Annotated in this window: 48 protein-coding genes and 2 tRNA genes (1 of these 50 running past the window's edge); 22 read left to right on the forward strand and 28 right to left on the reverse strand. The window is 66.0% G+C overall.

Features of this window, described 5'->3' with window-relative positions; translation table 11 throughout:
• Positions 1–144 precede the first annotated feature (144 nt).
• Positions 145–218: transfer RNA gene (locus ASD82_RS14470), tRNA-Cys, on the forward strand.
• 96 nt (positions 219–314) lie between these two features.
• On the opposite strand, the gene ASD82_RS14475 is transcribed toward ASD82_RS14470, so the two are convergent.
• Positions 315–2,492: an EAL domain-containing protein gene (locus tag ASD82_RS14475; RefSeq protein ID WP_235580731.1), complete on the reverse strand. Its 2,178-nt coding sequence runs from the start codon at positions 2,490–2,492 to the stop codon at positions 315–317.
• A 179-nt stretch (positions 2,493–2,671) separates the two neighbouring features.
• Between ASD82_RS14475 and ASD82_RS14480 the strand changes: the two genes are divergently transcribed.
• On the forward strand, positions 2,672–3,058 hold the full coding sequence (locus ASD82_RS14480; RefSeq protein WP_007808937.1) for an HU family DNA-binding protein: 387 nt from the start codon (positions 2,672–2,674) through the stop codon (positions 3,056–3,058).
• 108 nt (positions 3,059–3,166) lie between these two features.
• Here the strand turns inward: ASD82_RS14480 and ASD82_RS14485 are convergent.
• From ASD82_RS14485 to ASD82_RS14505, 5 genes are all read right to left on the reverse strand, one after another.
• Positions 3,167–3,253: transfer RNA gene (locus ASD82_RS14485), tRNA-Leu, on the reverse strand.
• A gap of 84 nt (positions 3,254–3,337) precedes the next feature.
• Complete coding sequence (locus ASD82_RS14490) at positions 3,338–4,573, reverse strand: TraB/GumN family protein (RefSeq protein WP_056718521.1); 1,236 nt, start codon at positions 4,571–4,573, stop codon at positions 3,338–3,340.
• 85 nt (positions 4,574–4,658) lie between these two features.
• Positions 4,659–5,549 carry a carbon-nitrogen hydrolase gene (locus ASD82_RS14495; protein WP_056718522.1) on the reverse strand — a complete coding sequence of 297 codons (891 nt, stop codon included), beginning with the start codon at positions 5,547–5,549 and terminating at the stop codon, positions 4,659–4,661.
• Positions 5,550–5,608: 59 nt separating this feature from the next.
• Complete coding sequence (locus ASD82_RS14500; RefSeq protein WP_056718523.1) at positions 5,609–6,658, reverse strand: agmatine deiminase family protein; 1,050 nt, start codon at positions 6,656–6,658, stop codon at positions 5,609–5,611.
• A 130-nt stretch (positions 6,659–6,788) separates the two neighbouring features.
• Positions 6,789–7,148 carry a hypothetical protein gene (locus ASD82_RS14505; RefSeq protein WP_007808930.1) on the reverse strand — a complete coding sequence of 120 codons (360 nt, stop codon included), beginning with the start codon at positions 7,146–7,148 and terminating at the stop codon, positions 6,789–6,791.
• Positions 7,149–7,342: 194 nt separating this feature from the next.
• Here ASD82_RS14505 and ASD82_RS14510 point away from each other — a divergent pair, with 194 nt between their 5' ends.
• The 4 genes from ASD82_RS14510 (at position 7,343) to ASD82_RS14525 (ending at position 12,365) form a co-directional block, all read left to right on the forward strand.
• Positions 7,343–9,277 (forward strand): ATP-binding cassette domain-containing protein, encoded by a 1,935-nt coding sequence (locus ASD82_RS14510; RefSeq protein WP_056718524.1) that lies wholly within the window; start codon positions 7,343–7,345, stop codon positions 9,275–9,277.
• Between the two features lie 3 nt (positions 9,278–9,280).
• Entirely contained in the window at positions 9,281–10,201 is a 921-nt protein-coding gene (locus ASD82_RS14515; RefSeq protein WP_056718525.1) for a hypothetical protein, read from the forward strand.
• A complete protein-coding gene (gene recJ, locus ASD82_RS14520; RefSeq protein WP_056718526.1) occupies positions 10,198–11,910 on the forward strand; it encodes a single-stranded-DNA-specific exonuclease RecJ in 1,713 nt (570 codons plus the stop codon). The genes ASD82_RS14515 and recJ overlap by 4 nt, the downstream gene beginning before the upstream one ends.
• Positions 11,911–11,999: 89 nt before the next feature.
• Positions 12,000–12,365, forward strand: a complete 366-nt coding sequence (locus ASD82_RS14525) for an STAS/SEC14 domain-containing protein (protein WP_056718527.1) — start codon at positions 12,000–12,002, stop codon at positions 12,363–12,365.
• Here the strand turns inward: ASD82_RS14525 and ASD82_RS14530 are convergent.
• The 4 genes from ASD82_RS14530 to ASD82_RS17830 are packed head-to-tail and all read right to left on the reverse strand — an operon-like array spanning position 12,352 to position 17,006.
• The gene (locus ASD82_RS14530; protein ID WP_056718528.1) at positions 12,352–14,856 is read right to left on the reverse strand and encodes a PEP/pyruvate-binding domain-containing protein; all 2,505 of its coding nucleotides are present in this window, start codon (positions 14,854–14,856) and stop codon (positions 12,352–12,354) included. The two genes, ASD82_RS14525 and ASD82_RS14530, sit on opposite strands and share 14 nt — an antisense overlap.
• Positions 14,853–15,716 carry a phosphatase PAP2 family protein gene (locus ASD82_RS14535; RefSeq protein WP_056718529.1) on the reverse strand — a complete coding sequence of 288 codons (864 nt, stop codon included), beginning with the start codon at positions 15,714–15,716 and terminating at the stop codon, positions 14,853–14,855. Before ASD82_RS14535 ends, ASD82_RS14530 begins: the two co-directional genes overlap by 4 nt.
• Positions 15,713–16,798, reverse strand: coding sequence for a 1-acyl-sn-glycerol-3-phosphate acyltransferase (locus tag ASD82_RS17895; protein ID WP_056718530.1), 1,086 nt, complete (start codon positions 16,796–16,798; stop codon positions 15,713–15,715). Before ASD82_RS17895 ends, ASD82_RS14535 begins: the two co-directional genes overlap by 4 nt.
• Positions 16,799–16,808: 10 nt before the next feature.
• On the reverse strand, positions 16,809–17,006 hold the full coding sequence (locus tag ASD82_RS17830) for a hypothetical protein (RefSeq protein WP_157599285.1): 198 nt from the start codon (positions 17,004–17,006) through the stop codon (positions 16,809–16,811).
• A 246-nt stretch (positions 17,007–17,252) separates the two neighbouring features.
• On the opposite strand from ASD82_RS17830, the gene asnB reads away from it, so the two are divergent.
• Positions 17,253–18,923: an asparagine synthase B gene (gene asnB, locus ASD82_RS14545; protein ID WP_056718531.1), complete on the forward strand. Its 1,671-nt coding sequence runs from the start codon at positions 17,253–17,255 to the stop codon at positions 18,921–18,923.
• A 3-nt stretch (positions 18,924–18,926) separates the two neighbouring features.
• On the opposite strand, the gene ASD82_RS14550 is transcribed toward asnB, so the two are convergent.
• Complete coding sequence (locus ASD82_RS14550; protein WP_056718532.1) at positions 18,927–20,219, reverse strand: aspartyl protease family protein; 1,293 nt, start codon at positions 20,217–20,219, stop codon at positions 18,927–18,929.
• A 106-nt stretch (positions 20,220–20,325) separates the two neighbouring features.
• On the opposite strand from ASD82_RS14550, the gene prfB reads away from it, so the two are divergent.
• The 8 genes from prfB to zipA all read left to right on the forward strand — a co-directional run bounded on the left by prfB (position 20,326) and on the right by zipA (position 29,181).
• A protein-coding gene (gene prfB / locus ASD82_RS14555) for a peptide chain release factor 2 (protein WP_157599286.1) occupies positions 20,326–21,451 on the forward strand; the annotation gives its coding sequence in 2 pieces (ribosomal slippage) (positions 20,326–20,400 and positions 20,402–21,451; 1,125 coding nt in all).
• Between the two features lie 36 nt (positions 21,452–21,487).
• Positions 21,488–21,814 carry a hypothetical protein gene (locus ASD82_RS14560; RefSeq protein WP_056718533.1) on the forward strand — a complete coding sequence of 109 codons (327 nt, stop codon included), beginning with the start codon at positions 21,488–21,490 and terminating at the stop codon, positions 21,812–21,814.
• A 106-nt stretch (positions 21,815–21,920) separates the two neighbouring features.
• The gene (gene lysS / locus ASD82_RS14565) at positions 21,921–23,438 is read left to right on the forward strand and encodes a lysine--tRNA ligase (protein WP_056718534.1); all 1,518 of its coding nucleotides are present in this window, start codon (positions 21,921–21,923) and stop codon (positions 23,436–23,438) included.
• Positions 23,439–23,927 carry a PaaI family thioesterase gene (locus ASD82_RS14570; RefSeq protein WP_056718535.1) on the forward strand — a complete coding sequence of 163 codons (489 nt, stop codon included), beginning with the start codon at positions 23,439–23,441 and terminating at the stop codon, positions 23,925–23,927.
• 52 nt (positions 23,928–23,979) lie between these two features.
• Positions 23,980–24,282 carry a YciI family protein gene (locus ASD82_RS14575; protein WP_056718536.1) on the forward strand — a complete coding sequence of 101 codons (303 nt, stop codon included), beginning with the start codon at positions 23,980–23,982 and terminating at the stop codon, positions 24,280–24,282.
• Positions 24,279–24,536 carry a BolA family protein gene (locus ASD82_RS14580; protein ID WP_056718537.1) on the forward strand — a complete coding sequence of 86 codons (258 nt, stop codon included), beginning with the start codon at positions 24,279–24,281 and terminating at the stop codon, positions 24,534–24,536. Before ASD82_RS14575 ends, ASD82_RS14580 begins: the two co-directional genes overlap by 4 nt.
• Before the next feature lie 135 nt (positions 24,537–24,671).
• Positions 24,672–28,181 carry a chromosome segregation protein SMC gene (smc, locus tag ASD82_RS14585; protein ID WP_056718538.1) on the forward strand — a complete coding sequence of 1,170 codons (3,510 nt, stop codon included), beginning with the start codon at positions 24,672–24,674 and terminating at the stop codon, positions 28,179–28,181.
• Positions 28,182–28,191: 10 nt separating this feature from the next.
• A complete protein-coding gene (gene zipA / locus ASD82_RS14590) occupies positions 28,192–29,181 on the forward strand; it encodes a cell division protein ZipA (protein ID WP_056718632.1) in 990 nt (329 codons plus the stop codon).
• Between the two features lie 6 nt (positions 29,182–29,187).
• Here zipA and msrA read toward each other — a convergent pair whose 3' ends face one another.
• The 5 genes from msrA to ASD82_RS14615 form a co-directional block, all read right to left on the reverse strand.
• Positions 29,188–29,697, reverse strand: a complete 510-nt coding sequence (gene msrA / locus ASD82_RS14595) for a peptide-methionine (S)-S-oxide reductase MsrA (RefSeq protein WP_056718539.1) — start codon at positions 29,695–29,697, stop codon at positions 29,188–29,190.
• Entirely contained in the window at positions 29,694–30,143 is a 450-nt protein-coding gene (gene msrB / locus ASD82_RS14600; protein WP_056718540.1) for a peptide-methionine (R)-S-oxide reductase MsrB, read from the reverse strand. The genes msrA and msrB overlap by 4 nt, the downstream gene beginning before the upstream one ends.
• Before the next feature lie 407 nt (positions 30,144–30,550).
• Positions 30,551–32,815: a glycoside hydrolase family 3 C-terminal domain-containing protein gene (locus tag ASD82_RS14605; RefSeq protein WP_056718633.1), complete on the reverse strand. Its 2,265-nt coding sequence runs from the start codon at positions 32,813–32,815 to the stop codon at positions 30,551–30,553.
• A 40-nt stretch (positions 32,816–32,855) separates the two neighbouring features.
• Positions 32,856–34,148: a hypothetical protein gene (locus ASD82_RS14610; RefSeq protein ID WP_235580732.1), complete on the reverse strand. Its 1,293-nt coding sequence runs from the start codon at positions 34,146–34,148 to the stop codon at positions 32,856–32,858.
• A gap of 71 nt (positions 34,149–34,219) precedes the next feature.
• Positions 34,220–37,480, reverse strand: coding sequence for a TonB-dependent receptor (locus ASD82_RS14615; RefSeq protein ID WP_056718541.1), 3,261 nt, complete (start codon positions 37,478–37,480; stop codon positions 34,220–34,222).
• A 412-nt stretch (positions 37,481–37,892) separates the two neighbouring features.
• Between ASD82_RS14615 and ASD82_RS14620 the strand changes: the two genes are divergently transcribed.
• Positions 37,893–38,906, forward strand: coding sequence for a LacI family DNA-binding transcriptional regulator (locus ASD82_RS14620; RefSeq protein WP_056718542.1), 1,014 nt, complete (start codon positions 37,893–37,895; stop codon positions 38,904–38,906).
• Positions 38,907–38,964: 58 nt separating this feature from the next.
• On the forward strand, positions 38,965–40,263 hold the full coding sequence (locus ASD82_RS14625) for an MFS transporter (RefSeq protein ID WP_082585373.1): 1,299 nt from the start codon (positions 38,965–38,967) through the stop codon (positions 40,261–40,263).
• A gap of 271 nt (positions 40,264–40,534) precedes the next feature.
• On the opposite strand, the gene ASD82_RS14630 is transcribed toward ASD82_RS14625, so the two are convergent.
• Positions 40,535–40,717 (reverse strand): hypothetical protein, encoded by a 183-nt coding sequence (locus ASD82_RS14630; protein WP_056718543.1) that lies wholly within the window; start codon positions 40,715–40,717, stop codon positions 40,535–40,537.
• A gap of 246 nt (positions 40,718–40,963) precedes the next feature.
• On the opposite strand from ASD82_RS14630, the gene ASD82_RS14635 reads away from it, so the two are divergent.
• Positions 40,964–41,494 carry a VOC family protein gene (locus ASD82_RS14635; RefSeq protein WP_082585374.1) on the forward strand — a complete coding sequence of 177 codons (531 nt, stop codon included), beginning with the start codon at positions 40,964–40,966 and terminating at the stop codon, positions 41,492–41,494.
• 2 nt (positions 41,495–41,496) lie between these two features.
• Here ASD82_RS14635 and tadA read toward each other — a convergent pair whose 3' ends face one another.
• The 4 genes from tadA to folD form a co-directional block, all read right to left on the reverse strand.
• Entirely contained in the window at positions 41,497–41,985 is a 489-nt protein-coding gene (gene tadA / locus ASD82_RS14640; RefSeq protein WP_056718544.1) for a tRNA adenosine(34) deaminase TadA, read from the reverse strand.
• Positions 41,986–42,063: 78 nt separating this feature from the next.
• Positions 42,064–43,644, reverse strand: coding sequence for a glutamine-hydrolyzing GMP synthase (gene guaA, locus ASD82_RS14645; RefSeq protein ID WP_056718545.1), 1,581 nt, complete (start codon positions 43,642–43,644; stop codon positions 42,064–42,066).
• A 116-nt stretch (positions 43,645–43,760) separates the two neighbouring features.
• Positions 43,761–45,218 (reverse strand): IMP dehydrogenase, encoded by a 1,458-nt coding sequence (gene guaB, locus ASD82_RS14650; protein WP_056718546.1) that lies wholly within the window; start codon positions 45,216–45,218, stop codon positions 43,761–43,763.
• 89 nt (positions 45,219–45,307) lie between these two features.
• A complete protein-coding gene (folD, locus tag ASD82_RS14655) occupies positions 45,308–46,177 on the reverse strand; it encodes a bifunctional methylenetetrahydrofolate dehydrogenase/methenyltetrahydrofolate cyclohydrolase FolD (RefSeq protein ID WP_056718547.1) in 870 nt (289 codons plus the stop codon).
• Between the two features lie 69 nt (positions 46,178–46,246).
• Here folD and ASD82_RS14660 point away from each other — a divergent pair, with 69 nt between their 5' ends.
• Entirely contained in the window at positions 46,247–46,795 is a 549-nt protein-coding gene (locus ASD82_RS14660; RefSeq protein WP_056718548.1) for a GNAT family protein, read from the forward strand.
• Positions 46,796–46,802: 7 nt separating this feature from the next.
• Here the strand turns inward: ASD82_RS14660 and der are convergent, their stop codons facing one another.
• From der to ndk, 7 genes are all read right to left on the reverse strand, one after another.
• The gene (gene der / locus ASD82_RS14665) at positions 46,803–48,206 is read right to left on the reverse strand and encodes a ribosome biogenesis GTPase Der (RefSeq protein ID WP_056718549.1); all 1,404 of its coding nucleotides are present in this window, start codon (positions 48,204–48,206) and stop codon (positions 46,803–46,805) included.
• A 22-nt stretch (positions 48,207–48,228) separates the two neighbouring features.
• Entirely contained in the window at positions 48,229–49,425 is a 1,197-nt protein-coding gene (gene bamB, locus ASD82_RS14670; RefSeq protein WP_056718550.1) for an outer membrane protein assembly factor BamB, read from the reverse strand.
• Positions 49,422–50,072 carry a tetratricopeptide repeat protein gene (locus tag ASD82_RS14675; RefSeq protein WP_056718551.1) on the reverse strand — a complete coding sequence of 217 codons (651 nt, stop codon included), beginning with the start codon at positions 50,070–50,072 and terminating at the stop codon, positions 49,422–49,424. Before ASD82_RS14675 ends, bamB begins: the two co-directional genes overlap by 4 nt.
• A gap of 155 nt (positions 50,073–50,227) precedes the next feature.
• Positions 50,228–51,217 (reverse strand): helix-turn-helix domain-containing protein, encoded by a 990-nt coding sequence (locus ASD82_RS14680; RefSeq protein WP_056718552.1) that lies wholly within the window; start codon positions 51,215–51,217, stop codon positions 50,228–50,230.
• Positions 51,214–52,002, reverse strand: a complete 789-nt coding sequence (gene pilW / locus ASD82_RS14685; protein ID WP_056718553.1) for a type IV pilus biogenesis/stability protein PilW — start codon at positions 52,000–52,002, stop codon at positions 51,214–51,216. Before pilW ends, ASD82_RS14680 begins: the two co-directional genes overlap by 4 nt.
• On the reverse strand, positions 51,992–53,122 hold the full coding sequence (rlmN, locus tag ASD82_RS14690; RefSeq protein ID WP_056718554.1) for a 23S rRNA (adenine(2503)-C(2))-methyltransferase RlmN: 1,131 nt from the start codon (positions 53,120–53,122) through the stop codon (positions 51,992–51,994). Before rlmN ends, pilW begins: the two co-directional genes overlap by 11 nt.
• Positions 53,123–53,196: 74 nt before the next feature.
• Complete coding sequence (gene ndk / locus ASD82_RS14695) at positions 53,197–53,619, reverse strand: nucleoside-diphosphate kinase (protein WP_056718555.1); 423 nt, start codon at positions 53,617–53,619, stop codon at positions 53,197–53,199.
• Positions 53,620–53,852: 233 nt separating this feature from the next.
• On the opposite strand from ndk, the gene ASD82_RS14700 reads away from it, so the two are divergent.
• The 3 genes from ASD82_RS14700 to ASD82_RS14710 form a co-directional block, all read left to right on the forward strand.
• Positions 53,853–54,467, forward strand: a complete 615-nt coding sequence (locus ASD82_RS14700) for a TetR/AcrR family transcriptional regulator (RefSeq protein WP_056718556.1) — start codon at positions 53,853–53,855, stop codon at positions 54,465–54,467.
• 38 nt (positions 54,468–54,505) lie between these two features.
• Complete coding sequence (locus ASD82_RS14705; protein WP_056718557.1) at positions 54,506–56,893, forward strand: 3-hydroxyacyl-CoA dehydrogenase/enoyl-CoA hydratase family protein; 2,388 nt, start codon at positions 54,506–54,508, stop codon at positions 56,891–56,893.
• Positions 56,894–57,064: 171 nt separating this feature from the next.
• A protein-coding gene (locus ASD82_RS14710; protein ID WP_056718558.1) for an acetyl-CoA C-acyltransferase crosses the window boundary here: on the forward strand, positions 57,065–57,671 show its 5' portion. The gene runs 599 nt beyond the window's last position; 607 of the gene's 1,206 nt are visible here — the first part of the coding sequence; it begins with the start codon at positions 57,065–57,067; its stop codon lies beyond the right edge, outside the window.

Raw genomic sequence — 57,671 nt, forward strand, 5'->3', positions numbered from 1 at the left:
TGGTAGAGCACGACCTTGCCAAGGTCGGGGTCGCGAGTTCGAGTCTCGTTTCCCGCTCCAGTTTCAACGCAGAACCTCGGCTTTCCGGGGTTTTGTTTTTTCGGGACAAGCTGCGATCATTCCGGTCGCGTTTATCGAAGCAATGGCCTGGTGGCAGAGTGGTCATGCAGCGGACTGCAAATCCGCGTACGCCGGTTCGATTCCGACCTAGGCCTCCATTGCCCGATTGGCTGCCATGCAGCCCTGAAACCCGCCGCTGGCGGGTTTTTTGTTGGCCACGTCACTGGCCATGCGTGCTCGCGTCGCAGCCGGAGTCAGGCGCCGGCGGGGACGGCATCGACGGCAGGTGCGGTGGCTCGTTGCCCGACCCATTGCCGGAAGTCGTCCGCCGCCAGCGGTCTGCAGATGAAGTAGCCCTGCATCAGGTCACAGCCCAGTTCACGCAACACGGCTTCCTGTTCGGCCGTTTCCACGCCTTCGGCAATCGTGGTCATGCCGAGGCGACGGCCCACGTCGATGACGAAGCTGGCCAGCGGATCGGCAATGGTTGCCTGCAGCGCGCCGATGAAGGAGCGGTCGATCTTCAACTCGTCCAGGGGCAGTTGCTGCAGATAGGCGAGCGAGGAATAGCCGGTGCCGAAATCGTCGAGCGCCAGGCGGAAGCCGATCGCGGAAAGCTGCTGCAAGGTGCGCAGGGCCGCGTCGAAGTCACCGAGCAGGGCGCTCTCGGTCAGCTCCAGGGTAAGCGTGGAAGGCTCGATGCCCGCCGTGGCCACCTGCTCGGCGAGGTTCGACACGAACTGCGGGTGGGCAATTTGCCATGGGCTGATGTTGATGGAGATGCGCCCACCGAAATCGATGTCCTGCTCGCGCCACTGGCGGATGTGCCGGCAGGCGCATTCGATCGCCCACGTACCGATGGCGTGGATCAGGCCGGTTTCCTCGGCGATCGGAATGAAGATGGCTGGCGAAACCTGCCCCAGTCGGGCGTGGTTCCAGCGCAGCAGCGCCTCGGCGCCCACCAGCGCACCGTGCATGTCCACCTGGGGCTGGAAGTGCAGCGAGAAGTCCTGCTGTTCCAGTGCCGTGCGCAGGCCGCGTTCCAGCTCCAGTCGTTCATCGGCATCGCGTTGCATGTGCGGCAGGAACAGACGCGCCGCATTGCGCCCGGTGGACTTGGCGCGATACAGGGCGATGTCCGCGCAGCGAACCACGTCAGCTGCGCCCTGGCCATGCTCGGGGAACAACGCCACGCCGATGCTGGCGCCCACGCCGAGCACGCGATTGTCGATCGCCAGCGGCGCGGCGAGTCGCTGCAGCATCCCTGCGGCGACATCCATCGCCCGGGCCGCGGCATCGTCGGCGCTGGTGCTGGCGGGTCCCAGCAGCACCACGAATTCGTCGCCACCGAGGCGGGCCACGGTGGACGCGGCAGGCGCCACGGAGAGCAGGCTGTCGGCAATGCTTTCCAGCACGCGATCGCCCACGTGATGCCCCAGCGAGTCGTTGATGGTCTTGAAGTTGTCGAGGTCGATCATCAGCACGGCGCCGTGCTGTTGCGACTGCGTGGCATCGGCGATTAGGTCGGCCAGGGTGTACAGCGCGCGCAACCGGTTGGGCAGCCCGGTCAACGCATCGTGGTACGCAGCGTGGCGCAGGTCGAGTTCGGTCTCGCGGCGGATGTCCGCCTCGGCACGCAACTCCCTGGCCGTGCGTTCGAGCTGCAGGGTGTGCGCGTGCATCTGGCCAGCCAGGGAAACGCCCATCAGCAGCACGAAGGAAAGAAAGGCGAACGCGTCCAGCGAAGGGTAGGGCTTGCCCAGCGTGCTGACCACGATGGCGCCCCACAACAGCGCGACAAACTGGATCAGCAGGCACAAGCCCAGCAAGGCGCCGCGCAGGCGCTGACCTTCCCGGTACTGTCGCCATGCACGGTACAGCGCCCACAGGAAGATCGCGTAGCTGGCCCAGCGAAAGGCATCGCCGCCGAACGAACGCGTGCCGTCCAGGGTGAACAGCGACTCTCCCCATGGCAGCACCAGCGGCGTGCCTTCGCGCAGCGTCGTGTCGAACGCCGTGTACGGCTGGATCAGGTTGAACGCGAACATGCCCAGCGCGGCGAAACAGACGGCACCCAGGACGGGGCGTTTCGCCGGCCTGCCGGTGTAGCAGCCGACGAAGACCATCAGCGCCGGCATCGCGAGGATCGCCGCGCCAGTGACCATGCGCAGGCCGCGAATGGCGGGCGCCAGCGAGTCGGCCGCATTCATCAGTGCATTGCCCAGCGCCAGCGTGGCGAGGCAGGTCGCCAGCACGGCAAACGCGAGGTGGGTGCGGTCGTGCCGCTGGCGCGCACCGATCACCAGGAACTGCACGGCAGCGCCATAAGCCAGGGCGGCCATCGCCAGCAGTGCGGCAGTGAAATAGCCAAAGCCGGGGTGATCCACCACCGCCATCCGATTCCCCCGATCCGCCTCGGTCGGCGGATTCATGGCGCGTAGCGTACGCCATGGCGGCCGGAAAATGACCTTCGCGGGCGACGGCATGCATTTTTCCTGCAGGAATCGATGATTTTCCTGCGAGACCCGTTGGCGGAACCCTTAAATTCCCCTACATTCAGCGTGCCGTGAGGCAATGCATCCATCCATCACACCTAGACGAGGGGAAATCCATGGCAAAGGCACAGAAAGCAGCAGCCAAGAGCAAGCCGGCACCGAAGGCGAAAGCCGCACCGGCCGCTCCGAAGCCGATCAAGGAAGCGCTGAACAAGTCCAGCCTGGTGGCGCATATCGTGGAAGCCAGCGGCGTGGTCGCCAAGGACGTCCGTGCCGTGCTCGCAGCGCTGGAAGGCGCGGTTGCCGGTTCCGTGCACAAGAAGGGCGCCGGCTCGTTCCAGCTGCCGGGCCTGCTGAAGATCACCGCGGTGAGCGTGCCGGCCAAGCCGAAGCGCAAGGGCATCAACCCGTTCACCAAGGAAGAGCAGTGGTTCGCGGCCAAGCCGGCATCGGTCAAGGTCAAGATCCGTCCGCTCAAGAAGCTGAAGGATGCCGCGGCCTGATAGCCACGGGTTACCCAGCGTCTGTCATGAAAGGTGCGGCGGCTTTGTCCGCCGCACTTTTTTTTCGCGCAGATCAGGCGTGGAAAAGATCAGGCGCGGAAAGCCGCGTGGTGCCCGGACCCGGGATCGAACCGGGATACCCGTGAGGGTGAGGGATTTTAAGTCCCTTGCGTCTACCAGTTTCGCCATCCGGGCCGGATGTCGGAGCGAGCTGCAGCACGGCTGCAGGCGGCGCGCATCGTAGCATGCGCCCAGCGCAGGCCTGTCACGCGCGGCGCGTCAGAACAAGCTCTTGAAGATGTGGATGCCGGCGCTGTACTCGCCGATGATCGTGCCCACGCTGACCAGGAAGAAGTTCAGCAGGGTGCGTGCCACGCGGTTCTTCCACCAGCCGCTCCAGTGCACGATGTCGTCGCGCAAGGTGTCGAAGTCGACCACCCGGGGGCGACGCACCCAGGCTTCGGCCATCGCGCTGATGCCGCCGGCGGGGATGCCGGGACGGAACGGCTTGATCGGTGCGGCGATGAAGGCGGCCAGGATGCTGACCGGATGGCCGCCGGCTGCCAGCGCACCCAGCGCGGCGAAGCCGCCGGTGAACAGCACCCAGTCACGCAGCGCCTGCGCGCCCAGTGCCGCGTTCTGATGGAAGGCCCAGGCGATGGCGGCGAACACCAGCAGCACCAGGCCCACCGCAAGCCATTTTGGCCAGCGCGCCTTGGGCGGCAACGCGGCCAGCTCGGCAACCCTGGCCGCGGGATCGTCCTGCTGTTCGCGCAGCAGGGTGCACATGCCCTTCAGGTGACCTGCGCCGATCACCACCAGCACGCGGCGGTTCGCCGGGCCGGCCGAGCTTGCCGCTTCCTGGCGCAGGCGTGCAGCCATGAAGGCATCGCGTTCGCCGATCAGGCTGTCGTAGAGCGGCTTGGAACCGGTGGCGAATTCGCTGAACGCGCTTTCGAGCAGGTCTTCCTGCTTCAGTTTCTCGATGTCGCCCTGGGCGATCTCCTCGCGATCGAACACGCTGGCCAGCAGGCCGCCGAGCAGGCCGAAGCGCTGCCAGAAACCCACGCTGCGCCAGGCCCGCTTCAGCGTGGTGCCGACCTCGCGGTCGATCGTCCACAGCGGCAGGTTGCGTCGTTCGGCGCCATCCATCGCCGCCTTCATTTCGGCGCCGGGCTGGATGCCGGACTGGTCGGCGAGGCGTTTCTGGAACGTCGACAGCACCAGGCTGGCGGCGACCATGCCGGCCTTGCCCTGGCGGATCACCTTGAACAGGTCCATCTGCTTGAACGCTTCGGGGTCGCGCATGCTTTGCGCGCGGCTGTCGCAGAGTTCCACCGCCACCGCATCGAAGTGCTCGTGATCGAGCAGGGCCTCGACCGCCTCCATGCTGCTGCGCGATACGTGCGCGGTGCCCAGCACCACGTACTCCACGCCGTCGCGTTGCACCCGTTCGATCGGCTGGCCGTCGAGCGCGGCGGGCGACGTGGTGACTTCGGTTTCGGGGACACTCATGCGATCAGCAGGCCGGTCTGAAGGGAAAGTCCAAGCATGGGGACGAAGGCCATGCGGAACAAGCAGGCAGCGTGCCCGTCCGGTTTCAGTCGCGGTAGCGCCTGAGCAGGTCGGCGTAGGCATCGATGCGCCGATCGCGCAGGAACGGCCAGATCCGCCGCACGTGTTCGCTGCGCGCCAGGTCCACCTCGGCCAGCAGCAGTTCGCGGCCTTGCGTGCCGGCCTGGGCCAGGTATTCGCCCTGCGGACCGGCGACAAAGCTCGACCCCCAGAACTGGATGCCCGCGCCTGACGCCGTCGGGTCTGCTTCGTAGCCGGTGCGGTTGCACGACAGCAGGGGCAGGCCGTTGGCCACCGCGTGACCGCGCTGCACGGTGATCCAGGCGTCGCGCTGGCGATCCTTCTCGGCCTGTTCGTCGTTCGGGTCCCAGCCGATCGCGGTCGGGTAGAGCAGCAGTTCGGCGCCGGACAGCGCCATCAGGCGTGCTGCCTCCGGATACCACTGGTCCCAGCACACCAGCACGCCGAGCCGGCCGACCGAGGTGTCGATCGGCTCGAAGCCGAGGTCGCCCGGGGTGAAGTAGAACTTCTCGTAAAAGGCCGGGTCGTCGGGGATGTGCATCTTGCGATACTTGCCCGCGATCGCCGCCGACCGATCGAAGACGACGGCGGTGTTGTGGTACAGCCCGGTCGCCCGCTTCTCGAAGAGCGAGGCGACCACCACCAGCTGCAGTTCTTCGGCCAGCTTGCCGATGCGCTCGGTGCCGGGGCCGGGAATCGTCTCGGCCTGGTCGAACACCTCGACCGACTCGTGCTGGCAGAAGTACGGCCCGTTGTGCAGTTCCTGCAGCAGCACCAGTTCGGCGCCGGCGGCCGCGGCTTCGCGCAAGCCGGCTTCGATCGCATCGAGATTGGCGTCGCGGCTGCCGCGGTCGGTTTCCTGCAGCAGGGCGACCTTCAGGGTCTTGCGGGTCATCGGGGCTATCCTCGGCATGGCGCCAGGCGAAACAGACCCTGCAGTTTAGCCGATGCGGCTCAGGCCAGCCCGGCCGGCAGCTGCATGGTGATGCAGTGCAGGCTGCCGTTCTGCCAGATCAGCGGCCGGCACGGCACCTGCACGATCTCGCGGCCCGGATGCGCCTCGCCGATGATGCGGGCGGCCTCGGCGTCGGCCGGGTCGTCGTAGGCCGGTACCAGCACGGCGCCGTTGACGATCAGGTAATTCGCGTAGGACGCGGCGAGGCGGCGTCCCTCGTCGATGCCGCTTTTATCAAGGATGGGCCGCGGCCACGGCAGCGGATGCAGTCGATATGGACGGCCATCGACGGTGCGCAGCGCGGCCAGCTCGCCGGCCATGCGCTGCAGCTCCTCGTGGTGCGGATCGCTGGCGTCGTCGCAGGCCTGGAACACGATCCGGTCGTCCGGCGCGAAGCGGGCGAGGGTGTCGATGTGGGCGTCGGTGTCGTCGCCTTCGAGGTAGCCGTAGTCCAGCCACAGCACGCGATCGGCGTGCAGGCCGTCGCGGAGGATGGCGCTCATTTCCTCGCGCGACTGCTCCGGATGGCGCTGCACCAGGCAGCGCCAGGTGGTGAGGATGCTGCCGCTGCCGTCGCTCTCGATGCCGCCACCTTCCAGCGCCCAGTCGATGCGCTTGTGCGCGGCGTGGCCGAACACGCCCGCAGCGACCAGGCCGGCGACCAGGGCATCGTCCTGTTCGGCGCCGAACTTGCCGCCCCAGCCGGTGAAGCGGAAATCGGTGAGCTGGAAGCCCCGGGCACCGCCCTTCAGCGTGATCGGGCCGGAGTCGCGCAGCCAGGTGTCGTCGTAGGGCAGGGTGATGCAGCGCAGCTTCGACAAATCCACGCCGGCGTCGGCGAGCAGGCCTTCCACGTGGATGCGCAAGTCCTCATCGGCGACCACGATGACCAGCGACTGGAAGCGCGTCACCGCGGCGGCCAGCGCCACGTAGGTGGTTTCCACCGAGGCCAGTCGTTCGGCCCAGTCGGTGTCCGCGTGCGGCCAGGCGATCAGGACGGCGGATTGCGGTTCCCATTCCGCGGGCAGGCGCAGGTTGTGGTCGGTCATGCGGGGCGATCTCGTGTGCACGCTGGGCACGCCGGGTTTGGCGCGCGACCGCAAAGTGTACGACGCGGCGGACCCGCGCACACAAAAACGCGGCCCGCATCGCTGCGGGCCGCGCCTTCATGAAGCCGGATCAGTTGACCGCGGACGGATTGGTGTTGTTGCCTGCCGGCGTGTTCAGCACCGAATGGATCACGTGGCTGTGTTCGAAGTACACGATGAAGTTCGCGTATTCCCAGCGATTGATCTGCGGGTGCTTGGCGGTGTCGCCACCGCGCGGGGACAGCTTGCGCTGCGGTGCGCCCCAGGTCTTCTCGACCTGGCTCATGCTGAGGCCGCGGCGGGGCAGGTTCATGCCCTTTTCCTGCTGCACGCGATGCACCAGCAGGCTGTCGCCATGCTTGTGCTGCGCGGCGGCCGCAGTCTGCGGTGCGGCGAAGGCAGCGCCTGCCGCCAAGACGACGATCGGCAAAATACTGGTGAACTTGATCATTGGCTCCCCCTCTCCCTGCAAGGCTGTATGCGGCGTCGTTGTAGCAGAAGCGCCCATGCTACGCCATGCCGGACACGGGCGATTGCGATGGGTTCGGCATTCGGCCAGGCCCGGTGACTGGTCGAGAATAGCCTGATCGCCGCTATCATGGGCGGCTGCGGGCGACGACCCGTCCGTTTCAGCCCGGGTTTTTCATGATTTCCTTTCGACATTTCGCCTTGCGCCGTGGCAGCCGTCTGCTGCTTTCCGACATCGACCTGGTGATCCAGAGTGGCTGGCGCCTGGGCGTGATCGGCCGCAACGGCTGCGGCAAGTCCAGCCTGTTCGCCGCCCTGCAGGGCAAGCTGGAAGGCGACGCCGGCGAACTGGAGATGTCGGGCAAGTTGCGACTGGCCTCGGTGGCGCAGGAAACCCCGGCGCTGCCGGATGCGGCGATCGACTACGTGCTGGGCGGCGACGAGGAACTGGCCGCGGCGATCAACGCCGAGGCGGAGGCCGGCGAACGTGGCGACATGGATGCGATGGCCAAGGCGCACCACCGCATCGAGGAACTGAACGGCTACGACGGCCGTGCCCGCGCCGGACGCCTGTTGCACGGGCTGGGCTTTCCCCCGGAAACCCACGAGCGCGCGGTGCAGGAGTTCTCCGGTGGCTGGCGTGGGCGACTGAACCTGGCGCGGGCGCTGATGTGCCCGTCCGACCTGCTGCTGCTGGACGAGCCGACCAACCATCTCGACCTCGACGCCGTGCTCTGGCTGGAGGAATGGCTGCGCCGCTACCAGGGCACCTTGCTGATCATCTCGCATGACCGCGAGTTCCTCGACGGCGTGATCACCCACACGCTGCACCTCAACGACGGCGAGGCCAAGCTGTACACCGGCAACTACAGCGCGTTCGAGCGCCTGCGCGCCGAGCAGTTGCGCCAGCAGCAGATCTCGCACGAACGCGAGCAGGCCGAGCGGGCGCACCTGCAGTCCTTCGTCGACCGCTTCAAGGCCAAGGCCAGCAAGGCCAAGCAGGCGCAGTCGCGGATGAAGCGGCTGGAGAAGCTGGCCGGCACCGAGGCGGTGCGCGCCGAGCGGCCCTTCAGCTTCAGCTTCCCGGTGCCCGGCCGCCTGCCGGATTCGATGCTGCAACTGGAAGACATCACCGCGGGCTACGCAGCCGATCCGTCCAGCCGCGAGGGCAACGACGAAGTGGCCAACATCGTGCTGGCCGACGTGCGTTTCTCCATTGAAGCGGGTGAGCGGATCGGCCTGCTCGGCCCCAACGGCGCCGGCAAATCCACCCTGGTGAAAACCCTGGTGGGCGAGCTGGAACCGTTCGGCGGCGAACGCAAGGTGCACAAGGATCTGAACATCGGCTACTTCGCCCAGCATACGGTGGAAAGCCTGCGCGAAGGCGCCAGCGCGCTCGATCACCTGATGGACAAGGCGCCGGGGGTAGCGACGCAGGTGATGCGCGACTTCCTCGGCAACTGGAATTTTGCCGGCGATCGCGCCTTCGAATCCGTCGACGGTTTCTCCGGCGGCGAACGGGCGCGCCTGGCCCTGGCACTGATCGCCTGGGACAAGCCGAACCTCCTGCTGCTGGACGAACCGACCAACCATCTCGACCTGGACATGCGCGAGGCGCTGGCCGACGCGCTGGCCGATTTCGACGGCGCCCTGGTGCTGGTATCGCACGACCGCCACCTGCTGGGCCTGGTCTGCGACAGCTTCTGGCGCGTGGCCGACAGCGTGGTGGAACCATTCGACGGCGACCTCGACGACTACGCCCGCTGGCTGAAGAATCGCGGCTCGGCCAGCAAGAAGGCGGCGAAGGCCGGTGCGGCCAAGCCCGTGGTGGTCAAGGTGGTCGAGGTTTCGCCGGAGGAACGCCGTCGCCAGGCCGCCGCCCAGCGCGACGACGAAAAAGCCGCGCGCCAGCGGGTGAAGAAGATCGAGACGCGCACCGCCACCATCGATACCGAGCTGGCCGCGCTGGAGGCGCAGCTCGCCGATCCAGCCACCTACAACGGCCCGACCCAGGAGATGATGCGACTGGGCCAGCGCCAGGCCGAGTTGCGCAGCGAGAAGGAAGCGCTGGAAGGCGAGTGGCTGACGCTGATGGAACAACTGGAGGCGTAGCCGATGTCGACCGCCATCCCTTCGCTGCAATGGTGGCTGCCCGCGCTGGCGCACTTCGCACCGGGCCACCCGCTGCGCGAATGGCTGGCCCGGGCCGACCGCCTTGCCGCCGGCGGCGATGGTTATCTTGGCGGGCTGGCCGACCACTTCACGAACATCGGCGCGGATCTTCCCGCCGCGGCGATCACCCGCCAGTTCCTGGCCGGCGATGCGGGCGACGGCCTGTGGCTGTCGGCCGATCCGGCCTGGGTGCAGCCGGACATGAACGGCGTGCGCCTGCTGGCCTGCGGTCGCCTGCAACTGGACATCGACGCAGCCCGGACGCTGGCCGAGAACCTGCGCCCGGTATTCGACGAGGCCGGCATGCAACTGGAGGTTTCCTCGCCGGACCACTGGCATCTGCGCCTGCCCGCGGACATGGCGCTGCCCGAGTTCGCCGCGCCCGCCCAGGCACTGGGCGAAGACCTCGCCCAGCATCTGCCGCAAGGACCTGAAGGACGTCGCTGGCGCGTCCTGCTCAACGACATCCAGGTGCTGCTGCACCAGCATCCGCTGAATACGCAACGGCAGGCGCGCGGTTTGTCGCCGGTGAACAGCCTGTGGCTGTGGGGCGGCGGTCGCCTGCCGACCAGGATCGGCAGTGAGCTCGTCGGCGTGATCAGCGACGACGTGTTGCTGCGAGCGCTGGCCGCCCACGCCGGCATTGCGCAGCAGGCGCGCAGCGTCGACGCCATCGCCAGCGCACACTCGGGCTGGCTGGTCGACCTGCAGGACCTGCCGGCCCACGAGATCGCCGCACGCTGGTGGCCGGCGGTGCAGCCCTTGCTGGCGCGGCAGCCAGTGCTGTTGCACTTCGCCAGCGGCGAACGCTGGCAGCGCAAGCCGTGGCATCGCCTGCGCGTGTGGCGCCGGGGCGGACGTTGAGCGTCCTGCAGTTGCGTCGCCGCGAAAGCCGCGGCGTCCCCGCCGGCTGGCCGGAGTCGGTGCATCCGGTGTTGCAGCAGGTCTACGCCGCGCGCGGCGTGCTGCAACCGGCCCAGGTCGAGCACCGGCTGGCGCGCATGCTGGCGCCGCAGTTGCTGGGCGGGATGGATCAGGCGGTGGCCTTGCTGGCCGAGGCGATCCGCGACGACTGGTCGATCCTGGTCGCCGGCGACTATGACTGCGACGGCGCCACCGGCACCGCCGTGGCCGTGCGTGGTTTGCGCCTGCTCGGCGCGCAGCGGGTCGACTACGCGATTCCGAATCGCTTCACCCACGGCTACGGCTTGAGCGCCGCCTTCGTGGCCTCGCTGCAGCCGACGCCGCAATTGATCGTCACCGTCGACAACGGCGTCGCCAGCGTGGCCGGCGTGGCCGCGGCGAAGGCGCGCGGCATCCGGGTGATCGTCACCGACCACCACCTGCCCGGCGAGCAGTTGCCGGACTGCGACGCGATGGTCAATCCGAATCTGGCCGGCGACCCGTTCCCCAGCAAGATGCTGGCCGGCGTCGGCGTGATGTTCTACCTGCTGCTGAGCCTGCGCGCCGTGTTGCGGGAGCAGGGCGCCTTCACGAGTACCGAGCCGGACCTGTCCGGCCTGCTCGACCTGGTCGCGCTGGGCACGGTGGCCGACCTGGTGCCGCTGGATTTCAACAATCGCGTGCTGGTCGAAGCCGGCCTGCAGCGCATGCGCAGCGGTCGCGCCTGCGCCGGCATCGGCGCCCTGGTCGAGGTCGGCAAGCGCAGCCTGGCGACGCTGTGCGCCAGCGATCTGGGCTTCGCCGTGGGGCCGCGCCTGAACGCCGCGGGGCGGCTGGAAGACATGCGGCTGGGCGTGGAATGCCTGCTCACCGATGACCTGACGCGCGCGCGCCACTGCGCCGCGCAACTCGATGCGATCAACCGCGAACGCCGCGACCTGCAGGCGTCGATGGTGGCCGAGGCGGAACAGATGGTGGCGGGTCTTTCCGACATCGACGCAATCGGCGTGGCCCTGTTCGAGCCGTCCTGGCACGCGGGCGTGGTGGGCCTGGTGGCCTCGAAGCTGAAGGAACGGCTGCACCGCCCGGTGATCGCCTTCGCCCCGGCCAGCGAGGACGACGTCGAGCACTTGCGGGGGTCGGCACGCTCGATCCCCGGCTTCCATGTCCGCGATGCGCTGGCCATCATCGATGCGCGCCAGCCCGGCCTGATCGAGCGCTTCGGTGGCCACGCGATGGCCGCCGGGCTCAGCCTGAAAGCGGCGGACTATCCGCGCTTCGCCCCTGCCTTCGATGCTGTCGCACGCGAACTGATCGAACCCGAACGCCTGCAGGCGGTGCTGCACACCGACGGCGAGCTGCCGCCCGGCGCCGCCACGCTGGCACTGGCCCGGCAGTTGCGCGCTGCCGGCCCGTGGGGCCAGGCGTTCCCCGAACCGCTGTTCGACAACCTGTTCGATTGCGCCAGCTGGAAGGTGATGGGTGAATGCCATCTGCGCCTGCAGTTGCGAGACCCGCGCGATGGCGCCGTGCACGACGCAGTGATGTTCAACGCCTATCACGGCCAGCCACCGCCGCCGCGGCTGCGCGCGGCCTACGAGCTGGTCATCAACGACTGGCAGGGTCGCGAAAGCCCGCGCCTGCTGCTGCGGCACATCGAGCCGGCCTGAAGTTCCTGCGCCCATGAGCGGGCGTCTCTTGCGCGGTTTTCACGTGGCGCGGATCAGACTGCTTCTGACGTCATCGAGGGAGAACGCCCGTGATCGCACAGATCGAAGGACTGCCGCCCGGCACGCTGGGCTTCCGCGCCCATGGACAGGTCACGTCGGCGGATTACGAAAGCATCATCGTGCCGGATGTGGAGGCGGCGTTTGCGCTGAACCGCAAGCTGCGCCTGCTGTACGTCACCGCCGAAGATTTCACCGGCTTCGACGCCGGCGCGATGTGGGACGACGCCAAGCTCGGCATGCGCCATTTCAGCGGCTGGGATCGCGTGGCGCTGGTCACCGATGTGCCGTGGCTGCGCGGTACCGCCACGGCTTTCAGCTTCGCGATCCCGGCCCAGTTCCGCCTGTTCCACGGTGCCGAGGTCGAGGAAGCCACGCGCTGGATCACGGCGGACTGAGGACCTCGACGGTGCCGTGGCGGCCGTCGATGCGCACGCGCTGGCCATTGACCAGCAGACGCATCACGTGGCGCACGCTCATCACCGCCGGCAGGCCCAGTTCGCGTGCGGTCACCGCGCCGTGCGACAGCGGACCGCCGCTTTCGGTGATCACGCCGCAGGCCTGGTAGAACAGCGGCGTCCACGCCGGGTTGGTAGTGCGCGCCACCAGGATCGCGTCCTTGGGGAAATGCGGGAAATCTTCCGGGCTGCGCACCACGAATACCTCGCCCTCGACGATGCCGGGGCTGCCGCCCAGGCCCTTGAGCACGTGGCTGCCGTCGACCTCGGCCGGTTCCGCCTCGCCGAAAATCCAGTCCGGCGTGCGTGCGCAGGCCGCCAGGTAGCCGGCCTTGTGGCGGGCGGCGGCTTCCGTGATCGGGGCCAGCTCGCCGCTGTGCAGCGCGCCATCGAGCACGGCCAGCGGCACGAAATAGACGTCCATCGGATCGGCCAGCACGCCCAGTTCGACCAGCTGTGCGCCGATCGCCTTCAGGCCGCGGCGGAACGGCAGGTGCAGGCGGGTGGTCTGGTAGTGCTCCAGATCGTCCAGCGCGGTATACGTGCGGGCCAGCCGGATCACCTCGTGCACCAGGTAGCGCAGTTCCTCCGGCGCGTGGCTGAGCACGCCGTGCTCCATGGCCGCCTGGGCGGCTTTCTGCGCCAGCTCGGCGGCGGCGCGGTCCTCGTCGGGCCGGTCGACCAGCATCTTCAGCTGGTCCAGCACGATCTGCGGCGCCTCGACCCAGGTCGGGTGGTAGGCGTCGAAATCCAGTTCGCGATGGCCGTGACGGGCCAGGAAGCGCTGGAACTCGGCATGGAAGGCAGGGTGCTGCGGCAGTTCTTCCAGCAGTTCGACGCTGGGGCCGCTGCGCAGTCGCGCATGCAGGGCGGCATCCATGCGAAGCAGCCGCGACAGCGACCACAGTTCGGCGTTGACCTGGCCGGTCTTGGTGTCGGTGACCGCCAGCAACTGGTCGAACACCTGCTGCGCCTGGTCGGCCGGCAGCGCCAGTCGAAGCATCTGCTGCAGGGCCACGTACAGCGTGCGCTGGGTCAGCGAGATCGCGATGTTGGGCAGGAAGTAGCTGGCGCCCAGCGCATTGATGCGCAGCACATAGTCCCACAGCTCGTTCAGCGGGCGACCGTCCAGCGACTCGCGCATCAGGGCGCCGATGCCGAGCAGGTAAGTGTCCAGGTCGCGCATCCAGCGCACCGGCAGCTCCTGCACCCAGGCGAACTGCGCCGCGATCTGCGGCAGCGCGGCGCGGATGCTTTCCACGTCCTTGAGCATCTTCGCCGGCGTGCGGCCGCTGTAGAGTTCGACCGCGTTCTGGTTGCCGTAGATGTAGTAGTCGCGCATCGCGAACCACTTGTCGCCGAACGGCGGCAGGCCCATCAGCCTGAAACTGTGGTTGAGCGAGGCATGGAAGCCGGCTTCGCACAGGTCCCAGGTCAGCGGGGTGACCGGGTTGGGAAAGCGCTCGGCCGATTCGTCGCGGGTCCAGCGCGCCGGGATGCGCGTCACCGCGCGCGACTGCAGCAGGTACAGCGTGCCGTCCTGCCACGCCCATTCGATGTCCTGCGGAAAACCGAAGTGCTGCTCGGCGGCCAACGCCAGCTGCGCCACGGCGCGGCGTTGTGCCTCGGCGAGGGCAGGGGCGTGCGCCTGTTCGGCCGACAACATCGTGTGGCGGGTACCGCAGGCGGCATCGGTGACCAGCGCCTGCGGCTTCTCGGCGGTCACCGTCTCGACCTCGCTCATGTCGCTGCGCTTGAGGCGGTATTCGTCGACCGGTTCCTCGCCGCCGACCACGGTCTCGCCGAGGCCGAACGCAGCGTTGATCAGCACCTGGTCCAGCGCCCCGCGCACCGGGTCGATCGAGAACGCCACGCCGGCGGCCTCGCGTTCGCCCACCTGCACCATCTTCTGCACCACCACCGCCATCGCCGCATCCAGGTGGTTCAGCCCCATCCGCTCGCGATACGGCAGCACATGGGCATTCCACAGCGAGGCGTAGCAGCGGCGGATCGCATCGACGACGGCATCGGTGCCGCGAATGCCGAGCAGGGTGTCGTGCTGGCCGGCGAACGCAGCGCCGGGCAGGTCTTCCAGCGTGCCGGAGGAACGCACTGCCACCGGCGCATCGGCCAGATCGAGTGCTTCCAGCTTCGCGGCCAGCTCGTCGCGCAGTGACGACGGCAACGGCTGCGCCAGCAGCAGGACCTGGATGCGCTCGCTGCGCGCGGCATGGTCGAGTGTGGCGTCGTCCAGCACGTGGCGGATCGCCTCGTGCAACGGCGCCACGAACTCGCGATAGACCTCGCTGCCGACCACGATGCCGGGTGGCACCGGCAGGTGCTGCGCGGCGCGGGCCAGGTTGGCGCCCTTGCCGCCGCTTACGGCATGCTCGGCGGCTTGCGGATCGGTGAACGCGAAGAGCTGGGTCATGCGAAGGTTTCCTTGCGGTAACGCTGGATGAAGGCGAGCACCGCGGCGGCCAGGGCGATCCCGCACAGCACGTCGATGCCGTAGTGATAGCGCAGGTACAACGTGGCCACCACCAGCGCCAGGATGATCGGCGCCAGCAGCAGCGCGATGCGTTGGTACCTGCCCAGCGCGAAGAAGCCCAGCACGTACACGCCGATGCCGCTGTGCAGACTGGGGAACACGTCCATCCCGGTGATGCCGGCCTTGACCACGCCGGCCAGCAGGGCCGTCATCGCACCGCCGTGCACGGGATAGGGAAACACTTCGGGGAACGCCATGTACGGCCCGCCGGCCGGCGCCAGCAGGTAGCCGGCAAAGCCGACCAGATACATCAGGGTCAGGCCGAGGAAGAACGCCTGCGCCTCGGGGTTGCTGCGCCGCACGCTGAACACGATCGCCGGCAGCAGCACCACGAAATAGAACAGGAAGTAGCCGCTGCTGAGCAGCTCCGACAGCCACGGCCGTTCCCAGCCCAGCAGGTGTTCCGGCAGGCTGCGGCCACCCCACAGATCACGATCCAGCGCGAGCAGCGTCGCGTCGGCGGTGTGCCGGATGAACACCTCGCGGATCGCCTTGAACAGCGGAAAGATCAGCCAGCAGGCGACGAACTGCAGCGTGCCTTTCCAATTCGCCCAGCTACCGCCGGGCGCGGCCAGCGTGGCGGCCAGCAACAGCAGCCAGGCGATGCCGCCAAGCACGCTGGCGGCGTGCAGGTCGCCGTCGTCCAGCCGCCAGGCACCGACGCTGCCGAGCACCAGGATCAGCAACAGCTCGGCGGCGAAGGCATGGCCGATCCAGCGCGCGATGCGTGGCATGTTCATGGAGTCCCCCGATGCATCACATGTGGCCAGCGCCACCAGCCGAGTGCGGCCAGCGGCCACAGCACCAGCAGCGGCCATGGCCAGAACCCGGTCATCAACAGCAGACAGGGCAGCCAGACCATCGCCACCAGCAGCCCGCCCACGATGCGGAAAAAGCTCACCGTATTGCGCGCATCCGCCTTGCCACCCGCGAACCGGCCGGCCACCAGCACCGGCGCTACCAACAGCATGAAAGCCGCCACCACCAGCCAGTCCCATGGCCATGAACGAGTGCGTGGTCGTGGCGGCCGTGCCTGCGGGTGCTGCTGGGCATCGATGAACGCCAGCGCATAGGACTCGCCCGCTGCGGCCCGCACCGTCGCCCAGGCTTCCGCCGCCGCAAACGCCTCCGGGTTCGGACAATTCACCGAGACCGCGTCGAGCGCGGTCGCGATCGCTTGATGAATGCGCCGTTCCCAGTCGCGATCGGATTCATCGGCGTCGCGTGCAGGCAAGCTCACCGGCACGCTGACCAGCGCCTCGACGCGCGAACGGAAGCGGTCCGGCGCCTGGTAGTGCAGGCCCAGCGGCACCACCTCCAGTGCCACGCCCTCATCCAGCAAGGTGCGCGCGATCCGCGCCGCGCCACGCTGGTAAGGCAGCGGTTGCCAGCCCCATTCGCTACTGCCTTCGGGAAAGATCACCAGGTCGCCGCCTGCACGTAATTGGGCACAGCCGGCGTCGACGGGATGGGCGAACGTGGCACGCCGGGTGCCGTAGCGTTCGCGATCCTTGTCGCGCACCACCGCGATGCCGTCGAACATCCAGCGCAGCAGCGGATGCCGCAGCAACTGGATCGAGACCAGCCCCTGCGCGCCGGGGAACACCCGCAGCACGGTGTAGCCGTCGATCGCCCCGTTGCGGTGGCTGCTGACGATCAGTCGACCGCCGCGTCGCGGCACGGGTTGCCGATGGGCGCCGACGATGCGGATGCGGCCGAAGTAGAAGCCGCGCAGCAACCAGGCCAGCAGCGGAATCCACCAGCGCAGTGGCCGCCCTCCCGCGGGCATCGGTGCCGGGTCGGTGCGGGAGCGGGCAGACATCCGTGTTGCGTCAGGGCTCATTGGCGGCAATGTAGCGGCAAGCGACGGCTGGCGTCACTGCTGTGCCAGCACTTGCCAAGCGTCGGATGATCTGTTCAAGTTGAGCCATGCCTTCCTTCGCCACCAGCAGCTTGAACTCCACCGCGGCTTCCGCGCGCGGCTTCGTGCTGGCCGGCAACACCAATAATCGCGCGAACAATAACGCCAACCGTTGGCGGGCCCTCGCGTAGCTGCAAGTTTCATCGAATACGCGAAAGAGGCCCGCCCAGTGCGGGCCTTTTTCGTTTTGCGTGCTTGATTTTTGCGGGGGTCCTTCCGCGCAGGGCAAACCCGGCCATCCATGGCCGTGCGGTCACTTTTGCGCGAGTCCATCCGCGCAAGAGCAAACCCGGCCATCCATGGCCGACTTTCTAGAAGAGCGGTATCCACAACTAGCAACGAGGAAACTTCCACCATGTGCTCGATTTTCGGAATGTTCGACCTGCAGCCGGGCGACGACCTCGCTTCGTTGCGCCGGCAGGCGCTGGAACTGTCGCAGCGCCAGCGCCATCGCGGGCCGGACTGGAGTGGGGTGTTCGTCGATGCCGGGGTGATCCTGGTCCACGAGCGGCTGGCCATCGTCGACCCGGCCAGCGGCGCGCAGCCGCTGCGTTCGCGCGACGGTGCACTGGCGCTGGCGGTGAATGGCGAGATCTACAACCACCGCGAGCTGCGTGCGGCCAGCAGCTACGACTTCACCACCGGCTCGGACTGCGAGGTGATCAACGCGCTGTACCGCGAGCAGGGCGGCGACTTCGTGGGCAGGCTCAACGGCATCTTCGCGTTCGCCCTGTGGGACGGCGAGGCGCAGCGCTACCTGATCGCCCGCGACCCGATCGGCGTCTGCCCGTTGTACTGGGGCCACGATGCGCAAGGCCGCCTGTGCGTGGCCTCGGAGATGAAGGCGCTGGTCGGCGTGTGCGCCGACGTGGCGCCGTTCCCGCCGGGCCATGTCTACGACAGCGCCAGCGGCGAATTGCGCAGCTACTACGCCAGGCCATGGCGCGACTACGCCGCCACGCGCGGCCATGACGTGGCGGCACCGGCCTTGCGCAAGGCGTTCGAGCAGGCGGTGCATCGCCAGCTGATGACCGACGTGCCGTACGGCGTGCTGCTGTCCGGTGGACTGGATTCCTCGCTGGTCGCCACCTGCGCCGCCCGGTTTGCTCGCGAGCGCGTCGAGGACGACGATCGCAGCGAGGCGTGGTGGCCACGCCTGCATTCGTTCGCGATCGGGCTGGACGGCTCGCCTGACCTGGCCGCGGCGCAGGTCGCCGCCGATGCGCTGGGCACCGTGCACCACGGCTTCGTCTACACGTTCTGGGAAGGGCTTGACGCGTTGCCCGAGGTGATCCGCCACATCGAAACCTACGACGTCACCACCATCCGCGCCGCCACGCCGATGTACCTGCTGGCGCGGCGGATCAAGGCGATGGGGGTGAAGATGGTGCTCTCGGGCGAAGGCTCGGACGAGCTCTTCGGCGGCTACCTGTATTTCCACAAGGCGCCGTCGGCCGAGGCCTTCCACGAGGAAACCGTGCGCAAGCTCGACGCGCTGCACAGCTACGACTGCCTGCGCGCGAACAAGGCGATGATGGCCTGGGGTGTGGAGGCGCGGGTGCCGTTCCTCGATCTGGAATTCATCGACGTGGCGATGGGCCTCGATGCCGCGCATAAGATGGCCGGGCAGGGGCGCATCGAGAAAGCGGTACTGCGTGAAGCATTCGAAGGCGCGCTGCCGGATTCGATCCTGTGGCGGCAGAAGGAACAGTTCAGCGACGGCGTGGGTTACGGCTGGATCGACGGGCTGAAGGCGCACGCGGAGCAGGCGGTGACCGATCGCGAATTCGCCGCGGCGGCAGCCCGCTATCCGTTCAACACGCCGGCGACCAAGGAGGCCTATTTTTACCGCCGCATCTTCGAGCAGCATTTCCCCGGCGAAGCCTGCGCGGCGACCGTGCCCGGCGGCAAGTCGATCGCCTGCTCGTCACCCGCGGCGCTAGCCTGGGACCCAGCCTTCGCCAGCGCAGCCGATCCGTCGGGGCGGGCGGTCAGGGGAGTGCATCAGCAGGCGCTGGCGAGCTGAACGTCAATGCCGGTCGGGATGGATCAGCAGGCAGGTATGCCGGGTATTGAAGTCGAAATGGAAGTCCATGTAGCGCAAGGCGCCGCCGCCTAGGAGGTAATGCCAGGGCAGGCTGGCCTGCTTGAATACATCGAAGGTGACGGTGAATGGCTGCCCGGAGATGTCGATATCGGCGGTGGCCCGGCTGATGCGCGCGGCGTGTTGGTGCGCGCCCATGTCGCGGACCCTGAGGCGCCGCCCCGGGCTGCTGTGCAGCTCGTCGAGGGCGTGCTGGTCGGCGGCGAGGTAATGGCTGGTGCCGCTGTCGATCAGGGCCGTGCGCAATTGCCCATCGATCGACAGGGCGGTGACCACGCGCAGCTGGTTGCCCCAGATGTCGCTGGATACCAGCATCGGTTCCCTACAGGCGCCGTCGCCATCGGTGCTGTCGCCAACCACCAGCGAGCTCTCGGTGAGGCGAAACGCGCCCAGTCGCCGCAGGATGTCCATGCCGAGCAGCCGGTGATCTGCCGGCACTACGGTCACCGGAACGTTCAGCAGGGTGAGCTCGCCGATGCCGAGCCTGGCCAGGATGCCGTAGCGGACGGGGACGTCGTGCGACAGAAACCCGCCGACCTTGCCGGTTCGATCAAGCATGGCGACGCCGAGCTTGCGTGCGCTGTCTTCGTCCAGTGTCAGCGCCGAGCTGCCCGTGTCGACCAGCAGCCATGTCTTCTTGCCGCCGCTTTCAACTTCCACGGCTGGCAGGTTGCCTTGCGCCAGGCTGCGATGAACCGGAATGCTGAAGCTGTGCGACGGCATGACCAGCTCAAGTTGTGGCGTGCCGGCCTGGCTGGCCAGGTAGCTCCGCATCTGCTCGAGCCTGGCCGGAGCCACCTTGTCCTGGAACCGGCGGATGATGTCCAGCTCGGCCGCATCGGCCTTGGCCGAGCCCTGGGACAGCCGCAGGTTGCCGTTGGCAAATTTCGCGCAGAAGAAGGCGACCTCGGGTTTGCTGTCGATCAGGCTGCGTTCGCAGACACGTGCATCCTCGCTGGACTTTTCCAGATTGAAGTGGATGCGTTCCAGGGTCATGGCGGCAAGGACGCGACTGACGGGATCGTTCGAGGCCTGGTACATGCGGGCCAGGGCCGGCACGTCGGCCTGGTTCAGCGCCTTTTCCACGATGGCCAGCGTGGCAGCATCCGAACCCGATGGGGAAGAGGGCGTTCCCGGGCCCGATGCGTGCGTGGCCGGCAGGCAGCCGAGGCCGGCCAGGCCACAGGCGACTGCGGATAGAAAAGTCCATTTCTTCATTGCCCATCTTCCTTCATGTCCGGGAGCCCCCGAGTGTAGCCAGCAACCGCGTGCAACGGCGCACGCTCTGCTAATATCGGGGGCTGTTTTCCTGCGATTTCCGACCATGATCGAGACCAATCCCATCCAGGCCCAGATTGCCGACCTTCGCGACCGTGTCGAGTCGCTTCGGGGGTATCTTTGACTACGCCACCAAGAGCGAACGCCTGGAAGAAGTAACCCGCGAACTGGAAAGCCCCACCGTCTGGGACGACCCGGCGCGGGCGCAGGACCTGGGCCGCGAGCGCGCCCGACTGGATACCATCGTCAACGGCATCGACCGCATGACGGCCAGCCTCACCGATGCCGGTGAGCTGCTGGAGATGGCCATCGCCGACAGCGACGACGACACCGCGCAGTCGGTGATCGACGACCTGGCCAAGGTCGACGCCGAGGTCAACAAGCTGGAATTCCAGCGCATGTTCTCCGGCAAGATGGACTCGACCAACGCCTTCGTCGACATCCAGGCCGGCGCCGGCGGCACCGAGGCGCAGGACTGGGCCGAAATGTTGCTGCGCATGTACCTGCGCTGGTGCGAGAACCGCGGCTGGAAGACCGAGCTGATGGAAGTCAGCGGCGGCGACGTGGCCGGGATCAAGTCCGCCACGTTCCGGGTGGAAGGCGACTACGCCTACGGCTGGCTGAAGACCGAGATCGGCGTGCACCGGCTGGTGCGCAAGAGCCCGTTCGACTCGGACAATCGCCGGCACACCAGTTTCACCTCGGTGTTCGTGTCGCCGGAAGTGGACGACGACATCGAGATCGATATCAACCCGGCCGACCTCAAGACCGACGTGTACCGTTCATCGGGCGCCGGTGGCCAGCACGTCAACAAGACCGAGTCGGCGGTGCGCATCACCCACATTCCGACCAATACCGTGGTGGCCTGCCAGACCGGTCGCAGCCAGCACCAGAACCGCGACACCGCGATGAAGATGTTGGCCGCAAAGCTGTACGAGCTGGAGATCCAGAAGCGCAATGCCGAAAAGGACGCGCTGGAAGCGACCAAGTCCGACATCGGTTGGGGCAGCCAGATCCGCAACTACGTGCTGGACCAGAGCCGGATCAAGGACCTGCGCACCGGCATCGAGCGTACCGACACGCAGAAGGTGCTGGATGGCGACCTCGACGAATTCATCGAGGCCAGCCTGAAGTCCGGTCTCGAAGCCGGCTCCAAGCGCATCGATGCGTGAGACCTGACGCCTTCCGCTTACTGACGAGGTAGCCGCATGAACAGCAAGAAGATCTGCAGCATCGTGATCGCCTGTGCCGCACTGGCTGCGTTCGGCGCGGCCGCGCAATCGCAGCAAGGCGGCGCCGGCCAGGGTATCAAGCAGGACGCCAAAGCAGTCGGCCACGGCGTCGCCGATGGCGCCCGCGATGTCGGTCATGCGACCAAACACGTCGCCAAGAAGGTCGGGCACGGTGCCAAGGACGCCGGTGTCGGCATCGGCCATGGGGCGAAGAAGGCGGGAATCGCCATCGGCCACGGCGCGCGCGAAGGCTGGGATGCAACCAGACACGCGGTCAAGAAAGTATTCGGCAAGGACGATTGACGAGCCAGGTTCCCGAGGGAAACCTCGACGCCTCATCTTGCGACCCAACCCCAGACCATCTGGTGTGCGCCCCACGTTGCGGACACCCGGAGCAACAGAGTTCCCCATGAGCGAAACGACCGACACCCCGATCATCGACGAGAACCGGCTGATTGCCGAGCGCCGCGAGAAGTTGAACGCATTGCGCGAGCAGGGCATCGCGTTCCCGAACGACTTCAAGGTCGACAGCTTCGCCGGCGACCTGCAGACCGAGTTCGCCGACAGGGACGTGCACACGGCCGAAGCGGTCGAGGCTGCCGGACGCCGGGTGAAGATGGCCGGGCGCATCGTGCTCAAGCGCGTGCAGGGCAAGGTCAGTTTCGTGCAGTTGCAGGATTTCAGCGGGCGCATCCAGTTGTTCATCCACCAGGGCACCCTGGGCGACACCTACGAGGCGTTCAAGAGCTGGGACATGGGCGACATCGTGGGCGCCGAAGGCGTGCTGATGCGCACCAAGACCGGCGAGCTTTCGGTGCGCGTGGACCAGCTGCGCCTGCTGACCAAGAGCCTGCGCCCGCTGCCGGACAAGCATCACGGCATGGCCGACGTGGAACAACGCTACCGCCAGCGCTACGTCGACCTGATCGTCACCGAGGAGGCGCGGCGCACCTTCATGCTGCGCTCGCGGATCATCGGCACCATGCGCCAGTGGCTGGAGGCGCCGTCGCGCCGCTTCATGGAAGTGGAGACGCCGATGATGCACATGATCCCCGGCGGCGCCACGGCCAAGCCGTTCACCACTCATCACAACGCGCTGGATCTGGAACTGTACCTGCGCGTGGCGCCCGAGTTGTACCTGAAGCGCCTGGTAGTCGGCGGCTTCGACCGCGTCTACGAGATCAACCGCAACTTCCGCAACGAGGGCGTGTCGACCCGGCACAACCCCGAGTTCACCATGCTGGAGCTGTACCAGGCCTACGCTACCTATCACGAGATCATGGACCTCACCGAGAGCGTGATCCGCGATACCGCGCAGGCCGTGCTGGGCACCACACAGCTGGAATGGGACGGCGCGGCGATCGACGTGGGCCCGGCGTTCCGCCGCTGGCGCATGGAAGACGCGGTGCTGGAACACAACCCCGAGATCAAGCGCGAAGAACTGCGCGATCGCGAGGCGATGGCGGCGCACGCGAAGCGTCTCGGCGCACAGGTCAAGCCTGGTTATGGCTGGGGCAAGCTGCTGCTGGAAATCTTCGAGCACACCGTCGAACACACCCTGATCCAGCCCACCTTCATCACCGACCACCCGGTCGAGGTGTCGCCGCTGGCGCGCGAAAGCGATACCGACAAGGGCATCACCGATCGCTTCGAACTGTTCATCAACGGCAAGGAGATCGCGAATGGTTTTTCCGAGTTGAACGACCCGGAAGACCAGGCCGCGCGCTTCCAGGCCCAGGTCGACGCCAAGGACGCCGGCGACGACGAGGCGATGCACTTCGACGCCGACTACATCCGCGCGCTCGAAGTGGGCCTGCCGCCCACCGGTGGCCTCGGCATCGGCATCGACCGCCTGGTGATGCTGCTGACCGGCTCGGCCTCGATCCGCGACGTGCTGCTGTTCCCGTACATGCGGCCCGAGGCCTGAGTGGACACGCCCGCGCTGCAGGATCAGGCCGCGCCCGACGGCATCTGCTACGGCTGCGGCAGCGCCCATCCGCACGGCCTGCACATCAAGAGCCGCTGGGACGAGGATGGTGTGCACGTGGTTGCGACGCACCTGCCCGATGCCGACTTCCACGGCTGGCCCGGGCTGGTCTACGGCGGCCTGATCGCGATGCTGGTGGACTGCCATTCCAACTGGACGGCCATGGCCTGCCACTACCGCGCCGAGCATCGCGCGCCTGACAGCAAGCCGCGCATTGACTGCGTCACCGGCAATCTCGGCGTGAAGTTCCTGAAGCCCACGCCGATGGGTGTGCCGCTGACGCTGAAGGCGCGCGTCGACGGCGAGGTGGGGCGCAAGACCCGCGTGCTTTGCGAGGTCTATGCCGGCGACGTGCTGACCGCGCTGGGCGATTCGGTCTTCGTGCGCGTCGACACCGCCCAGCTGGCCGAGGCTGCCCGCAGCGCCTGAGCAGTACGGTGCGTTAAACTTCGCGTTTGCCGCCAACTCTGGAGCCAGCACCATGTGGTTTGCCATTATCGGAACGGACGTTGCCGACTCGCTGGAGAAGCGCAAAGGCGTGCGCCCGGCGCATATCGCGCGACTGCAGGCACTGCTGGATGACGGTCGGCTGTTCGTCGCGGGCGCGTTCCCGGCGATCGAGTCCGAGGACCCAGGTCCGGCCGGTTTCACCGGCAGCATGATCTTGGCCCAGTTCCCGTCGATGGCCGAGGCCCGCGCCTGGGCCGATGCCGATCCGTATGTGGCGGCCGGCGTCTACGCCGACGTGCAGATCAAGCCTTTCCGCAAGGCGTTACCGGCGTGAGCGAAGTGGTGCTCGAGCAGATCCGCCAGCGCCTGACTGCGGCGCTGGCACCGACCGAGCTGGAAGTCGTCGACGAAGGCCACCTGCACGCCGGCCACGCGGGGGAGGGCAAGGGTCACTTCCATGTGCGCATCGTCAGTCCCGCATTCGCCGGATTGCTGCCGATTCGGCGGCATCGCATGGTTTATGCGGCGCTGGACGGCCTGATGGACAACGGCATCCATGCCCTGTCGATTGATGCAAAGAACAAATAATTCAGTAACAGTCAGTTACAGTGAACTGTTCACTTGATGCTTCATGCAGAAACGCATTGCAGCGTCGCCCTGCGTTTGGCACAGTGCCCTGTCGCCCGGCTGCACGGGCCTTACCGTTGACCCGTTGAAGACCGCATGCGCCTGAGCACCATCAAACTCGCCGGTTTCAAGTCCTTCGTGGACCCGACCACCCTTCATCTGCCCAGCAACATGATCGGTGTGGTCGGTCCCAACGGTTGCGGCAAATCCAACATCATCGACGCGATCCGCTGGGTGATGGGCGAGAGCGCGGCCAGCCGCCTGCGCGGCGACTCGCTGACCGATGTGATCTTCTCCGGCTCCAACACGCGCAAGCCGGTGGGGCAGGCCACGGTCGAGCTGATCTTCGACAACGCCGACGGTTCGGTGCAGGGCGAGTACGGCCAGTACGCCGAGATCTCGGTGAAGCGCCAGGTCACCCGCGACGGCCAGTCCTCGTACTACCTCAACGGCGCGCGCTGCCGCCGCCGCGACATCACCGACCTGTTCCTGGGCACCGGCCTCGGCCCGCGCAGCTACTCGATCATCGAGCAGGGCATGATCAGCCAGATCATCGAGGCGCATCCGGAAGAACTGCGCACGCATCTGGAAGAGGCCGCCGGCATCTCCAAGTACAAGGAGCGCCGCAAGGAAACCGAAAGCCGGATCAAGGCCACCCGCGAGAACCTCGACCGCGTGCGCGACGTGCGCGACGAAGTGGACAAGCAGCTCGAACATCTCAACCGCCAGGCCCGCGCCGCCGAGCGCTGGAAGGCGCTGAAGGAAGAGCAGACGCGCAAGGACGCCGAACTGCGTGCGCTGGAATATCGTGGCCTGAAGTCCCAGCACGAAGGCGAGGGCGCGGGGCTGTCCGCCGCCGAGATCGAGATCGAAAAGCAGCTCGCCGGCCAGCGCCAGATCGAGGCCCAGCTGGAAAGCGTGCGTGAACGCCACACCGACGCCAGCGAGCATCTGAATGCGGTGCAGGCTGACGTCTACAAGGTCGGCGCCGAGATTGCCCGGGTCGAGCAGCAGGTGCGCTACAACAAGGAAACCGCCGAACGCCTGCAGCGCGCCCATGGCGACGCCGAGCGCGAACATGCCGAACTGGCCGCGCACATCGCCACCGATCGCGAACAGGTCGAGGCGCTGCGCCTGGCCCTGGCCGAAGGCGAACCGAAACTCGAAGCGCTGCAGCAGCTGCAGGACGACACCGGCGAAGCCCAGCGCAACACCGAGGCCAAACTCGCCGACTGGCAACAGCGCTGGGACAGCCACACGCGCAACGCAGGGGAATCGAACCGCGCTGCGGAAGTGGAACGGACCAGGCTCAGCTACCTGGATCGTCAGGCGGTCGACCTGGCGCGCCGTCGCGAAGTGCTGGAAACCGAGCAGAAGGCTACCGACGTGGCGGCGCTGGATGCGGCCGGCGAGCAATTGACCAACGAGCACGAGACCCAGCGCGAACGCGTGGAGACGCTCGGCAGCCTGCTCGACCAGCACAAGTCTGGCCACGAAAAGGTGCTGGAAGACGAACGCCAGGTGCAGTCGACCCTCAACGAGGCGCGCCAGCAACTGCAGGCTGCTCGCGGCCGGCACGCTTCGCTGGAGGCCTTGCAGCACGCCGCGCTGGGACAGGACGAAGGCGCGGCCAGTGGGTGGCTGACGAAGCTGGGACTGGATCACTCGCGTCGCCTGGGCGGATCGCTGCAGGTGGAAGCCGGTTGGGAAACCGCGGTGGAAACGGCGTTGAGCGGCTTTCTGGACAGCGTGCTGGTTGACCAGGCGCACACGCTGGCCAGCGAATTTTCCTCGATCGAGAACGCCGACATGGCCTTGCTCGACGCCAGCGAAGGCGGCATCAACACCGCTGGCACCCTCGCGGCGCACGTGCGCGGGCCGGCGGCGGCGATGGCGATCCTTGGCCACGTGCTCACCGCGGCATCGCTGGACGAAGCGCATCAACGGGTGGTCTCGCTGTCCTCGCTGGCGCCGTACCAGTCGGTGATCACGCCGGCGGGCGAGTGGCTGGGTCCGGGCTGGGCACGCGTGCGCCGGGCGCAGGGCAGCCAGGTCGGCGTGCTGGCGCGCGAACGCGAGCTGCGCACGCTGGCCGAGCAGATCGCCACGCTGGAAGCGCAGCTGGAAGAAGCCAGCGAGCGGCTCGATACGCTGCGCACCAGCAAATTCGAGACCGAACGCGCGCGCGACGATGCCCAGCGCGAGCTGTACAACGCGCATCGCCGGCAGTCCGAACTGGCCGGCCAGTTGCAAAGCCACCGCGGCAAACTGGAAACCGCCCGCGCCCGCGCCGAGAAGGTCAAGGGCGAACTGGCAGATCTGAATCGGCAGATCGACGAATTGCAGGGCCAGACCCGCGAGGCACGCGCCCGACTGGACGAATCGGTCGGCCTGATGGGCGACCTCGAAGACCAGCGCCGCGAGCTGGAGAACGAACGTCGCGGCCTGCTCGAAGCGCGCGAGGAAGCGCGCATGAACGCGCGCGAGGCCGCCGAGCAGTCGCATTCGCTGGCGCTCGCGCTTGAGTCGAAGCGTTCCTCGCTGAGCTCGCTGGAACAGACGCTGGCCCGCATGGACACCCAACTGCGCCAGATCGAGATGCGCCGCAACGAAATCACCGAACAGCTCGCCGCGGGTTCCGATCCGATCGCCGAGCTCGAATCGGAGCGGCAGGCGTACCTGGACCAGCGCCTGCTGGTCGACAAGCAGCTGGTCGAGGCGCGTCGCGCGCTGGAGGACTGCGACATCGAGTTCCGCAAGCTGGAGCAGCAGCGTCACCTGGCAGAGCAGGGCCTGGCCACGCTGCGCGAAGGGCTGTCGCAGAAGCGGCTGGCGGCGCAGGCCTTGCAACTGCGCGCCGATCAGCTGGCCGAGGCGATCGCCGGATCAGGTCTGGAACTGGAAACGCTGCTGGCCGAACTCGCGCCCGACATCGATGCGGATCAGTGGCGTTCGCAGCTGAGTGACCTCGGCCAGAAGATCGCCCGGCTTGAACCGGTGAACCTCGCTGCCATCCAGGAACACGCCGAACAGAGCGAGCGCAAGACCTACCTGGACAACCAGCTCACCGACCTGGTCGATGCGATGGAGACGCTGGAAGGTGCGATCAAGAAGATCGACCGCGAAACGCGCCAACGTTTCAAGGAGACCTTCGACAAGGTCAACGCTGGCGTGCAAGAACTGTTCCCGCGCCTGTTCGGCGGCGGCCATGCCTACCTGGAACTTACCGGCGACGACCTGCTCAACACCGGCGTGACAATCATGGCGCGCCCGCCGGGCAAGCGTCCATCCAACATCTCGCTGCTGTCCGGCGGCGAAAAGGCGCTGACCGCAGTATCGCTGGTGTTCGCGATCTTCGGTCTCAACCCGGCACCGTTCTGCCTGCTCGACGAGGTCGACGCACCGCTGGACGAGGCCAACGTGGGCCGCTTCTCCAGCTTGGTGCGCGAGATGAGCGAGCAGGTGCAGTTCATCTTCATCAGCCACAACAAGGCGACCATGGAAGCGGCCACCCAGCTGTGCGGCGTGACCATGCGCGAACCCGGTGTTTCGCGACTGGTGCAGGTGGATCTGGCCGAAGCGGCTAAACTGGCAGGCGCTGCCTGAGGAACCCATGATGACGTTGCAACCCGTGCTTGCCCTTGCCTGGAATCCCGCCGTCGGCATTCCGATGCTGATCGTCGGCCTCATCGTGCTGGCGCTGCTGTGGCTGTTCGGCCAGCCCAGGAAGGAGCAGGGCAAACGCCGCGTCGTGCCCGGCCCGCATGCCGGCGAGCGGCGCGAACCGACCTTCGGCGAATCGGATATCGAGCCGGTCGCTGACGATGTCTTCCGCGGCGATGCCAGGCCGCAGCAAGGCGAGCTGGAGGTGGGCTTGCGCGAGGAGCTGGAGCGCCTGGGCGCCACGCTGTCGGGCGACCGGGGCAGGGAACCCGGCGCGGCAGTTGCGCCGAAAACCCCCAGGACCAGGCAGCCACCGAAGCTGGCGGATCACGTGGCCTCGATCATCGATGCCTTGCGAGCTCCCAGTTCCAGCGATCCGGTGGCGCAGAACACCGACCTGCCGGCGGAAGCGCCGGTCGTGGAAACTCCATCGACACCCGCACCGGCCGCGGCGGCTCCCCAGCGTTCCGATCTGGGGCGGCGGCCGCCGCAGTTGCCGGTGGAACGCATCATCACGCTGTTCGTGGTGGCCCGCGAAGGCGAACGTTTCCACGGCCCGGACCTCGTGGTGGCCGCCGAAAAAGCCGGCCTGGAATTCGGCGACATGGGCATCTATCACCGCCTGGTCGACGGCAAGCGCGAGCTGGGACCGATCTTCAGCGTCGCCAACATGCTCAAGCCGGGCAACTTCGACCTCGCCCGGCTGGAAGATCTGCGCACACCGGGCGTCAGCTTCTTCATGACCCTGCCGGCGCCGCTGCCGGCGCTGGACGCATGGGACGCCATGCTGCCCACCGCGCAGCGGCTGGCCGAGTTGCTGGATGGCCATGTGCTCGACGAGGAGCGCAACGCGCTCGGACGTCAGGGCATCGCCCACATCCGCGACCAACTGCGTGGCTGGGATCGCGACCACGAAGGCAAGGAAATCATCTTCGGCCGCTGAGGCGTTTCAGGCCTGCGCGTCACGCCTCGGCAGTTTCCAGTCGGGGCGGATGAAGTGGCAGGTATAGCCCTGCGGGTAACGTTCCAGATAGTCCTGGTGTTCCGGTTCTGCCTCCCAGAAACCACCCGCCGGCGCCACTTCGGTCACCACCTTGCCCGGCCACAGGCCGGAGGCGTCGACGTCCGCAATGGTGTCTTCGGCGACCTCCTTCTGCGCATCCGAGGTGTAGAAGATCGCCGAACGATAGGACGTGCCACGATCATTGCCCTGGCGGTTGGCCGTGGACGGGTCGTGGATCTGGAAGAAGAATTCCAGCAGGCTGCGATAGCTGACCCGCGATGGATCAAACACGATCTCGATGGCCTCGGCATGGCTACCGTGATGGCGGTAAGTCGCGTTCGGCACGTCGCCGCCGCTGTAGCCGACCCGGGTGGAGAGCACGCCATCCTGCTGGCGAATCAGGTCCTGCATGCCCCAGAAGCAGCCTCCGGCAAGCACCGCACGCTCGGTCGTCATCGCACATCCTCCACCTGATCCAGGTACGCGCCGTAACCCTGCGCCTCCATCTCGTCACGAGGGACGAAACGCAGCGAGGCGGAATTGATGCAATAGCGCAGGCCGCCACGATCCTTCGGGCCGTCCGGAAAGACGTGGCCGAGATGGCTGTCGCCATGGGTCGAGCGCACCTCGGTGCGGATCATGCCGTGGCTGCTGTCACGCAGCTCGTTCACGTGGGCCGCCTCGATCGGCTTGGTGAAGCTCGGCCAGCCGCAACCCGACTCGAACTTGTCCGACGAGGCAAACAGCGGTTCGCCCGAAACGACATCCACGTAGATGCCGGGCTCCTTGTTGTGCAGGTATTCGCCCGTGCCGGGGCGTTCGGTGCCACTTTCCTGGGTGACCCGATACTGCTCGGGACTCAGTTGCGACAAGGCCTCGGGACTTCTGTTGTAACGGGACATGCGGCGCCTCCTGTCGTGGTTGCGATGCAGACAGAAATGGCAGTGCCGGCGCGCATATCAAGGACCGGCGACAAAAATATCCGGAAAGAGGGTGCTTCAGATTTCCTTGCGCTCGTACGCTTCGCGGAACAACCTTGCCAGCTCGCAGGTCAGCCACCATTGGCGCATGTCGCGTTCCCGACAGGTCCGACCCGCCGGAACGTGCAGGCCGAGCCGGTTGATCGTCTGTGGACAACGTGCGAAGTGGAGCCAGAAGTTGAGCCATGAAATTCAACAGCCCAGGTGGGGTAACCCCCGCCGGTTCGCTCCCGCTCTCATGGACGATCAGGTCAAATTATCGGGGCAGGCAGGGTTACCCAAGTTGGCGAAACGTGTTCCCGTTTGACATCCCGACAAGGCGTGCCGGCTCAGCGCTTACCCGTCACGCAGGGTCGAGTTGCACCTGGGGGCGACGCGTCGGCGCCCCAGGAGACTGCCGTGAGTGTCACCTTGCCTTCGCCCTGAAACGACATGGCCGAGTGGCCGAGCTGCAATTGATAGGTGCCGGCCGGGCGTAGCCAGCGCTGGCCATGGCTGTCGAAACTCACCAGCAGGCGCGGGTCGGCGGCGACCGTAAGGTGCGCGGACTGGCCGGGCTTCAGGCTGACGCGGCACCAGCCGGCCAGTCGCCGCGCATTGTTCGAACCTGGCGGGGTCACGTAGAGCTGTGGCACATCAGCGCCCACGCGTGCGCCGCGATTGGTGACAGTGAACGAGGCGATGAGCTTGCCGCCTTCCACACGTGGCTTGAAGTCGCTGTAGTCGAAGTGCGTGTAACTCAGGCCGTAGCCGAACGGGAACAGCGGTTCGAAGTGCTGGCGCTGGTACCAGCGGTAGCCTACGTCAGCGCCTTCGAGGTCGTAGTCGACGTCCTGCGCCGGCTGGCCTTGCGGCGGCAGGCCGATGGCGGCGAGGCCTGCGCCGGGGATAGTCGGGCGCGCCAGTTGCGATTCGTCGCGCGGCCAGGTGATCGGAAGGCGACCGGAGGGATCGACCTCGCCGTACAGCAGCCGCGCGATCGCCTCGCCGCCGGCCGCACCGGGGTACCACGCTTCCAGTACGGCGCCGACCTTGTCCAGCCAGGGCATCGCCACCGGCCCATTGTTCTCCAGCACGACGATGGTGAGCGGGTTGGCCTTGGCCACGGCGGCCACCAGTGCGTCCTGGTTGCCCGGCAGGGTGAGGTGCGGCGCGTCGAAACTTTCCGCCGCCCACTGCTCGACGAACACCACGGCCACCCTGGATTGAGCGGCCAGCTTCGCGGCGGCGGCGATGTCCTCGCCGCTGGCGTAGCCCACCGTGCCATGCGCGCGTTGCCTGATCGCCGCCAGTGGTGCGGATGGCTGGTAGATGCGTGGCCCCGGCCACTCGGCGGGCGCCAGGCCCGGCACCGCGTTGCCCTGCGGCGACTGCACCGCGGAGGAGCCGCCGCCGGTCAGCACACCCTTGTCGGCATGGCCGCCGATCACCGCCACGGACTGCGCGGCGGACAGCGGCAGCAGCGCGTCCTGGTTGCGCAGCAGCACCGCGCCGGCTTCCTCGGCGCGCTGCGCCACCTTGCGGTCCGCGGCGAAGTCGATGGGCGCTTGCCTTGCTGGATGATCCATCACGCCGGCGGCGAACAGGCTGCGCAGGATGCGTCGCGCCATGTCGTCGATACGCGACTGCGGCACCTGGCCGGATGCGACCGCGGCACGCAGCGGCTGGTCGAAGTAAACCTCCTTGTCGAAGGTTTCGCCGGCCGATTCCTGATCCAGTCCGGCCAGCGCGGATTTCGCGGCGCTGTGAACCGCACCCCAGTCCGACATCACAAAGCCGGGGTAGTGCCAGTCGTGCTTCAGCACGTCGTTGAGCAGCCAGCCGTCCTCGCAGGCATAGACGGCGTTGATGCGGTTGTAGGAACACATCACCGAGCCCGGGTGGCCGGTCGCGATGGCGATCTCGAAGGCGAGCAGGTCGGACTCGCGCGCGGCGGCGCGGTCGATATTCGCGCTCAGCGTGGTGCGGTCGGTTTCCAGGTCGTTGAGCGCATAGTGCTTGATGGTGGAGACGAGATGCTGGCTCTGGATGCCGGCGATGGCGTTGCCGGCGATCACGCCGGCCAGCAGCGGGTCTTCGCCCGCGTATTCGAAATTGCGGCCGTTGCGCGGGTCGCGCACCAGGTCCACGCCGCCGGCCAGCATCACGTTGAAGCCGCGGCGATGCGCCTCGCCGCCTATCATCGCTCCACCTTCGCGGGCGATCGTAGGATCGAAACTGGCCGCGGTGGCCAGGCCCGAGGGCAGGGCGGTGGCGCCGAGCTTGTGCGGCTTGGCCACGCCGAGACCGGCATCGCTTTCCTGTAGCGCGGGCAGGCCCAGTCGCGCGATCGCCGGCCCATAGCCAGCCGAACCCAGCGCGCCCGATGCCATCACGTGGCCGTTCTCGGTGTCGCCGAAGTCGACGCGAATCAGCCGGAATTTCTCGTCTTGCGTCATCGCCTTCAGTACGAGGTCGGCGCGCTGGTCGGGCGTCAGCCTGGCGTTCAGCCACGGGTGCGCGTCGCCGCTCGCGTTCGCGGTGGTGCATGCACCGCCGAAGGCCCATAGGGCGATGCCGATCAAGGAAGCAATGCGGGTCTTGTGGAGTGCCATGACGTCCCCTTCGTTTTTCCGGAACAGATTGGATGCATGCTCATCGCGGGTGCCGGGTGGCAAACGCTTGACTCGGCAGGTACGGATTGCGATTCGATGCGGCGATCACGGCCCAAGCCGTCGCGGCAAGGCATGGCCGGTGGTAGTACCAGGCATATAGCGCCACGATGCGTGGCTCGGGCGTGGCGTAGAGGAAGCCGCCCGGCGAGGCCTGCTGCGCGATCCTGGCGAACAGCGTGTCCGCCCTGGCCTCGTCGCCGACCCATCGCCAGGCGAGCGCGGCCTGCGCGGTGCCTTCCGTCCACATGCCGTCGCGGGCATCGGTGAAAGCGTAGCCGCCCTTGACCCCATGCCTGCGTTCGACCCAGCCCAGCGCGCGCCGCCATGCCTTCGGCGCGTCCGGCAGGAGTTGCGCCCAGAGCTGCACATCGAGGGCGGATGGCGAGCGCAGCGGCGCCACGCCGTCGCCTTCGGTGCCCGTCCAGAAATGCCCGCTCGCGGCATCCCATTGCTGCGCCACGAAATCACGGGCGTGCTTCGCCTGTGCGTTCCAGTCGCCGCCGGGTGCGGAGATCCGGGCCAGCCACGCGAACATCGCGGCCAGGTCGATGTTGTGCTCGGTCGATTTCCATGATGCCTTGCGTGGCACCAGCAAGTAAAACTCGATGCCGCCGTGGAAGCCGGCCGCGCCGTGCGCGTCCGACGCGTGGGCGACGACCCAGTCGGCGAGATGTACCGCGGCATCGCGCCAGCGCGTCTCGCCGGTGGCGTCGTGCAGCGCCAGCAACGCCAGTGCGATCCACGCGACGTTGCCGCAGGAGCTGCCGTCCTGGTACGCGCCGGCATACTGCTGCGCGGCATCGACCCATTGTTTGCGTTGCGCATCCTGCCAGCCGTTCGACAAGGGCTTGTCGCCTGCGACCGCGCCTGCGCGATACGCGTCGCGCAGGCGCGCGTCATGCATGGCCGCGAGGCGCAATGCTTCGCCGATGCGTTCCGCCTGCGGCCGCCTGCCGCAGGCGAGCAGGGCGATGACGGCGAGCGCGTTGTCGTAGGCGAACGCCACCGTGTGCAGTGGCGGCAGGGCGGGTGCGCCTTGTCCGCGTTCGCTGTCGTAGCTGCGTAGTAGTACCGGGCCGTTGCCCGGCAGCGCATCGACGCGCGCGGCGATGGCGTCGCAGCCTGCACGCTCGAGTGCTGCAATCCTTGGCGTCGCGGACGCCGCGGTTTTCGCATGCACCTGCATTGCGGTGCATGCGGCAAGCAGCAGGCAGGCGAACAAGGCCGCCACTCCCGCCTTCACGGGAATGGCGGCAACCGGGGAACTCGCCATGTCGTGTTGCCATCTCGCCATGGCACGTGGTTCGGCATGCACCATGGCGGGAGCCTGTTGCACGGGACCGGTCAGAAGTCCGCGCGCAGGCTGAGGTTGTAGCGGGTGTCGTTGCGAAAGAAACCCTTGGGCACGGTGGTGCCGTTGGTGTCGATGATTTCGCGGCTCTTGAACGTCGAGTTCAACAGGTTGGCCACCTGCAGGGCCACCTTGACGTGGTCGTTGAGCGAGTAGATCAGCGAACCGTCCAGCCGGCCCTGGGATGCGGCCATGACCGGCAGGAACGGATAATCCGCCTCCTGGCCCGTGATCAGGAACTGCGAGCGCCAGTTCCACGCCAGCCGCGCCGACAGCGGGCCTTTTTCGTAATACGTGGTGAAGTTGAAGGTATCGCGGGACAATTCGCCTGGCGGCAGCTTGAGCTGGTTGACGCACTGCGTAGCCGCCAGATACGTGGCGGGGCAGTAGTTGACCACGCCGAAGGCCAGTCCGTGCGGCTTGATGTAGGTGTAGTTGGTCTGCACGCCAAAGCCGGACAGCCAGCCAGGCAGGAAATCGAATTTCTGCTGGTAAGCCAGTTCTGCCCCGCCCACGCTGCCCTTCTGGTCGAGGTTGGCCAGGCCCGCCGTGTACTGCTCCGGATAGGTCACGCCGTTGTTCGTCACCGTGGTGTTCACCACGTTGGTGATGTACTGGATGGTGTGGTTCAACTGCTTCCAGAACAGCATGCCGGTCAACGAGCCGGCGTTGCCGAAATACCACTCCTGGGTCAGGTCGAAATTGTGCGCCGTGATGGGCTTGAGGTAGGGGTTCGTGCCGTTGTAGCCGTTGCCCACCGTCGGCTCGGTGCTGCCATTGGTCCCGTAAGGCAGCAGCCCGCTGATCGATTGGCCCGCTTCCAGCTGGTTGAGCGCCGGCCGGAAGATCGACTTGGAGAATGCGAAACGGGTGATGAGGTCATCGGTCCAGCCGATCGACAGATTGAAGCTGGGCAGCCAGTTGCCGTAGCCGTTGCTGGCCTTTATCGGGCTATAACCACCGTTGGCGAAAGTCACGTATTGCTGCTGCTGTGGCGAGGTGAGCGCGCAGAACGTGCCTGGTGAGGCCGGTTGGGTGCCATTTTTCGTTACGCCCTGGCAATACTCCGCGACGGTGGCATTGCCGAGAGCCTGCTTCATGTCCGGCAGCAGCAGATAGCCCGAGGCATCGTCCTGGGTATGCACGTAGCGCATGCCGATGTTGCCGCTGATCTGCAGGCCGCTCAGGAAATCCATGTTGCCGTTGCTGAAGTTCAGGCGGAGATAGGTGGCGTTGGTCTTTTCCCCGTTGGAAGAGATTTCCTGCGGCAGGTAATGCGTGCCCGGCACGAAGGTATAGCCGTACTGATCGCGTTCGTAGTTGGTGTAATAGGGACTCCACCAGTCCCAGCCCGGATTGATGGTCAGCGACTGCTGGTTGATCTGCTTCATCGCGGCGACGGACTGCCAGAATTGCGACTGCGGGTTGAGGTTGAAGAAGGGCGCGACCACGCCGAAATCACCGTGGTCGAAGGCAGGCAGGTTGACGTGATACGGGGAAACGTCGTTCGGTGTGTCGGCGGCAGTGACTGCCAGCCCCGGCCCGCCGGCGTAAGGCGTGCTGATGTCCCAGAAGTAGCTGTACGGCGAGGAATGCAGCGTTTCTTCCTGGTCGCTGTGCCGGAAACCGAACTGGATGTCGTCCAGCGGGCCCTTGTCCACGTCGAAGCTGCCGTCCAGGCGGAAGGCGCGCTGGTTGCCCCAGGACTTCTCCTGGTGATCCTGTGCCGCCGACCAATAGGTGTTGTTGGGGTTGGCGAAGTACTGGGCCGTCGTTTCGTTGGGATCGGGCGACAGCAGTTTGATCGTGGGCACATTGTCGCCGTGCGTGGCGATGTACCAGTTCGCCTGGGTCATCTGGCGAATGTAGTAGTAGGAATCCGAGTAATCGGAATGGGTGTCCTGCGCGTCCAGGCTGAGGTGCAGGCGGTCGTTGACGTTCCACTTCAGGTTGAAGGCGTAGTCGTTGGTCACATAGCGCCGCCTGAAGCCGGTGGTATTGAGCTGCGTCGGCACGCCGCCATAGGTGAACGGCAGGAAGGTCGATGCGGCCGGATCGCCCGAGATGATGCCGGACTGGAATACGCCGTTGGCGTCGTACACAGGCGTGGTGCCTGCCAGTGGCACGGCACAACCGGCCAGCGTCTGGCCGCTGCAGCCATCCGTCGATGCCTGCAGGGTGTGCTCGAAGGTGGTTTCGGAATCCGATGTCCGATTCCACGTCAATGCGGCCTGCCATGCCTTGTCCGGGCTTTCCCATTGCAGGGCCAGCGCATGGCCGAAGCGCGTGCTTGTTTCGTCCTGGTGGCGAAGGTCGCCGCCGACCGGCAGGTAGCGGTATTCGCCCGGCGCAAGGCCGGGGAGGGCGTCGGTTCTGCCACCCGGCAGGTCACAGCCATTGCACCGTCGCTGGTAATCGACCACGGAAATCGCATTGTCGGTCTGATAGATGCGGTCGTAGGCCACGTTGGCGAGGAAACCGAAGCGGCCGATGCCGGTATTCCAGTTGTGACTGAACAGGCCGGCGATCTGCGGCGTGCCCTTCTTGGCCAGGTCGCCCCAGTAGCTGCCGAGGGTGACGGAGGCCTGTGTATCCTTGTTGCTGTCGAAGGGCATGCGCGTGTTGAGGTTGATCGAGCCGGCGATGCCGCCTTCGATCATGTCCGCCGTCTGGTTCTTGCTCACCACCACCGATCCGATCAGCTCGGGCGACACGGTCGAGAAGTTGAGCCCCTGGCCCCCGCCGGCGGAGAACACCTCGCGGCCGTTGAACAGCGTGCTGGTATAGGGCAGGCCCTGCAGGCTGATGTCCGAACCCTGGATCGAGAAATGATCCGGGTCGGCGGCGACGCCGAAGGCGCTGACGGCTACACCCGGCACGCGTTGCAGGGCCTCGGTCACTGACAGGTCGGGCAGGGAGCCGGCGTCCTGCGCCGAGATCGCGTCGACCACGGTGTCGGCGTAGCGCTTGATGTTCTGCGCACGGTTCAGGCTGGACGAGTAGCCGTTGACGGTCATGCCGGTGAGCTGCTTCGCCTCCTTCTCGTTCGCCGTCGTGGCAGCGTTTTTCTTTTTTGCGGCGACCTTCGAATCCTTCTTCGCGGCGGGTGCAGCCTGCGCGGCCTGGTCCGCATCCTGCGGGGCAGGTTGCGCAGACAATGGGCTGGCCACGAACAGCGTCATCGCGATCGCGATGGGCAACAGGCGCAGTTGACTGGCGCCGCCTGCAAGCGGGTGCACGGATTGCTTCGTCACTTCGATATCTCCCCGGTTTTCAGTGAACGCTCGGCTAACGCGGTTCCGCCCTCGACCTCGGTTTCTTCCGCCAGCCGTCCAGACCCCAGACCCCAGACCATCGCCCCGCCTTCGTCGGCCAGGTGCAAACCTGCCTTTGCAGTCGGCGAGAAGAGATTGAAGTGGCGTGGGCGGCTGCCGCCGCAGGGCGCTTCGCCAACCGCCTCCGACGGACTTTCTCCTCTCTCCCGCGTTGCGTCCCCCCGCAAGCGGATCCCGCATTCGTCGCAAGCTAATCAAATGTACAAGCGCTGTCAACAGAAAATACCAGCGCTGGTACTTTCGCGTGAAACGGCCGGATTCCGTATGGTTGCGCGCCTTCCGCTTGGGGTAGGATGGAGCGCTGCAAGCCATACAGGGGCGGGATCTGCACATGCCTGCGAGAATCGAAGACGTCGCTGCGCATGCCGGCGTATCCACCAAGACGGTGTCCCGCGTGCTCAACGGCCATACGACCGTGCGCGCCAAGCTGCGCGCGCGGATCGAAGCGTCGATCCACGCGCTCAACTACGTGCCCAACGCGTCGGCACGCGGCCTGGCGGGGAATCGCTCGTACCTGGTCGCGCTGCTGTACGACAACCCGATGGCCGGTTCCAGCTACACCATGGAACTGATCGTGGGCGTGCTGCAGGCGTGCAAGGGCACGCCGTACAACGCGGTCCTGCATCCCTTCGACGCGGCGGACGACCTCGCTGCGCGGATCGATGGCTTCGTGGCGACGCACCGGCCGGACGCGCTGGTGCTGGTGCCGCCGCATGCGAACAACGTGAAGCTGCTGCAGCGCCTCGACGAGCTGGACATTCCTTACTCGACGATCTCCTCCAGGCTGCATCAGTCGCGCATCGACGTCGGCTTCGACGAGCGCAGGGCAGCGGCCGAGATTGTCGAGCACTTGGTCTCGCTCGGGCATCGCCGCATCGGCCACATCGCCGGGCTGCAGGGACACGGTGCGCGAACCTGGCGGCTCGGCGGCTATCGCGACGCCTTGCGCCGGGCCGGCATCGCTTACGACGAGTCGCTGGTGGTGGACGGGGATTTCGCCTTCGCCTCGGGCGTGGCCAGCGCGCGGACGCTGCTCGACCTGCGCCACCCGCCTACGGCGATCTTCGCGGCGAACGACGACATGGCTTGCGGCGTGATGCGCGAAGCCTACGAACGCGGGCTGTCGATTCCCGGCGACCTGTCGGTATGCGGCTTCGACGGCACGCCGGTGTCGCAGCTGATCTCGCCCGGCCTGACCACGGTGCATCAGCCATGCCGCGAGCTCGGATGCCTTGCCGTGCAAAGCGTGCTGCAGTCGATCCGCGACGCCGCCATCCCCCGGCAGGCGCGGGTGCCCTACGAGGTGCACTTGCGAGCATCCACGGCCGCGCCCCGGAAACCGTAATATTCGTCCAGAACCGGCGCAGGGGACCTGACGCGCGGATCGACGGAGCGGAGGGGCTGTGATCGACGACGAGGCCGGAGTGGCGTTGCGCGGGCTGCCCATGCCCTTCAGCGCGTGCGCGGATGCGGCGCCACCGGCGTGCCGCGTCGGCTGGCCGTTCATCGCGATCTACGGCATGGCTTACATGGGCCTGTGGATGGCGTTGCTGCCGCCCATCCTGGTGGGCTTGGCAATGCGCGTGAGCGAGATTGCCCCGGCGCATGCGACGGGCAGCCTGTCCCTGGTGGTAGGTCTGGGAGCGCTTATTGCGCTGTTCGGCAATCCGTTCTTCGGCAGCCTCTCGGATCGCACGACCTCGCGCTTCGGCATGCGACGGCCCTGGCTGATTGCCGGCGCCACGGGGGGAGCGGTCGGGTTGGCGGTCATTGCGACGGCCGTGTCGGTTCCGCAGCTGTTGCTGGGCTGGTGCATCACGCAGCTTGCCTACAATGCGCAATTGGCCGCGCTGACTGCAATCCTTGCCGATCAGATTCCAGAGCCACAGCGCGGCATGGTATCCGGCATCGTGGGTGTCAGCCTGCCGGTGGGCATGGTGGGAGGCACCTATTTGGTGGAGCTCCTTGCTCATTCCACGCTGGCCATCTTTCTGGTGCCGGCGGTGATCGCCCTGGTCGGCGCATTCCTCCTGGCCTGGGTATTGCCCGACCGTCGTCTGGTTGCAATGCAGCGGCTGCGTTACGGGTGGCGCGGATTTCTGAGCAGCTTCTGGATCAACCCGCTGCGCTACCCGGATTTCGTCTGGGCGTGGAGCAGCCGTTTCCTGCTCTATGCCGGTGTTGCGCTCCTGATGACCTACCAGGAGTTCTATCTGATCCACCAGTTGGGTTGCCCCTCAGCTGCCGTGCCGCGGTGGATCTTTCTGTCGACCCTGGTGCAATCCGCTGCGGTAGCGGTCTCCAGTGTCGTGGGCGGTGGGTTGTCGGATGCCAGCGGCCGGCGCAAGGCTTTCGTCTGCAGCACGGCACTGATCTATGCGCTGGCCTTGTTGATGATCGCTTTTGCCACTTCGTACGCTCTTTTCCTCGTGGCGATGGCGATCACCGGCCTCGCGCAGGGGGGATACCTGGCCGCAGATCTGGCGTTGGTGACCGATGTATTGCCAGAACGGGAAACACATGCAGCGAGGAACTTTGGCATCTTCAACATCGCCAGCGTCATGCCGCAGTCGCTGATGCCGGCCGTTGCGCCGGGCATCCTGTTGGCGAGCGGCGGGAGCTATACAGCGTTGTTCGCCATGGCAGCGGTTCTCGTCGCACTTGGAGCTTGGGCCATCTTGCCGGTGCGTGGCGCGCGCTGAAGAGGGCGATCAGCCTGTGTTCGCCTCGCACACTGATCAGCCATGAACGCCAGCGGTTGCGACATGATGAGAGGGTCGCACCAATTGTGGGATGAGCTAGAGAGCCGGGCACATGGCCTGCGAACATGAGACGGCGAGGCCCATAGGGCGGGTGCCAGCGGTTGCCGTGGCCCTATCGGGCACTTCTTTGATTTCGCATAATGTATATTATGTAAAATTAAGAATAGGTGGCTCGACCGTGGTGTTCCGGCAGCCTTGGAACTGCCTTGTCTTAAAGCAGGTTCGGACAGCCCTTCTGTGTCGACTTGATTTGCCGCAGCCAGTCATAGCCATCTTCGGCCCGCAGGCTGGCTTTGGTTGCGATCGTTCGCGGCCCCGCGTCTTGGCGTGCGAGCTGGAGATTTCCAAACCGGCTGCGCGGACCCTGCAGCAGATGATTGATGTAGCGCTTCATTCGAGTGGCTCCTGGAAATGGCAGTGGCCGGGCCGATTCGTGCCGGCCTGGTTTTCCAGACACAGCATTGGTTTTGCCGCGCCACGTATCAAGCCGGTTCGGGCGATCGTTCCGTTCCTGCCTGGAAACGATGCCGGAGTTGCGGTGGTGTTCGCGCTCGGAAACACAGCGGTCGTCAAACCGGGGTTTCGCCTGTTGTCATGCGAACCCATGTAGCTGGCCGAACAGATCTTCGGCCGTCGGATCATGGGCAAGAAAATATTTGCATTGTTGTACGTCGTCCTGATGCTTGGCGCTATCGCGCCGTCGGGAGCTCGCGCAGCCACGTCGTATGACGGCGGCTACGTCAGGGTCGGCGTGCCTGACATGACGCAGGCGGCGACATTCTTCCGCGACGTGCTCGATTGCCAGCTGATCGGGGGCGAAGCCACGGCCAGTGAACCCGCAACGGAGTCCCTCCTGCTTTCCTGCGACGAAGGCTCGGTGGTCGAGCTCTTCGTCGATCGGGGCAACTCCCCTTCTCCCGCATCGGACAAGCCGTCGGCGACCCTGCAATTGGCTACGGACGATGTGGCGCACGCCAACGAATGGTTGCGAAACCAAGGCGTGGCCGTCCGCAGCGCGCCGCATCGCGTGGTTTCGGGTCCCTTGGCCGGGCACAAGGTGCTGGATTTCGCGGCACCGTGGGGGTTGCACATGCAACTGGTGGGCAGGAATGTCCCCGATCCCGGCAACACGGGGCTGGCCACGGCCGATATCCAGTACGACGGCGACTGAGCTCAGCGGCGGGCGCGGAAGAACTCCCGCAGCATCCCGGCCGACTCCTCACCCAGCAAGCCACCGGCCACCTCGATCCGATGGTTGTGGCGCGCGTCGACCAGGGTGTCGAATACGCTGCCCGCCGCGCCGGTCTTGGGATCTGCAGCGGCGTAGACCACCCTGCCCAGTCTCGCGTGGATCATGGCCATGGCACACATCGAACATGGCTCCAGCGTGACGTAGAGGGTGGCGCCGGACAGCCGGTGATTGGCCAGTTTCTCGCCCGCCGCCCGCATGGCCATGATTTCGGCATGGGCGGTCGGGTCGTGCAGGGTGATGTTTCGATTCCAGCCCAGGCCGGCGATCTCGCCTCCCTGCACCAGTACGGCCCCGACGGGCACTTCATTCTCGGCATCGCGGGCGTGCGCTGCCAGCTGCAGTGCTCGCCGCATGTACTGCACGTCGGCAGCTGAAAATTCACTGGAACGTGATGAAATTTCGTCAGTCATTTCAAATTGTTGCATGATTTACATGAGAAAGCCGGCAAGTTGCCGGCCGTTCTCCCTGCATGCAAGTGGCTGATTTTACTATTCCCACTCGATCGTGGCAGGCGGCTTACCGCTTATGTCATAAACTACGCGAGAAACACCACGCAACTCATTGATAATTCTATTTGAAACCTTGCCGAGAAACTCGTACGGCAGGTGTGCCCAGTGGGCGGTCATGAAGTCGATGGTTTCCACCGCACGCAGCGCGATCACCCACTCGTAGGCGCGCGCGTCGCCGACCACGCCCACCGACTTGACCGGCAGGAAGACCGCAAACGCCTGGCTGGTCCGGTCGTACAGGTCGGCCTTGCGCAGCTCGTCGATGAAGATCGCGTCGGCCTGGGCCAGCAGCTCGGCGTATTCACGTTTCACTTCGCCCAGGATGCGCACGCCCAGGCCTGGCCCGGGGAACGGATGGCGATAGACCATCGCGCGGGGCAAGCCGAGTTCCACGCCGATCCGGCGCACCTCGTCCTTGAACAGTTCGCGCAGCGGCTCGACCAGCTTCAGCTTCATGTGCGCCGGCAGGCCGCCGACGTTGTGGTGACTCTTGATGACGTGAGCCTTGCCGGTCTTGCTGCCGGCCGACTCGATCACGTCTGGATAGATGGTGCCTTGGGCCAGCCACTTCACCTCGCCGCTGCCGCCGGCAGTGAGCTTGGTGGACTCCTCGTCGAAGATTTCCACGAACAGGCCGCCGATGATCTTGCGCTTGGCTTCCGGATCGGCGACGCCTTCGAGCGCCTTGAAATAGCGATCGGCGGCGTTGACCCGAATGACCTTGACGCCCATGTTCTCGGCCATGGTGGCCATCACCTGGTCACCTTCCTGCCAGCGCAGTAGCCCGGTGTCGACGAACACGCAGGTCAGCTGCTCACCGATCGCCTTGTGCAACAGCGCGGCCACCACGGAGGAATCGACGCCGCCGGACAGGCCCAGCAGCACGAGGTCGTTGCCGACCTGTTCGCGCACGCGGGCGATCTGGTCGTCGATGATGTTGGCGGCGGTCCACAAGGTGGCGCAGCCGCAGATCTCGGTGATGAAGCGCTTCAGCAGCGCCCCGCCCTGCTTCGTGTGGGTCACTTCGGGATGGAACTGCACGCCGTACCAGCGCTTGTCCTCGTTTTCCATCACCGCGACCGGGATGCGATCGGTGCTGCCGGTGACGACGAAACCCGGCGGTGCCTTCGACACGTGGTCGCCGTGGCTCATCCACACGTCGAGCTTGTGACTGTCCGCATGATCGCTGAGGCCATCGAACAGGCGGCTGGCGGCGGTGATGTCCACCGTGGCGTGGCCGAATTCGCGGGCATCGGCCGCCTCGGTCGCACCGCCGAGCTGGGCCGCCAGGGTCTGCATGCCGTAGCAGATGCCGAGGATCGGCAGACCCGAATCGAACACCTGTTGCGGCGCCTTGGGCGCGCCTTCGAGCGTGGTGGACTCCGGCCCGCCGGACAGGATAATGCCCTTGGCGCCGAAGCCGGCGATTTCGGCCGGATCATGATCCCAGGCCCAGATCTCGCAGTACACGCCCAATTCGCGCACACGCCGCGCGATCAGCTGCGTGTATTGCGCGCCGAAGTCGAGGATGAGGATCTTGTCGGAGTGGATGTTGTGCATCGGCCCGGGCCTTGAAAACGTCCGTAATTAGCCGGCGTCATTCCCGCGAAAGCGGGAATGACGTCCGCCAGGGGTTGGAGAATTGGACAGAGTCCAATCTCCGGATGGGTTTCAAATCAGGAATTCAGCCGGTAGTTCGGCGCTTCCTTGGTGATCTGGATGTCGTGCGGATGCGCTTCGGTAACGCCGGCCGAGGTGACCTTCACGAACTGCGCCTTGTGCCGCACGTCCTCGACGGTGGCCGCGCCCAGATAACCCATCGAGGCACGCAGGCCACCGATCAGCTGATGGATGATGTTGCGCAGCGGGCCGCGATACGGCACGCGACCCTCGATGCCTTCGGGCACCAGCTTGTCGGCGTCGGCCTCGTCCTGGAAGTAGCGATCCTTCGAGCCCAGCTGCATCGCGCCGATCGAACCCATGCCGCGGTAGCTCTTGTACGAGCGGCCCTGGAACAGCTCGACCTCGCCCGGTGATTCCTCGGTGCCGGCGAACATCGAGCCCAGCATCACGCTGGAGGCGCCGGCGGCCAGTGCCTTGGGAATGTCGCCGGAGTAGCGGATGCCGCCATCGGCGATCAGCGGGATCTCGTCCTTCAGCGCGGTGGCGACCATGTCGATCGCGGTGATCTGCGGCACGCCCACACCGGCAACCACGCGGGTGGTGCAGATCGAGCCGGGACCCACGCCGACCTTGACCGCGTCCACGCCCACGTCGAGCAGCGCGCGGGCCGCTTCGCCGGTGACGATGTTGCCGGCAATCACCTGCACTTGCGGATAGTTCTTCTTGACCCAGCCCACGCGATCGATCACGCCCTGCGAATGGCCATGTGCCGTGTCGACCACCAGCACGTCGACGCCGGCATCGACCAGGGCAGCCACGCGCTGTTCGGTATCGCCCGAAACGCCGACTGCCGCGCCGACCAGCAGCGCTTCCTGGCGGTCCTTGGCGGAATGCGGATTGTCGCGCGCCTTCTGGATGTCCTTGACGGTGATCAGGCCACGCAACTGGAATGCCTCGTTGACCACCAGCACTTTCTCGATGCGGTGCTTGTGCAGCAACAGCAGCACATCGTCCTGGCCGGCGCCCTCGCGGACGGTGACCAGCTTGTCCTGGCGCGTCATGATGTTGCGCACCGGGTCGTCCAGCTTGCGCTCGAAGCGCAGGTCGCGGCTGGTGACGATGCCGACCAGCTGCGCACCATCTACCACCGGCACGCCTGAGATGTTGTGCGCGCGGGTCAGTCGCAGCACTTCGCGAATCGAGGTTTCCGGGGTGACAGTGATCGGGCTGCGGATCACGCCGGCTTCGAACTTCTTGACCAGGCGCACTTCGGCGGCCTGCTGCTCGGCGGTCATGTTCTTGTGGATGATGCCGATGCCGCCGTTCTGGGCCATGGTGATGGCGAGTCGGGCTTCGGTGACGGTGTCCATGGCAGCGGACACGATGGGGATGTTCAGGCGCAGGTCGCGGGTAAACCGCGTCGAGGTGTTCACGTCGCGCGGCAGCACGATGGAGTGGCCCGGAACAAGGTAGACGTCGTCGTAGGTCAGTGCCTCGGCGAGAATGCGCATGAAAAAGCCCCGCTGCAAAGAGGGAATTATACGCGCCCCGACGTGTTGCCTGCCAGATGCAGGCCTGAATGCCGGCCTGCCGGACCGGCTCAGCCCGCTGCCGCAGCCTGCAAACGAGCCTCGGCGGCTTCCAGCGTGTTCTCCATCAGCGTGGCCACCGTCATCGGTCCGACACCGCCGGGAACCGGCGTGATCCAGCTGGCGCGTTCGGCCGCCGGGGCGAACTCCACGTCGCCGACCAGCCGTCCATCGTCCAGCCGGTTGATGCCGACATCAATGACCACGGCGCCAGGCTTGATCCAGTCGCCCTTGACCAGCCCGGGCTTGCCGACCGCGACGATCACGATGTCGGCCTGGCGCACAAAGCCTTCCAGGTCGCGCGTGAAACGGTGGCACGAGGTGGTGGTGCAACCGGCGATCATCAGCTCGAGCGCCAGCGGTCGGCCGACATGGTTGGAAACGCCGATCACCACCGCGTGCTGTCCGCGCACCGGGCGATCGGTGTGGCCGAGCAGGGTCATCACGCCTTTCGGTGTGCATGGACGCAGACCGAAGCGACGCAAGGCCAGGCGCCCCACGTTGATCGCCTGGAAACCGTCCACGTCCTTGTCCGGATCGATGCGGTCGACCAGCGCGTCTTCGTCGATGTGATCCGGCAATGGTGACTGCACCAGGATGCCGTGCACATCCGGATCGGCGTTGAGCCTGTCGATCAGTGCGAACAGCTCCTGCTGGGTCGTGTGCGCCGGCAAGTCATGGTCGAAGGAACGAAAGCCGACCTGGTGACAGGCCTTGCGCTTGTTGCGCACGTAGACCGACGAGGCGGCATCGGCGCCGACCAGGACCACTGCCAGGCCTGGCGCGGCCAGCCCCTGCCGGACGCGCTCGGCCACGCGCTTCCCCACGCGCTCGAGCAATTCCTGCGCGATGCGTTTGCCGTCGAGTATGCGTGCGCTCATGGATGTCACCTGGCTGGGGAGTCGTGCATTATCGGGGCTGGATCACATGCACACAAACACGGGCCGCGCATGGATATCACCGGATTGAGCGACGATCGCCTGCACCTGCGGACATGGCGGGAGAAAGATGCGCCGGCACTGGTGGAAGCTGTCCGCGAATCCGTGGCCAGTGTCGGGCAATGGCTGCCGTGGTGTCGCGCGGGCTACGACCTGAGCGACGCCCTGACCTGGATCGCACACTGCCAGACAGGCTGGGCCAGCGGCGATCATTTCGCGTTCCCGGTCTTCGAAGCCGGTTCCGGGCGATTGCTGGGTGCCGCCGGTCTCAACCAGCACAACCGGCTGCATCGCAGCGCCAACCTGGGTTACTGGGTGCGTGAATCCTGCCAGCGGCGCGGTGTCGCCGTTGCGGCGGCGCGGCGGGTGGCCCGCTTCGGCTTCTCGCAACTCGGGCTGGTCCGCATCGAGATCGTGATCCTGCCCGACAACCTGGCCAGCCACGCCGTCGCCAGAAGCCTCGGTGCGAAATTCGAGGCGATCGCCCGGCAACGGTTGTGGGTTGAAGGCCGGGCGCGCGACGCCGCGGTATACGGATGGATACTGCGGGATCTCGACTGAAGCCTGTTCAGCGCGTGCGGCTGATCAGCTCGCTCTTGCGGCGGCGGGCTTTGTGCTGCTGTTCCTTGGTCAGCACCTTCTTGCGCCCGGCATACGGGTTTTCGCCCTCGCGGAACGCGATGCGGATCGGCGTGCCCTCGAGCTTGTAGCGCTTGCGGAAGAAGTTTTCCAGATAGCGCTGGTACGCCGGTGCGATGTGCTTGGTGCGGGTGCCGTGGATCACGATGGTGGGCGGATTGGTGCCGCCCGGATGCGCGAAACGCAGCTTCGGCGCATGGCCGTTGACCAGCGGCGGCTGGTAGCTCTCGTAGGCCTTTTCCAGCGTCTTGGTGAGATCGGACGACACCAGCACCTTGGTGGCCGACGCGTGCGCACGCACCACGGCGCGCATCAGTTCGCGCAGGCCCGAACCATGCAGTGCGGAGATCTGCACCTGCTTGGCCCAGTCGGCGAATACCAGGCGACGATCCAGCGCACGGCGGCATTCGTCGCGCTGGTACGGGTCCATGTCGTCCCACTTGTTGATCGCGATGACCAGCGCCCTGCCCTCGTCCATCGCGTAACCGATCAGGGTGAGGTCCTGGTCGGCGAGGTTTTCCCGGGCATCGATCATCACCACCACGACCTGGGCCGCGGCGATCGACTGCAGCGTCTTGATCACGCTGAATTTCTCGACCGCTTCCTCGACCCTTGCCTTGCGCCGGATACCGGCCGTGTCGATCAGCGTATAACGCTTGCCGTCGCGCTCCAGCGGCACCCGGATCGGATCGCGGGTGGTGCCGGCGACGTTGGAAACGATCAGCCGTTCTTCGCCGAGCAGGCGATTGATCAGGGTCGACTTGCCGGCATTCGGGCGCCCCACGATGGCGACGCGGATGGTGCCATCTTCGCTGTCGGCTTCGACGGTGCTCTCTTCGTCGGCTGGAAGGATCGGCAGCAGGATGCGGATCAGGTCATCGGTGCCGCGATTGTGCGCCGCCGACAACGGCAGCGTGGTACCGATGCCGAAGGCGGAAAACTCGGCCAGCACGGCTTGTTCGTCGAGGCCGTCAGTCTTGTTGACCACCGCGACGATCGGCTTGCCGCTGCGACGCAGCTCGCCCAGGATCACGTAATCCTGCGGCAGCAGGCCGTCGCGCGCATCGACCACGAAGACCAGAACGTTCGCTTCCTCGATCGCCAGGCGCACCTGCCTGGCGGTCAGCACGTCCATGGTGTCCTCGACGCCGGACAGGCCGCCGGTATCGACCACCACGAAGGGCCGATCGCCACTGCGGCAGACGCCGTAGTGGCGATCGCGGGTGACGCCCGGCATGTCGGCCACGAGGGCGTCACGGCTGCGCGTCAGCACATTGAACAGGGTCGATTTACCGACATTCGGACGACCAACCAGTGCGACGACGGGCAGCATGATAAGTACTTCGTTCCAGCGATCAGGGTGAGGACAGACGGTAGGCGCCGATGTGGCCCTCGACGTCCTCGACGTAAACGATGTCGCCCACCACCAGCGGCTGGGCACGGATCGCCTTCTTCGACAGCCGCTCACGGGCGGCCAGGGCGCCATCGCCGCTCTGCAACCAGTGCACGTAGCCTTCCAGGTCGCCCACGACAACATAGTTGCCCTGCACGGCGGGGCCGGTGACCCAGCGATATTTCAGCGAGGCGTTCTTCCACATGTCGGTGCCGGTGCTGCGATCGAACGCCCACACCTGGGACTGGTCGTCGACACCGAAGATCGCGCCGGCATTGCTGGCCAGCGAATCGAAGGTGGAGAACGGGTGCGACCACAAGGGGCGACCGCTGGGGCCGTCGATGGCAGTCAGGTTGCCGTGATAGGCGGCGCCATAGAGCGTGCTGCCGTCCAGCAGGATCGAGCCGTCGGCATCATTCAGCTTATCGATCTCGGTGCGGCCTTCGCCGCTGGACAGCCGCTGCTCCCACAACTTCGAACCATTGTCCTGACGCAGGGCCACCAGCTTGCCGTCGTCGCTGCCGAAGAACAGCACGCCGTTGGCCACCAGCATCGTGCCGTTGCCACGCAGACTCAGCAGCGGCACCGTGCTCTGGTCGTAGACCCAGCGACGATGGCCGTCCGCGGCGTCCAGCGCATAAATGCGACCGTCACCGGTGCGCACCATCACCATGTCGCCCACGATCACCGGCGACGCCATCACTTCGCCGCTGACTTCGACTTCCCAGCGCGGGTTGCCGTCTTTGGCGCTCATGGCGTAAACGTGACCATCCAGCGTGCCGACCGCGAGCAGGTCGCCGCTGACCGCAGGGCCGCCCGCGTACTGGGCATCCTTGCGCTTCTTGTCACCCCAGCCAAACCAGCCGTGCGTGCGCGAGCTCTTCGTCCACAGCGTCTTGCCGCTGGTGGCGTCGATGGCGGCGATTTTTCCGTCGGTGCTGTCGGCATACAGGACGCCGTCGACCACCGCCGGGCGCAAACGCACGCCGCTCACCTGGGCGCCGTCACCGACCGTGGTCTTCCACAGGCGGGTGACCTGCACCGTCGACTTGAAATCCTTGGCCAGCGGCGTCGGCGGCTGGACGTTTTCCTTCTTGAAGGAATGGCAACCGGCGAGGGTTGCCAGCGAAGCCAGCGTGATCAACAGAAATCTTTTCATGCACCCTGCTTCCCGGCCACAGCCAGATCATCGATTTTCATCTGCAGCGCGCCGCGTTGCGGCGCCTCCTCGCCCAGTGCCGACATGGCAGCCTGATAGGCCTTGCGGGCTTCGTCTGGGCGTCCAAGCTTGACCAGCACATCACCGCGGAGTTCCTGCGCCAATCCCTGATAGCTGTCCGCCGGAATCTTGTCGAGGGTGGCCAGGGCCGCCTTGCCGTTGTCGCTGGCCATTTCCACCTGGGCCTTGCGCAACTGCGTGAGCGACTTCAGTGCCGGTTCGGTGGCATGGCTCTCGGCCCATTCCAGCGAGGCCTCGGCCTTGTCAAACTGCTTGGCCTCGACTTGCTGTTTCGCACGATCACTGACGGCGAACACGGCAAATGGCGACTTCGCGTAATCCTTCATCAGCTTATCGGTCAGCTGCGCGGCGGCATCGGTCTTGCCCGAGGCCTGCGCGATCTGAACCTGCTGATAGAGCTGGGAGGCCTCGGCCTCGTTGCCAGCCTGGTGCTTGCGCCACTGCTGCCATCCGAAGATGCCGACCAGACCGATCGCGATGCCGACGATGATCGACACACCATTCTCGCGCAGCCACTTCTGAACCAGCTCGCTCTGTTCGTACTTGTCGTATTCTTCAAATGCCATGCAATCACCATTCAAAAGGCCGCGCGCCCGCGGACGCGTGCAGAGGCCAGTGCGATAAATCAAGGGAAAAGCCGGTCACGTCCACTCGAGACCGAGTGGACGTCAGTGGGCAAGCATAACCGAAATGGCGCGCCCGAAGCGGCCCGGAATGGCGATCAGAGGCTGGCTGCGGAAGCCTTGCCGTCCTGCAAACGCACGCGGAAACGGGCCACGTTGGCCCGGCGGAAATCATCGAGGCCGATCGTGGCACCGTCGATCACCACCTGCGCACCGTTGGCGTTGCCGATGCGCACGTCCAGCGCCTGGCTGCTGTGGTAGGTCTTGCTGGTTCCGGCGGGAAGCAAGCCGTATTCCAGTCGCATGCCGTCCGCCTGCACCACTTCCACCCAGCTCGCCGAGGTAAGCGTCATGCTGAGGCTGTGATCGCCCGCGCCGGCTTCGACCACGGGCGGCGTCGGTCGTGCAGGCGTCAGGCTGCTGTTCTCCAGGCTGGGAAATGGCGCCATGGAGGCGAGCAGCGGCTGATCCTGCGCCGGCGGTGCGACCTGCTGTACCGGCGGCAGGATGTTGACGGGCGTCTGCCCGTCAGTCCTGGCAGCCTCGACGGCGGGCGCCTCGATCTGCGCTACCGGTGCTGCGTCAAGCGGGGCGAGATGGGTGAGATCCCGATCCAGCGTGCCGCGCACGCCCAGCCAGATCATTGGCACCACGATCACCGCGGTAAGCACGACGTAGGTGGCGGCCGTAGCGTAACGATCCAGCAGGAAGCGCGAATGCGAGATGCCACCCGTGGCTACCAAAGGTGTCTCGACCTGCCGGATGCGATCCAGTTCCACCTGGATCGATGCCTCGTTGATACCCAGATAGCGACCATATTTGCCGATATAGCTGGCCAGGTAGACCTTGGAATCAATGCCCTCGTGCTGATCACGCTCGAGCTGGCGCAGTATGCGAGCGGGCAACTTCAGCGTATGGGCACAGGCTTCCAGGTCCAGCCCGCGGGCTTCACGCGCCCCATGCAGGCGACTGCCGAAACTTACCGCGTGTGGGTCTGTGGGGGACACATCCATGTTGGGCAAATTGATACCGAACAATTCGGGCTTGTCAGAGCTCTGCCCGGTCGGCTGGGATTGCATGGAGGTCATTGGCGGGTCGTTGAATTCAGCGCCTGCGCCTGCTCCGAATCCGGGAACTGGCTCAGCAGTCGCTTGCTGTAAGTGAGGGCGCCTTCCTTATTGCCCAGACGTGTTTCGATGTCGTGCCCCAGTTTGAGTGACGCGGCCGTGGGCTGGCCCAGCGCATCGAACCGCTGGAGGAACGCCCTGGCGCGAAACGCATCCTTGTTCAGGTAAAGCGTATTTGCAAGCTGGAAGAGTGCCTCTGCATTACCCGGATTTCTTGCGATGGCGTCACGAAAACTCGCTTCACCCCCCGCAATGTCGTGGGCGCGAAGCTGGCAGACACCGGCATTGGTCAAGGCCACGTCCGGAGTCTGGTAGAACGGGTCGGCTATCGCCTTGCGGAAATACTGGTCCGCCTCGGCGATCTTGCCGGTATGGCAGAGGAAAACACCCAGGTTGTTGTTGGGTGCCCCCTTGTTCGGCTCCAGTGCAACCGCCTTGCGGTAATGCTCCTCGGCCTCGGGCAGCCTGTTGATGCGCTCGTAGATGACGGCGATCACGGTGTGGGCCGGCGCGTAGCGGGGATCGAACTGCAGCGCCTTGGTCACTTTTTCCAGGGCCGTCTGCAGGTCGCCCGAATTGAGGTAACGCTGGGCCAGTTCGGTATGGATGCGGGCGGCTTCCTGAGCCTGATCACTCTGGCTGCTCTGCGGCATGCTCTTGCCCAGCGAGCTGCTGTCGCTGTGCGTGGTGACGCATCCTGCCAATGGCAGCCAAAGGCTGAACAGCACTACCCGCTCAAACCGCATGCGATGTCCCCTCTTCCTGTCGCTTCTTGATGTCGGCGCTGCGCCGGGTACGATCGGCGACCTGGCCGGCCAGTTGGCCGCAGGCGGCGTCGATGTCGTCGCCGCGGGTCCTCCGCAGCATGGTCAAAATGCCGGCATTGAGCAACTGGGTCTGGAATTGGTGGATGTCGTTTGCATCCGAACGCTTGAACTGGGTGCCCGGGAAGGGGTTGAACGGAATCAGGTTGACCTTGCACGTGGGCAGCTTGCGCATCAGCTTGATCAGCTGCCGCACATGCTCGGGCTGGTCGTTGATGCCCTTCATCAAGGTGTATTCGAAGGTGATCGACGTGCGCGGCTTGCGCGCGACCCAGCGCTGGCAGGCAGCCAGCAGCTCGGCGAGCGGATAACGCTTGTTTATCGGCATCAGCTCGGTGCGCAGATCATCGTTGGCAGCATGCAGCGAGACAGCCAGCGACACGTCGATGGCGTCGGACAGCTGGTCGATCAGCGGCACCATGCCTGCGGTCGACAAGGTGACGCGCTTGGCGGCCAGGCCGAAGCCCAGGTCGTCGCGCATCAGCTTCATCGCCTTGAGCACGTTCTCGAAATTGGCCAGCGGCTCGCCCATGCCCATCATCACCACGTTGGTGATGCGACGGTTCTGGTGGGTCACGTTACCCAGGTACTTCGCCGCGACCCAGACCTGGCCGATGATCTCGGCGGTCGACAGGTTGCGATTGAAGCCCTGCGCCCCGGTCGAGCAGAACTGGCAGTTCAGCGCGCAACCGATCTGCGAAGAAACGCACAAGGTGCCGCGGGTCGGCTCGGGAATGTAGACCGTCTCGATCGCATTGCCCGAGTCCATGCCCAGCAGCCACTTGTGCGTGCCGTCAGTGGCGACCTTGTCCAGCAGGGTCTTCGGTGCACCGATGTAGCAGACCTCGGTGAGCTTGGCGCGCAGCGCCTTGCCCACGTCGGTCATGTTCTCGAAGTTGTCTTCCAGGTCGTGGTAGATCCACTTCATCACCTGCTCGGCGCGGTACGGCTTCTCGCCGATCTGCACGAAGAAATCGCGCAGGCCCTGCCGATCGAAATCGAGCAGGTTCACCTTGGTGTTACTGGCGACAACTTGGTTCAAGGAATGGCTCTTGTGAAGAGTGCGGCCACGGATGGCCGCTTTTTGATCTTCGCGTTCAAGGATGAACGCACAAATTAACGGCAAACTTCCGTGGCGGCGAAGAAATAGGCAATCTCCACCTTGGCGGTGTCGACGGCGTCGGAACCATGCACGGCGTTGGCGTCGATCGACTCGGCGAAGTCGGCGCGGATCGTGCCCGGCGCGGCTTCCTTCGGATTGGTCGCGCCCATCAGGTCACGGTGGGCCAGCACGGCGTTCTCGCCTTCCAGCGCGGAAATCATCACCGGGCCGGAGATCATGAATTCGACCAGCGCCTTGAAGAACGGGCGCTCGCTGTGCACGGCGTAGAAGCCTTCGGCTTCCTGGCGCGACAGCTGCTTCATCTTGGCGGCGACGATCTTCAGGCCGGCCTGTTCGAAACGTGCGTAGATCTGGCCGATGACGTTCTTGGCAACGGCGTCGGGCTTGATGATGGAAAGAGTGCGCTCCAGCGCCATACGGGTCTGCTCCGGAAAAACGGATGATTGGGAAAGGGATGGTCGCCAGTCGAGGCCGGCTGAGGCCAAATCTGTCAGAGATTGAGGATTTAGCTCACGAAATTGTGACAGATTCTAACCCATACGCAAGTCGCGGCGGGTTTGCAACAAACGATCGTTTGACGGCCGCGGAGCTGTCCGCGTATGCTCAAACGATCGTTTGAACCGGCCTCAGGCTGCTGGATGGTCCTCCCGTGAACAGCTCCGTTTCAACCAAGGACCGCATCCTGGGCGCCGCCGAGCTGCTGTTTGCCCAGCGTGGTTTCGAAGGCGCCTCGCTGCGCCAGCTGACCACCAATGCCGGGGTGAACCTGGCCGCCGTCAATTACCACTTCGGTTCGAAGGAAAAGCTGGTCGAGGAGGTGTTCCGTCGCCGCCTCGACGCGCTGAACGAAAGCCGACTGGCCGCACTGGCGCAGGTCGCCGGCGCGCCCGAGACCACCCTGGAAGACGTGCTCGAAGCCTTCATCCGCCCGGCGCTCGACCTTTCCCACGACGACAGCGGCGCCCTGTTCATGCGCGTGCTGGCCCGCGCCTTCGCCGAACACGACGACACCCTGCGCCAGTTCCTGTCCGCCAACTACGGCCATGTCATGCGCCAGTTCACCGCCGAGTTCGCCCGCCTGCTGCCCCAGTTGAGCAAGCAGGAGCTGTACTGGCGCATCGATCTGGTGACCGGCGCGCTGACCCACGCGATGTCCGGCTTCGGCATGATCCAGCGCAAAAGCGATGTCAGCGAGAACGCCCATCGCGAACAGACCGCCCTGCACCTGATCCGCTTCGCCGTGGCCGGTCTCAGCCACCCCTGAATTCACCTGTCCCACCTCTTGCACGTTTGGAGAAGCCAATGACTGCTGCATCCTCCCCCACCCCCGGCTTGCGCATCCGCAAGGCCGCCGTGCTGGGCGCCGGTGTCATGGGCGCGCAGATCGCCGCGCACCTGACCAACGCCGGCGTCGAAACCGTGTTGTTCGACCTGCCCGCGAAAGAAGACCCCAAGAGCGGCATCGCGCTGAAGGCGATCGCCAACCTGGCCAAGCTGTCACCCGCCCCGCTGGCCGACAAGGCGCTGGCCGCCTCGATCATCCCGGCCAACTACGACGATGATCTCGACCACCTGAAGGACGTCGACCTGGTGATCGAGGCGATTGCCGAGCGGATGGACTGGAAGCTCGACCTGTACAAGAAGATCGCCGGCCACCTGTCGAAGACCGCGATCATCGCCTCCAACACCTCGGGCCTGTCGATCAACACGCTGGCCGACGCGCTGCCCGAGGAAATGCGCCATCGCTTCTGCGGCGTGCACTTCTTCAACCCGCCGCGCTACATGCACCTGGTCGAGCTGATCCCGACCAGGCTCACCGACAAGAGCGTGCTGGACGGCCTCGAAGCCTTCCTCGTCACCACCGTCGGCAAGGGCGTGGTGATCGCCAAGGACACCCCGAACTTCATCGGCAACCGCATCGGCGTGTTCTCGATGCTGTCGGCGATGTACCACACCGACCAGTTCAAGCTCGGCTTCGACACCGTCGACGCGCTGACCGGCCCGGCGCTGGGCCGTCCCAAGAGTGCCACCTACCGCACCGCGGACGTGGTCGGCCTGGACACCATGGCCCACGTCATCAAGACCATGGCCGATACCCTGCCCGATGATCCTTGGCACAAGTACTTCAAGGCGCCGGTGTGGCTGGCCGGCCTGATCGACAAGGGCGCGCTGGGCCAGAAGACCGGCGGCGGCTTCTACAAGAAGGTCGGCAAGGACATCGTCGTACTGGACGTGGCCAAGCAGGATTTCCGCCCCTCCGAGCAAAAGCCCTCCGACGAAGTCGCCGCGATACTGGCGATCAAGGACCCGGCCGAGAAGTTCGGCAAGCTGCGCGCCTCCAGCGACCCGCAGGCGCAGTTCCTGTGGGCCAGCTTCCGCGACCTGTTCCACTACAGCGCCTACCACCTGGCCGACATCGCCGACACCGCCCGCGACGTCGACTTCGCGATTCGCTGGGGCTACGGCTGGAAGCTCGGTCCGTTCGAGACCTGGCAGGCCGCCGGCTGGCAGCAGATCGCCGAATGGATCAACGAAGACATCAAGGCCGGCAAGGCGATGAGCAACGCGCCCCTGCCCGCCTGGGTCACCGACGGCCGCAAGGGCGTGCACGGCAAGGACGGTTCGTATTCGGCCAGCGCCAACGCCGACAAGCCGCGTTCGCAGCACCCGGTGTACCAGCGCCAGCTGTTCCCCGATCCGATCCTGGGCGAGAAGTTCGACACTGGCAGCACCGTGTGGGAGAACGACGGCGTGCGCCTGTGGACGCTGGGCGACGACGGCATCGGCATCATCTCGTTCAAGACCAAGATGAACACCGTCAACGACCACGTGCTTGACGGCATCCAGCACGCGATCAAGCTGGCCGAGGAAAAGCTCAAGGCCGTGGTGATCTGGCAGACCGGCGAGCCGTTCTCCGCCGGCGCGGACCTGAAGGGCGCGCTGGGCCTGCTGAAGGATGGCAAGTTCGACGACTTCGAGCACATGGTCGCCAACTTCCAGCGCACCAGCATGGCGATCAAGCACGCTCTGGTTCCGGTGGTTTCCGCCGTGCGCGGCATGGCCTTCGGCGGCGGCTGCGAATTCCAGATGCATTCGGCGCGCACCGTCGCAGCGCTGGAAAGCTACATCGGCCTGGTCGAGGCCGGCGTCGGCCTGCTGCCCGCCGGTGGCGGCCTGCATGAGCTGGCGATCCGCGCGGCGAAGGCCAATCCGGCCGATCCGTTCGAGGAGCTGAAGAAGGTGTTCGAGACGGTGGCGATGGCCAAGGTCTCCGCCAGCGCGTTCGAGGCGAAGAACCTCGGCCTGCTGCGCGACGGCGACGTGGTCGTGTTCAACGCCTATGAACTGCTCTACGTGGCCAAGCAGGTGGCCAACGCGCTGGCCGAATCCGGCTACCGCCCGCCGCTGCCCGCCAACGCCATCCCGGTCGCCGGCGATGTCGGCACCGCCACCTTCAAGGCCTCGCTGGCCAACCTGCAGGCCGGCTACTTCGCCTCGCCGCACGACATCGACATCGCCACGCGCATCGCCGACACCTTGTGCGGCGGCGTGATCGAACGCGGCTCGACCGTCGACGAGGAATGGCTGCTGGCGCTGGAGCGCAAGCACTTCGTGGAGCTGGCCAAGACCGAAAAGACCCAGGCCCGCATCGCCCACACCATGACCACCGGCAAGCCGCTGCGCAACTAGTTGCGCAGGGAATTAGGGAATGGGAAATAGGGAATCGGAAGAGCCAAAAACCCACCCCATCGCACACAGAACCTTTTTGAATTCAGCAAGGCCGGGAACACGAAAGAGCTTGGGCATCGCACCTATTCCCCATTCTCTATTCCCCATTCCCGGCTTTCGGAGAAAGCCAAAATGACCAAGCAAGTGCAAGACGCCTACATCGTCGCCGCCACCCGCACCCCGGTCGGCAAGGCGCCGCGCGGCGTATTCCGCCACACCCGCCCGGACGACATGCTCGCCCACGTGATCCGCAGCGTGATGGCGCAGTACCCGGGCATCGACCCGCACCGCATCGGCGACGCCATCATCGGCTGCGCCATGCCCGAGGCCGAGCAAGGCATGAACGTGGCGCGCATCGGCGTGCTGCTGGCTGGCCTGCCCCACACTGTGCCCGGCGTCACCATCAACCGCTTCTGTTCCTCTGGCCTGCAGGCCGTGGCGATGGCCGCCGACCGCATCCGCCTGGGCCTGGACGACCTGATGCTTGCCGGCGGCACCGAAAGCATGAGCATGGTGCCGATGATGGGCCACAAGATCGCGATGAATCCCGCGATCTTCCAGGACGAGAACATCGGCATCGCCTACGGCATGGGCATCACCGCCGAAAACGTGGCCAAGCAGTGGAAGGTCAGCCGCGAGCAGCAGGATGCGTTCGCCGTCGAAAGCCACCGCCGCGCTTTGGCCGCCCAGGCCGCCGGCGAATTCGACGACGAGATCAGCCCGTTCGCGCTGGACGACC

The organism is Rhodanobacter sp. Root179 (genome assembly GCF_001428465.1).
In the GTDB taxonomy this organism is placed as follows: Bacteria; Pseudomonadota; Gammaproteobacteria; order Xanthomonadales; family Rhodanobacteraceae; genus Rhodanobacter.

What these genes read in the sequence shown, in the direction of transcription:
- ASD82_RS14475 (WP_235580731.1), bottom strand. Translation starts at nt 2,492, where the DNA reads ATGAATCCGCCGACCGAGGCGGATCGGGGGAATCGGATGGCGGTGGTG.
- ASD82_RS14480 (WP_007808937.1), top strand. Translation starts at nt 2,672, where the DNA reads ATGGCAAAGGCACAGAAAGCAGCAGCCAAGAGCAAGCCGGCACCGAAG.
- ASD82_RS14490 (WP_056718521.1), bottom strand. Translation starts at nt 4,573, where the DNA reads ATGAGTGTCCCCGAAACCGAAGTCACCACGTCGCCCGCCGCGCTCGAC.
- ASD82_RS14495 (WP_056718522.1), bottom strand. Translation starts at nt 5,549, where the DNA reads ATGACCCGCAAGACCCTGAAGGTCGCCCTGCTGCAGGAAACCGACCGC.
- ASD82_RS14500 (WP_056718523.1), bottom strand. Translation starts at nt 6,658, where the DNA reads ATGACCGACCACAACCTGCGCCTGCCCGCGGAATGGGAACCGCAATCC.
- ASD82_RS14505 (WP_007808930.1), bottom strand. Translation starts at nt 7,148, where the DNA reads ATGATCAAGTTCACCAGTATTTTGCCGATCGTCGTCTTGGCGGCAGGC.
- ASD82_RS14510 (WP_056718524.1), top strand. Translation starts at nt 7,343, where the DNA reads ATGATTTCCTTTCGACATTTCGCCTTGCGCCGTGGCAGCCGTCTGCTG.
- ASD82_RS14515 (WP_056718525.1), top strand. Translation starts at nt 9,281, where the DNA reads ATGTCGACCGCCATCCCTTCGCTGCAATGGTGGCTGCCCGCGCTGGCG.
- ASD82_RS14530 (WP_056718528.1), bottom strand. Translation starts at nt 14,856, where the DNA reads ATGACCCAGCTCTTCGCGTTCACCGATCCGCAAGCCGCCGAGCATGCC.
- ASD82_RS14535 (WP_056718529.1), bottom strand. Translation starts at nt 15,716, where the DNA reads ATGAACATGCCACGCATCGCGCGCTGGATCGGCCATGCCTTCGCCGCC.
- ASD82_RS17895 (WP_056718530.1), bottom strand. Translation starts at nt 16,798, where the DNA reads ATGTCTGCCCGCTCCCGCACCGACCCGGCACCGATGCCCGCGGGAGGG.
- asnB (WP_056718531.1), top strand. Translation starts at nt 17,253, where the DNA reads ATGTGCTCGATTTTCGGAATGTTCGACCTGCAGCCGGGCGACGACCTC.
- ASD82_RS14550 (WP_056718532.1), bottom strand. Translation starts at nt 20,219, where the DNA reads ATGAAGAAATGGACTTTTCTATCCGCAGTCGCCTGTGGCCTGGCCGGC.
- ASD82_RS14560 (WP_056718533.1), top strand. Translation starts at nt 21,488, where the DNA reads ATGAACAGCAAGAAGATCTGCAGCATCGTGATCGCCTGTGCCGCACTG.
- lysS (WP_056718534.1), top strand. Translation starts at nt 21,921, where the DNA reads ATGAGCGAAACGACCGACACCCCGATCATCGACGAGAACCGGCTGATT.
- ASD82_RS14575 (WP_056718536.1), top strand. Translation starts at nt 23,980, where the DNA reads ATGTGGTTTGCCATTATCGGAACGGACGTTGCCGACTCGCTGGAGAAG.
- smc (WP_056718538.1), top strand. Translation starts at nt 24,672, where the DNA reads ATGCGCCTGAGCACCATCAAACTCGCCGGTTTCAAGTCCTTCGTGGAC.
- zipA (WP_056718632.1), top strand. Translation starts at nt 28,192, where the DNA reads ATGACGTTGCAACCCGTGCTTGCCCTTGCCTGGAATCCCGCCGTCGGC.
- msrA (WP_056718539.1), bottom strand. Translation starts at nt 29,697, where the DNA reads ATGACGACCGAGCGTGCGGTGCTTGCCGGAGGCTGCTTCTGGGGCATG.
- msrB (WP_056718540.1), bottom strand. Translation starts at nt 30,143, where the DNA reads ATGTCCCGTTACAACAGAAGTCCCGAGGCCTTGTCGCAACTGAGTCCC.
- ASD82_RS14605 (WP_056718633.1), bottom strand. Translation starts at nt 32,815, where the DNA reads ATGGCACTCCACAAGACCCGCATTGCTTCCTTGATCGGCATCGCCCTA.
- ASD82_RS14610 (WP_235580732.1), bottom strand. Translation starts at nt 34,148, where the DNA reads ATGGCGAGTTCCCCGGTTGCCGCCATTCCCGTGAAGGCGGGAGTGGCG.
- ASD82_RS14620 (WP_056718542.1), top strand. Translation starts at nt 37,893, where the DNA reads ATGCCTGCGAGAATCGAAGACGTCGCTGCGCATGCCGGCGTATCCACC.
- ASD82_RS14630 (WP_056718543.1), bottom strand. Translation starts at nt 40,717, where the DNA reads ATGAAGCGCTACATCAATCATCTGCTGCAGGGTCCGCGCAGCCGGTTT.
- ASD82_RS14635 (WP_082585374.1), top strand. Translation starts at nt 40,964, where the DNA reads ATGGGCAAGAAAATATTTGCATTGTTGTACGTCGTCCTGATGCTTGGC.
- tadA (WP_056718544.1), bottom strand. Translation starts at nt 41,985, where the DNA reads ATGACTGACGAAATTTCATCACGTTCCAGTGAATTTTCAGCTGCCGAC.
- guaA (WP_056718545.1), bottom strand. Translation starts at nt 43,644, where the DNA reads ATGCACAACATCCACTCCGACAAGATCCTCATCCTCGACTTCGGCGCG.
- guaB (WP_056718546.1), bottom strand. Translation starts at nt 45,218, where the DNA reads ATGCGCATTCTCGCCGAGGCACTGACCTACGACGACGTCTACCTTGTT.
- folD (WP_056718547.1), bottom strand. Translation starts at nt 46,177, where the DNA reads ATGAGCGCACGCATACTCGACGGCAAACGCATCGCGCAGGAATTGCTC.
- ASD82_RS14660 (WP_056718548.1), top strand. Translation starts at nt 46,247, where the DNA reads ATGGATATCACCGGATTGAGCGACGATCGCCTGCACCTGCGGACATGG.
- der (WP_056718549.1), bottom strand. Translation starts at nt 48,206, where the DNA reads ATGCTGCCCGTCGTCGCACTGGTTGGTCGTCCGAATGTCGGTAAATCG.
- bamB (WP_056718550.1), bottom strand. Translation starts at nt 49,425, where the DNA reads ATGAAAAGATTTCTGTTGATCACGCTGGCTTCGCTGGCAACCCTCGCC.
- ASD82_RS14675 (WP_056718551.1), bottom strand. Translation starts at nt 50,072, where the DNA reads ATGGCATTTGAAGAATACGACAAGTACGAACAGAGCGAGCTGGTTCAG.
- ASD82_RS14680 (WP_056718552.1), bottom strand. Translation starts at nt 51,217, where the DNA reads ATGACCTCCATGCAATCCCAGCCGACCGGGCAGAGCTCTGACAAGCCC.
- pilW (WP_056718553.1), bottom strand. Translation starts at nt 52,002, where the DNA reads ATGCGGTTTGAGCGGGTAGTGCTGTTCAGCCTTTGGCTGCCATTGGCA.
- ndk (WP_056718555.1), bottom strand. Translation starts at nt 53,619, where the DNA reads ATGGCGCTGGAGCGCACTCTTTCCATCATCAAGCCCGACGCCGTTGCC.
- ASD82_RS14705 (WP_056718557.1), top strand. Translation starts at nt 54,506, where the DNA reads ATGACTGCTGCATCCTCCCCCACCCCCGGCTTGCGCATCCGCAAGGCC.